Here is a 51,825-nt window from a genome sequence, read left to right on the forward strand (position 1 = left end):
GGGGATGCCGGAAACCGATGACGGCACGCTATACGCCGCGAACGTGCCTGCGGCCAGCGGTAAACCGCTGCGCGCCGATCTCTCCGCTCTCCTTGAACGCGACGTGCGTTTAGACAACGATGCCAACTGCTTTGCCCTCTCTGAAGCCTGGGACGATGAGTTCCGCCGCTACCCGCTGGTGATGGGGCTGATCCTCGGCACGGGCGTCGGTGGAGGGATTGTCATCAACGGCAAGCCGATTACCGGTCGCAGCTACATCACCGGGGAGTTTGGTCATATCCGTCTGCCGGTGGATGCGCTGGAGGTGGTAGGGCGTGATTTCCCGCTGACCCGCTGCGGCTGTGGCCAGCATGGCTGCATCGAGAACTATCTCTCAGGACGCGGGTTTGCATGGCTTTATGAACACTTCTATCATCAGAAACTTGAAGCCCCTCAAATCATTACCCTGTGGGAGCAAGGGGATGCGCAGGCGCGTGAGCACGTCGAGCGCTATCTGGATCTGCTGGCGGTGTGTCTGGGGAATATTCTCACGATCGTCGACCCGGATCTGCTGGTGATCGGGGGAGGGCTGTCAAACTTTACTGCGATTACGGAACAGCTGTCCGGGCGTTTGCCCCGACATTTATTGCCGGTCGCCCGCGTGCCGCGCATTGAACGCGCGCGACACGGGGACGCAGGAGGCATGCGCGGAGCCGCATTCCTTCATCTTACCGATTAGTTTACGAGGTTTTTATGCTGTCGCGTCGCCAGGGTCGACTCAGCCGTTTTCGCAAAAATAAACGCCGCTTGCGTGAGCGCTTGCGCCAGCGGATTTTTTTCAGAGACAGAATGATGCCAGAAGCGATGGATAAACCCAGAGTGGTGGTGCTGACCGGGGCGGGGATCTCCGCCGAGTCAGGAATTCGTACCTTCCGTGCGGCGGACGGGCTGTGGGAAGAGCACCGTGTAGAGGACGTGGCGACGCCGGAAGGCTTTGCCCGGGATCCTGACCTGGTGCAGGCGTTTTATAACGCCCGCCGTCGCCAGCTTCAGCAGCCTGAGATTGCGCCAAACGCGGCGCATCTGGCGCTGGCGAAGCTGGAAGAGGCGCTTGGCGATCGTTTTCTGCTGGTGACGCAGAATATCGATAACCTGCACGAGCGGGCCGGCAACAAGAACATCATCCACATGCACGGTGAGCTGCTCAAGGTTCGCTGTGCCTGGAGCGGTCAGGTGCTGGACTGGAAAGAAGACGTGCTGCCAGAGGACAAGTGTCACTGCTGCCAGTTCCCTGCGCGCCTGCGCCCGCACGTGGTCTGGTTTGGCGAAATGCCGCTGGGCATGGATGAGATCTACAGCGCGCTGGCGATGGCCGACGTATTTATTGCTATTGGCACCTCTGGTCACGTCTACCCGGCGGCCGGGTTTGTTCACGAAGCGCGACTGCACGGCGCGCATACGGTAGAACTGAACCTGGAGCCGAGCCAGGTGGGCAGCGAGTTTGAAGAGAAGCACTATGGCCTGGCAAGCGCGGTCGTGCCGGAGTTTGTCGACAAGCTGCTGAAAGGGCTGTAATAGCGATAGCCTGAACAAGCACCCAATAAACGGGTGCTTTTTTGTTTATAAAAGCGCTGCAAAAAAGGCTATTACCATTCGCAACAAGATAAATATAATTCCCGTTAATTAGTGTGGATGCTTTTATTTTGTGCATTCAATCAAAATAGCGCTTAATAATGCTCGTTATTGTCGTGTAGAAAGGGGATGCTAATAAATATTAAGTGGTAGAGGAGGATGGGATATGTACGGATTTATCGCCAGACAACCCATTTTTAACCCGGAGATGAAGACGGTTGCCTATGAACTGCTCTTCAGAGAGGGAATGACAAACCGTTTTCCGGATGTATCGGCGGAATATGCTACATCCCGAATGATATCCGATCAGTTTTTATGCGTGCCCTCCCAGCGGATCGCCGGGGAACATACATCATTTATTAACTTCCCCTCCCGGATGGTCATCGACCGTAGCGGAGAAGCGCTGGATAAAGAGAGTGTAGTCATTGAAATTCTGGAAGATGCGGAGCCGGGGGCTGAACTGCTGCAGGCCGTCAAGGAGATGCATGCGCACGGTTATCAGTTCGCGCTGGATGATTTTACTCTCGCGCCAGAATGGGATGCTTTTTTGCCCTATATTTCCATTCTGAAATTCGATGTCAGAAATTATACCTTAGCGCAAATTAAACAGTATCTGGCATCGCGTAAACATCAGACAGAACATATAAATTATCTCGCTGAAAAAATTGAGACTAAAGAGGAATTCATTCAATTCCGGAATGAAGGGTTTTCTCTTTTTCAGGGCTATTTTTTCTGCCGTCCGGAGGTCATTAAATATAAACGCTTATCGCAAAATCAGCTGGCCATTTTCCGTCTGCAAATGGAAATCGGACGCAATAAACCTGATTTTCGCATTATCGAGTCGCTGATAAAAAGCGATCTCACGCTCTCCTGGAAAATCATGCGCTATATGAAGCACACCGCATTTAAACATGTCGGCGCGTGTAATTTCAGCAAGTTAACCCTGAGCGAAGTGCTCAGATACCTCGGTGAGAACCAGCTGAGACGGTTTGTTGCCGTTGTGGTTCTGGCAAGCGCGGGCAATGACACCGTCAGCGAGCTTTACCCGTTGAGTATGATGCGCGGGAAATTTTGTGAGCTGATAGCCGGGAAGATGAACGAACCGCTGCTGGCTGAAAATGCCTTCATGTGCGGTCTGTTTTCGCTGCTCGATACTCTTCTTGAGCTGCCGATGGCGGAGTTGATGAAGCAGATCGCGGTGCCTCAGAGCGTGAGCAACGCGCTGTGTCATCAGGAGGGGCCGTTAGCCGATATGGTTGCCCTCTGTCGTTGCTATGAACAGCAGCAGTGGGAGGAGGCTACAAGGCTGAGTCACACGCTGGGCCTTGCGGAGAACGAGGTGGTCGAGGCGATGAGAAGCGCGACAATATGGGCGGGGGAGAATGCGGTAGGGTAATGTCTCCTCACGCCGTGCAGACGGCGTGAGGAGGAATGCGTCCTTTATCGGCCCGCTTTTAACTTCTGATAATATTCTTCGTAGAGGCGGCTTGCGTCGCCAACGTCGTTCTGCCATTCACCCTTGCTGATGGTGCTGGCATCCGGGTAGAGCGACTTATCATTAGCCACCTCAGGCTTCAGCAGCTTGCGTGCGGCGAGGTTTGGCGTCGGGTAGCCGATAGTTTCGGCAACCTGTTTCGCCACGTCCGGGCGCAGCAGGAAGTTAATCAGCTTCAGCGCACCGTCCACGTTTTTCGCGTTGGCCGGGATGGCAAGGCTGTCCATCCAGAAGATCCCGCCTTCTTTCGGCCAGACGACCTCCAGAGGCGTACCGGCCTGGCGCGCAACATACGCAGAGCCGTTCCACACCATCCCCAGGTTTACTTCACCTTCCATATACGGGTTGGCCGGGTTATCAGAGTTGAACGCCGCCACGTTAGGCATCAGTTTTTTGAGCTCAGTGTAAGCCGCGTCGATCTCTTTCGGGTCGGTGGTGTTCCCGGAATAGCCCAGCTTGCGCAGCGCAACCTGGAATACTTCACGCGCGTCGTCGGTTAACAGCAGGCTGCCTTTGTATTCCGGTTTCCACAGATCGGCCCAGCTTGTTACCGTTTTCGGATCGATGGCCTCGCTGTTCACGCCAATCGCCGTCGCACCCCAGATGTACGGAATGGAGTAGTCGTTATTCGGGTCGAACGGCTTGTTGAGCATCTCCGGATCGAGGTTTGAAAAATGGGTTAGCTTCGTTTTATCGATCTTCTGGATCATGCCTTCTTTGCGCATTTTGTCGACAAAGTAGGTGGAAGGCACGACCAGATCGTACGCGCCGTCTTTGTAGGTTTTCAGCTTGGCGTACATGGTTTCATTCGACTCATAGGTCGAGTAGATAACCTTGATGCCCGTCTCTTTGGTGAACTGTTCCAGTAGCCCTGGCGGCACGTATTCGGTCCAGTTATAGAAGTAGAGCGTTTTGCTGTCATCAGCGTGTGCGGCACCCATGCCAAGCACCAGCGCCGCAGCGGCGAGCATTTTTTTCATTTCATTGTCCCCTGAGATTTTGTTTTATCACGAGCAATAACCTGGCTGGCGATCACCAGAACCAGCGAAAACAGCAGCAGAATGGTCGCCAGCGCGTTCACCTCTGGTGAAACGCCGACTTTCACCATCGAATAGATCTTCAACGGCAGAATTTCGTAGCTCGGCCCGGTCACGAAGGAGGAGACCACGACGTCATCCATCGACAGCGTAAAGCTGAGCAGCCATCCGGCGGCGACGGCAGGCATCGCCAGCGGCAGAATGATTTTGCGCAGGATGGTCATTTCGCTGGCACCGAGATCTTTCGCCGCCTCCAGCATGCGTACGTCGAACCCTTTCAGGCGGGCGTACACGGTCACCACCACAAACGGCAGGCAGAAGGTGATATGGGAAAACAGCAGCGACCAGAAGCCCAGCTGAACACCCAGCAGCATAAACAGCACCAGTAGTGAAATCGCCATCACGATGTCCGGCGACATCATCACCACAAAGAGCATGCCGCTGACGAACGGCTTGCCGCGAAAGCGATAGCGATACAGCGCCACGGCGGTGAGCGAGCCAATCAGCGTCGCGAAGGTGGCGGAGAAAATCGCCATCGTTAGCGAGTGCTGAGCGGCCTGCAGCAGGCTGTCATTGTTCATCAGCAGGCTGTACCAGTTGGTGGTAAACCCCTGCCAGCTGATCCCGAACCGCGAGCTGTTAAACGAGTTCACGATCAAAATGATAATCGGGATATATAAATACGCGTAAATGGCGGTCATAAAACCGCCGCGAAGCAGTCGACCGATCATTCGAGTTCCACCTTCTTGTTGAGCAGGCGAGAAGCGCGCCAGTAGACCAGCAGCATCAGACCCATCACCACCGTCAGCGTAATGCTGGTCGCGGAGCCGAACGGCCAGTCGCGAATGTTGAGGAACTGGCTCTTGATCACGTTACCAATCAGCAGGTTTTTCGCTCCGCCCATGAGATCCGATACGTAGAACAGGCCCATCGCCGGGAGCATCACCAGCAGACAGCCCGCAATAATACCGGGCATGGTCAGCGGGATGATAATGCGGATAAAGGTCTGCAGCTTGCTGGCCCCCAGATCTTTTGCCGCTTCCAGCAGCGGTTTATCGAGCTTCTCAATGCTGGAATAGAGCGGCATCACCATAAACGGCAGCAAGATATAAACCAGACCAATAATCACCGCGCCTGGGGTAAACATGATGCGTATCGGGGTATCAATCACCCCCAGCCACAGCAGAAACGCGTTGAGGTAGCCTTTGGTGCTGAGGAAGATTTTCAGCCCGTAGATGCGAATCAGCGAGTTGGTCCAGAACGGCACAATCAGCAGAAACAGCAGCAGGGGGCGAACCTTTTGCGGCAGGCCCGCGAGGAACCATGCAAAAGGATACCCCAGCAGCAGGCAGGCCACGGTGGCGATCAGCGCCATATTCAGCGAGTGCAGCAGCACGTCGAAATAGAGCGGATCGAGCAGGCGCGCGTAGTTATCCAGCGTAAAGACCAGCGAAACGAAGTTTGTATCGTCGCGGGTCAAAAAGCTGGTGGCGATGATCATCAGGTTGGGTAAAAAGACAAACAACACAAGCCAACCGACGATAGTGGCAATGACCACGTTCTGGAACTTACTTGTGTTCTTCATCAGCCAGCACAACCTCCCAGCATTCTACCCAGTTGATAACCATTTTCTGGTCCAGAGAATGGTCGAAGTCAGGGTCGTCTTCGTTAAAGAACTCGCTGACCATCACCATCTTGCCGTTTTCCAGTTCGACAACGGATTCAAGGGTCATCCCTTTATAGTTACGTTCGCGAACGTAACCGATCAGGCCTTCGACGTCGGCCGTGTCGTGGATCTCATCAACGCGGAGATCCTCCGGGCGGAGCAGGACGTTGAGTTTTTGGCCTTTTTCGACGGCAAAGTTCACGGTGATGGTGCAGTCGCGTCCTTCCACGTTCGCGCGCACGCGCTGGTCGTCCAGACGCTCAATTACCGTGGCGTCGAAAATATTGATCTCACCTATGAAGCTGGCGACGAACAGGTTCTTCGGCTCTTCGTAAATTTCACGCGGGGTGCCGTCCTGCTCAATTTTGCCGTCGCGCATCACCACGATGCGGTCGGACATGGTCAGCGCCTCTTCCTGATCGTGGGTGACAAAAACGAACGTAATACCGAGCTTGCGCTGAAGCGCTTTCAGCTCGTTCTGCATTTGTTTGCGCAGCTTGTAGTCCAGCGCGGAGAGGGACTCATCCAGCAGGAGCAGGCGCGGCTTATTGACCACGGCGCGGGCAATGGCCACTCGCTGCTGCTGGCCGCCGGAGAGCTGGTGAGGCTTTCGCTGGGCAAACGTCTCAAGCTGCACCATGCGCAGGGCGTCGGTGACGCGCGGTTCGATCTCATTAGCCGGCGTTTTTTGCATGCGCAGGCCAAACGCCACGTTCTCAAACACGGTCATGTGCGGGAACAGAGCGTAGCTCTGAAAGACGGTATTGACGTGGCGATCTTCGGCAGGAACCTGGGTAATGTCCTGGTTCTCAAGATGGATGCGGCCATTATCAACGCTTTCCAGCCCGGCGATAAGGCGCAGTACGGTGGTTTTGCCGCAGCCGGAGGGGCCAAGCAGCGTCAGAAACTCACCATCATTGATGGTCAGGTTGAGGTCGGAAATGACATCTTTGCCATCAAAGCTTTTACGAATTCGTTCCAGTTGCACCAGCGGTGAACGAGAACGGGATTGTGTATTCAATTTTTGCGCTGTCCCATATAGACGCCTCAGGCAGCAGACTGAAGCGGGGTTTGTGTGTAACCACCTTGGTGACTCGTAATGAGGGCGGACATTCTACGGCAATCCCCTGCAATCGCCAATCCTTGTCACTGATTCATAAGCTACATTTATTAACGCATAAAGATATAAACGTAAAAAGTTCTCGTTTGCGGGATAAAAGTGACCTGACGCAATATTTGCGTTTTGATGCTTACTGATAATGTTGTCACAAAAAGTGAGGGTGACTGCATGGATAAATTACTTGAGCGTTTTTTACAGTACGTTTCGCTGGATACCCAATCTAAGCCGGGTGTCCGCCAGGTGCCGAGCACCGAAGGCCAGTGGAAGCTATTAAACCTGCTTAAAGAGCAGCTTGACGCCATGGGGCTGGTTAACGTCACGTTGATCGAAAAAGGCACTGTGATGGGAACGCTGCCGGCGAATGTTGCGGGTGATATTCCGGCGATTGGCTTTATCTCCCATGTCGACACCTCTCCGGATTTTAGCGGTAAACATGTGAACCCGCAGATAGTTGAAAACTACCGCGGCGGTGATATTGCGCTGGGTATTGGCGACGAGGTGCTGTCACCGGTGATGTTCCCGGTGTTGCATCAACTGCTCGGCCAGACGCTGATCACCACCGACGGTAAAACGCTGCTGGGGGCGGATGACAAGGCGGGCATCGCTGAAATCATGACGGCGCTGGCGGTGTTGAAAGGCAAAAATATTCCGCACGGAGATATACGCGTCGCCTTCACGCCGGACGAAGAAGTAGGGAAAGGGGCGAAACATTTCGACGTTGAGGCTTTTAACGCGCAGTGGGCCTACACCGTCGACGGCGGCGGTGTGGGCGAACTGGAGTATGAGAACTTCAATGCGGCGTCGGTGACAATCAAGATTGTGGGGAACAACGTTCACCCAGGCTCCGCAAAAGGTGTGATGGTAAATGCCCTGTCGCTGGCATCGCGCATTCATGCGGAAGTCCCGGCGGATGAGAGCCCTGAGCAGACCGAAGGATATGAGGGTTTTTATCACCTGACCAGCATCAAAGGCACCGTAGACAGCGCGCAGATGCACTACATCATCCGCGATTTCGACCGCAAAGCCTTTGAAGCGCGCAAGCGTAAGATGATGGAGATCGCCAAAAAGGTCGGCAAAGGTTTACACCCGGATTGCTATATTGAGCTGATCATTGAAGACAGCTATTACAATATGCGCGAGAAGGTGATGGCGTATCCGCATATTCTGGATATCGCTCAGCAGGCGATGCGCGACTGCGATATTGAGCCGGTATTAAAACCAATTCGCGGTGGTACCGACGGTTCGCAGCTGTCGTTCATGGGGCTGCCGTGTCCGAACCTGTTTACCGGTGGCTACAACTACCACGGCAAGCACGAGTTCGTGACGCTGGAAGGAATGGAAAAAGCGGTGAAGGTGATTGTGCGGATAGCGGAGTTGACCGCGAAGCGGTAGCCGCTTTAAGCCGGGTGGCGGCTACGCCTTACCCGGCCTACGTTCGGAGTGTAGGCCCGGTAAGCGAAGCGCCACCGAGCAGAAAGGCAAGGAGCGCCATGTCAAACTATCGTCGCCACTACGTCCCGGGTGGAACCTGGTTCTTCACCGTCAACCTGCAAAACCGCCAGAGCGATTTGCTTACCCGTTATATCAACAGTCTGCGCACTGCCACCTCTATGGTTAAACGTGCAAAGCCATTCACGATCAACGCGTGGGTTATTCTGCCTGAACATATGCACTGTATCTGGACCTTACCGGAAGGAGATAGCGACTTTTCGGCACGCTGGCGTGATATCAAAAAAACGTTTAGCCGCAACATCGAAATGCGCCATATCTGGCAGCCACGCTTCTGGGAGCACACCATCCGTGACGAAGAGGATTACCGGCGGCATATGGATTACGTCTACATCAATCCGGTGAAGCACGGCTATGCCAGTAAGGTTATCGACTGGCTGTTTTCAACGTTTCATCGCGATGTACGGGAAGGGGTGTATCCGGTGGATTGGGCGGGAGAGATCGAGGATTTTGCAGCAGGGGAGCGGAGATAAAAACGCCCGGTGGCGCTACGCTTACCAGGCCTACGGGATCGTGCTTTTGTAGGCCGGGTAAGGCGAAGCCGCCACCCGGCACATATCACTACTCAGTCCTCAAAGAACCAATACCCGCTGTTGACCAGCGCGGCAAGCATCGCGAGGAAGGAGGGATCTTCCAGCGCGTCGCCAAAGGTTTCGGCTGTCAGCACCATATGGCTGGCAATGGCTTCCAGCGCCGGACGGTGCGGTGAGTCCAGCTTCTCGCCGTTGACGAAGACCTCCTCACCAATGCGCAGCACGCGCAATCCGCCCAGACGTACCAGCTTATCGCCCTGCTGGAGCGCGTCGTAAATCTCGTCAGCCTGATAAGGCGGCTCCGGCGGCGCAACGTCCAGCTCATGACGAGACTGGCTGATAAACTCGCCAAACCACTGTCTGAAATGTTCCGGCTCGTTAATCAAATTCAGCATCATGCCGCGCAGCTTATCCAGTTCTTCTGGCAGAATATCCGCAGGATGTTCGCGTGCAGGCACGTCCGGATCGCTGTAGCGATAGCTGCCCAGCTCGCGCTGCAGAACGTAGTCAGCAAATCCGCTGATCATCTCGCGTCCGCTCGGCGCGCGGAACCCAACCGAATAGTTGAGCGAGTTCTCCAGGGAATAACCTTCGTGCGGGAATCCTGGCGGAATGTAGAGGATATCGCCCGGCTCCAGCTCTTCGTCGATAATTCCTTCAAACGGATCCACCTGAAGCAGGTCCGGATGCGGACAGTGCTGTTTCATCGGCACTTTTTCACCCACGCGCCAGCGGCGGCGGCCTGTACCCTGGATGATAAAGACGTCGTACTGATCCAGATGTGGACCCACGCCGCCGCCCGGCACGGAGAAGGAGATCATTAGATCGTCCATGCGCCAGTCGGGCAGGGCGCGGAATGGGCGCATTAAGGCGGCAGTCGGTTCGTGCCAGTGGTTAACCGCCTGCACCAGCAGCGACCAGTTGCTTTCGCCGAGATGATCGTAACTTTCGAAAGGACCGTGGCTGACCTGCCATTTCCCGTCCTGGTGGCTGACCAGGCGGCTGTCGACTTCATTTTCCATGGCCAGGCCGGCCAGTTCGTCAGGCGAGATAGGGTCGACAAAGTTGCTGAACCCGCGTTTCAGAACCACCGGGCGCTTTTGCCAGTAACGTTCAATAAACTCGGGCCAGTTAAGTGTTAAGTGATAATCCATATTTTTTTATTCCGCAGGCTCTTACTGACTCGGATTATAACGGAAGCTCAGGCCCCCGGCTGCGAGATCCTCGCATTTTTCACATAACGGGTTAACTATCGTCCGATGTGGGCTGCTGACGACCAAAAATCACTTCCATTCTGGCCCCGCCCAGCAAGCTTTCGCTGGTTTCGATTTTGCCATCGTACTGGTCAACAATCTCACGAGCGACGGCCAATCCCACGCCCTGACCGGGGCGCAGCGTATCCGCTCGCTGACCGCGATCGAACACGACATCACGTTTGTTACGTGGGATCCCCGGGCCATCATCTTCAACGATAATGTGTAACTCGTTGTCCGTCTGACGCGCCGAGACTTCCACAAACTCCAGACAGTATTTGCAGGCGTTATCCAGCAGGTTGCCCATCACTTCCATAAAGTCATTCTTTTCGCCGACAAAGCTGATCTCAGGCGAAATATCGAGGCTGATGTTCACCCCTTTACGCTGATACACCTTATTGAGGGCCGACGTGAGGTTATCCAGCAGCGGAGCCACCGGGTGCAGCTCGCGGCTCAGCAGGGCGCTGCCGGAACGCATGCTGGCGCGGTGCAGGTAGTAGCCAATTTGCTGCGAGATTCGGCTGATCTGTTCCAGCATTACCGGCTCGGCATCGTCGACGCTCAGCTTTGAGCTGCGCATGGAACGCAGGGTGCTTTGCATCACGGCCAGCGGCGTTTTCAGGCTGTGGGTGAGGTCGGTTAGAGTAGTCCGGTACTTATCATAGCGCTCGCGCTCGCTTTTCAGCAGGCGATTGAGGTTACGCACCAGGCTGGTGAGCTCGCGGGTGGTTGCCGGATTGAGCTTTTCGCGATGATGCTCTTCCAGTTCGCGTACCTCTCTCGCCAGGGATTCAATGGGCCGCAGGCTCCACCATGCCGCTACCCAAAGCAGCGGGATCACCAGCAGCAGGTTGGCGGCCAGAACATAAACGAACCAGCTCCAGACCCTGTAAGAACGTTTTAGCTCAACCGGAATGGTGTCGACTACCACAATGGTCAGCTGCGGCATGTTCATTGTGGCAGGGTAAATATTGATCGCCACGGAGTGCGTCATCTCCGTCTCGGCATCATCAGCGCGAATTTCATTGAGCTTCTGCTGCAGAGAGCGATCTTCGCGGATCAGCGTGCTGGTGGTGTTGAGATCGGCTTCAATCTCATGAAAACCGTTGGTTTTGAGCCACTCCGGGCGAATACTTTTGAGCAGCCACGGAATATCGCGCTGCGCCCACAATAACTTTCCCTTCTCGTTGTAAATCAGGGCTAAAGTAGGGCTCTGCTGATTCAGGTTTTCCGGCATTTCAACGGTGATTTGGTTGTTTTCCCATTTAGCCAGGGTATAAAACAGATTGCTTTCGCCGCGTAAAAGCCGAAAGGTCGTTTTATCAAAGCTGACGCTGTAACCCACCAGGGCGACCATGCCGTAGGAGAGTGACAGCACCAGCACCACCGCGGCCGTCGCCAGCAAAAAGCGAACCCGCAGCGAGAGGGGGAGAATGTGGCGCAAAATTCGTTTCATTTAGCGTAATTCAAACAGGTAGCCCTGACCGCGGACGGTCGTAATCACATCCTGCGGATACTGCACCTGAATTTTCTTACGCAAACGGCCCATCAGCACGTCAATGGTATGGCTTTCTCGCAGTTCCGCATCCGGGTAGAGCTGGAGCATTAAGGAGTCTTTGCTCACCACTTTGCCGCTGTTGCGGATCAGCGTTTCCATGATGGTGTATTCGAACGCGGTCAGCTTGATCACTTCATCATTAATGGAGAGCTCGCGTCGGGAGAGATCGACCTGGAACGGTGGAATAGAGATAACCTGCGAGGCCAGCCCGCTGTTGCGGCGTAACAGTGCCTGCATGCGCGCCGCCACTTCTTCAATATGGAACGGTTTGGTGACGTAATCATCCGCACCGGCGCTGAGCACTTCAACTTTGTCCTGCCAGCCTTCGCGTGCCGTCAGAACCAGAACCGGCAGAGAAACATCATGGCTGCGCCAGCGACGAATTAACGACAGGCCGTCTTCATCAGGCAGCCCTAAATCGACAATGGCGATATCCGGCAGATGTTCATTGAGATAATAATCGGCTTCTTTTGCATCTTCCGCATCGTCCACCTGATGTCCCATCTCCTGAAGCTGAACTTTCAGGTGGTGGCGTAGCAATGCGTTATCCTCAACAACCAGTACGCGCATCATCTTTTCTCCCAGAATAAATAGTATGAATAGTTTAACGCTGATTATGTTGCTGTGGGGATAAACATTCAGTAAACCGAGGAAAAGCAACCCCCTTTCCGGGCGGAAAGGGGGGGAAGAGGTGTTACTTCAGCTCGTCGACCATGGTGATGGCGCGGCCAATGTAGTTCGCCGGAGTCATCGCTTTCAGGCGCGTTTTCTCTTCTTCAGGCAGTGCCAGACCGTCGATAAACTGCTTCATACCTTCGGCATCAACGCGTTTACCGCGGGTCAGCTCTTTCAGCTTCTCGTACGGTTTTTCGATACCGTAGCGGCGCATCACGGTCTGAATCGGCTCTGCCAGCACTTCCCAGTTGTGATCCAGCTCGTCCAGCAGACGGTCACGGTTCACTTCCAGCTTGCTCACGCCCTTCAGGGTGGACTGATACGCGATCAGCGCGTAGCCAATACCCACGCCCAGGTTACGCAGCACGGTGGAGTCGGTCAGGTCGCGCTGCCAGCGGGAAACCGGCAGTTTGCTCGCCATATGCTGCAGCACGGCATTCGCGAGGCCCAGGTTGCCTTCGGAGTTTTCGAAGTCGATTGGGTTCACTTTGTGCGGCATGGTGGAGGAGCCGATTTCACCGGCGATGGTTTTCTGCTTGAAGTGGTTCAGCGCGATGTAGCCCCACACGTCACGATCGAAGTCGATCAGAATGGTGTTGAAGCGCGCGATGCAGTCAAACAACTCGGCGATGTAGTCGTGCGGCTCAATCTGAGTGGTATACGGGTTCCACTGAATGCCCAGCGAGGTCACAAACTCTTCGCTGAACTGGTGCCAGTCCACTTCCGGGTAGGCGGCGATGTGGGCGTTATAGTTACCGACCGCGCCGTTGATTTTGCCGAGGATTTCAACCTGCTCCAGCTGACGATACTGACGCTCCATACGGTACGCCACGTTTGCCATCTCTTTACCCATAGTGGATGGGGTGGCTGGCTGGCCGTGCGTGCGGGAAAGCAGCGGAATGTCGCGGTATTCCACGGACAGCGCTTTCACCGCGTCGATGATTTTACGCCAGTAAGGCAGTACCACCTCTTTACGCGCGGTAGAGAGCATCAGCGCGTGAGAGAGGTTATTGATATCTTCGGAAGTACAGGCGAAGTGAATGAACTCAGATACCGCGTGCAGAGCCGGGACGCTTGCCACTTTCTCTTTCAGGAAGTACTCAACCGCTTTCACGTCGTGGTTGGTGGTGCGTTCAATGGTCTTAATGCGCGCGGCATCTTCTTCACTAAACTCAGCAACGATTTTATCAAGGTAATCGTTTGCCTTTTCGTCAAAAGCAGGAACTTCCTTGATTGCTGCCTGGGCGGCCAGCTTTTGCAGCCAGCGTACTTCAACCTGAACACGGAACTTCAGCAAACCATATTCGCTGAAGATCCCGCGCAGCGCGCTGACTTTATCGCCGTAGCGTCCATCGACAGGGGATACGGCGGTCAGTGAGGATAATTCCATAATTCGCAACTCCGGGAGGTTAACAATGAGCAAGAATTTGTTTTGCCTGAGTGGTCAGGCGATTACGAGAAAACATTAACTGCAGGCGACCACCACCAACCTGATGCCACAGCACGGCGGCGCGGATCCCTGCCAGCAGGGAGGCGCGAACCTTCGCCTGCACCTGCGGGCTTTGCAGCACGGCAGGGGAACCGGTGACCTGAATACGCGGGCCCAGCGGGCTGATGACGTCAACATAAATGCCGGCCATCGCGCTGAGCAGCGTTTCGGACTGCAGGTCAAAATGGTCGAGCTGGCGCTGTAATCCGGCAATACGATCGCCCAGGGTATTGAGCGCGCCTTTTGCGGCGCTCAGCTTACGTTCAAGCACCATAAGGCTCAGCGTGTAGCGGGTCAGTTCCGCGTTTAACCCCTGACGGCTGCTGGCGTTAAGCACCCCAAGCAGGGTTTCGAGACCGAGACGAAGATTGGTTTCACTGCCGCCGAAAACCCCCAGCGTGGAGCCGGGGTTGAGATCGATAACGCTGTTCAGCGAAACGTGCAGGGCGTCAGCGTCGCAATGACCCTGATGCGCCAGCTGTTGCACCAGACGGGCAGACTGGCAAATTCCTGCCAGCGCCAGGGTGATGTCATAGTAATTCTTCGCCACACGGTCTCCTTTATGTGTGCAATCGGTTAAACAGCGGGCAGCGGCAGGCGCTGTTCAATAATCCCGCCGCCCAGGCAGATTTCGCCGCTGTAGAAGACGGCAGACTGGCCCGGGGTGACGGCGGCGACCGGCTCGTCGAAACGGACGTCGATGCGATCGTCATTGAGCGCGGTAATGGTGCAAGGAATATCGGTCTGACGGTAGCGCGTTTTCACCGTGCAGCGCAGCGTGCCTTTCAGCGGCTCACGGTCGACCCAGTGCAGCTGCTGCGCGATAAGGCCAACGGACATCAGACGCGGGTGATCGTGCCCCTGGGCGACAACCAGAATATTGTTTTCGACATCTTTGTCGACCACATACCATGGATCTTCGCTGCCTTCTTTGGTTCCACCGATACCCAGGCCTTTGCGCTGGCCTAAGGTGTGGTACATCAGCCCCTGATGTTGACCAATTTCATCGCCATCAACGGTGACAATTTTACCCGGCTGCGCGGGCAGGTAGCGGCCCAGGAAGTCGCGGAATTTGCGCTCGCCAATGAAGCAGATGCCGGTGGAATCTTTTTTCTTCGCGGTGATCAGGTCCAGCTCTTCCGCAATTTTACGCACTTCCGGTTTTTCCAGTTCGCCGACCGGGAACAGGCTTTGCGCAATCTGTTCATGGCTCAGCGTATAAAGGAAGTAGCTCTGATCTTTGTTGCCGTCCAGACCGCGCAGCAGCTGGCTTTTGCCATTCACATCTGCACGACGCACGTAGTGTCCGGTCGCAATGTAGTCAGCGCCCAGATCTTCCGCGGCGAATTCCAGGAAGGCTTTAAATTTGATCTCTTTGTTGCACAGAATATCCGGGTTCGGCGTGCGGCCCGCTTTGTACTCTTCCAGGAAGAGTTCAAAGACGTTGTCCCAGTATTCTGCGGCAAAGTTAACGGTGTGCAGCTCAATGCCGAGCTTGTCGCATACGGCCTGCGCGTCGGCGAGATCCGCTGCGGCGGTGCAGTATTCCTCGCCATCGTCTTCCTCCCAGTTCTTCATGAACAGGCCCTCCACCTTATAGCCCTGTTGCTGCAATAGGTAGGCGGAAACGGAGGAATCGACACCGCCGGACATGCCGACGATCACTTTTTTCTGGCTGTTATCTGACATGGAATACTCACGACATTGAACTTCAAGGCGGCGTATTCTATCACGCCCCCCCACCGTTGACACCCTCTGTAAACGGCCAGTTAAATTCTCCGATGACATCCAGCGGCAGGCGTGCGCCTGACTGCCAGCAGCGAATGCTTTCCGCAACCAGCGGCGAACGCAGGTTTGGCGCGCTCAGGATCTCGTCGGCGGTCACCCACAGGCAGCGATCGATATCGTCATCGTGCGGTTCAGTGGCGCACATTTCGCTAAGCTCAACGGCGAATAAAAAGCGCAGGAATGGCGTGCTGTCAGGCGCAATCCACTGGTGCATACGGATGAAATGCCGGGGCTCAGCACGAATGCCGGTCTCTTCCCACAGCTCGCGCTTCGCCGCCTGCAGTAAAGTTTCATTGGCTTCAAGATGCCCGGCAGGCTGATTCCACAGCGCCTTACCGTTGATGCTCTCTTCGACAACAAGGAATTTACCCTGCGCGTGAACCACGCAGGCGACGGTGACATGGGGTTTAAACATCGTTTCTCCTTAAGGGGCAACGTCGCGCCATTCGCCGTTTGCCAGCGTTTCCAGCGTGTAGCTGCCCATGGCGTAGCGAATCAGACGCAGAGTAGGGAAGCCGACATGCGCGGTCATGCGCCTCACCTGACGGTTGCGGCCTTCATACAGGGTGATTTTGAGCCAGCTTGTCGGAATGGATTTGCGCTCGCGAATGGGCGGGTTACGCGGCCACAGCCACTCGGGTTCATTCACGCGTTCAATACCGGCGGGCAGGGTGGGGCCATCGTTCAGCGTCACGCCGCTGCGCAGTTTCGCCAGCGTCTCTTCATCCGGCTCGCCTTCGACTTGCACGAAGTAAATTTTGCCGGTGCGTTTGCCTGGCTGCGTAAGCTTCGCCTGTAAAGCGCCGTCGTTGGTTAAGACCAGAAGGCCTTCGCTGTCGCGGTCCAGACGCCCGGCTGCGTAGACGCCCTGAACGGGAATATAGTCCTTCAGCGTGCTGCGTCCGGCCTCATCGGTAAACTGCGGCAAAACATCGTAGGGTTTATTGAACAAAATCACCCGCTTCGGCTGGGTTTGCTGGGGTCTTCTGGTGGCTTGTCGCGAGCTGAATCGCTCAACCCGGTGTTTTGTAAAAGAAGTTTTCTTCATGGTATTTTCAGGCGTTATCAATTGCCGCATTATAGCCTAATAACGAAGACCTTTCATGGCGCAGGACAATCAGGTACTATCGAAGGGCTCATTACAATTTATTAACATAAGATCAGTAACAACCAGAAGCGCTCGAAGGAGAGGTTAATGGAAAGCAAAGTAGTTGTTCCGGCGGAAGGTAAAAAGATCACCCTGCAAAACGGCAAGATTAACGTTCCTCACAATCCGATTATCCCGTTCATCGAAGGTGACGGCATCGGTGTAGACGTTACCCCGGCAATGCTGAAAGTGGTTGATGCCGCTGTTGAGAAAGCCTACAAAGGCGAGCGTAAAATTTCCTGGATGGAAATTTACACCGGTGAGAAATCGACTCAAGTTTATGGCCAGGACGTCTGGCTGCCAGCAGAAACGCTGGACCTGATCCGCGACTACCGCGTTGCTATTAAAGGCCCACTGACCACCCCAGTCGGCGGCGGTATCCGTTCCCTGAACGTGGCACTGCGTCAGGAGCTGGACCTGTACGTGTGTCTGCGTCCGGTTCGTTACTATCAGGGCACCCCAAGCCCGGTTAAGCACCCTGAACTGACCGACATGGTTATCTTCCGCGAAAACTCAGAAGACATCTACGCGGGTATCGAATGGAAAGCGGACTCTGCTGACGCAGAAAAAGTGATTAAATTCCTGCGCGAAGAGATGGGCGTGAAGAAAATTCGCTTCCCTGAGCATTGCGGTATCGGCATCAAGCCGTGCTCCGAAGAAGGGACCAAGCGTCTGGTGCGCGCGGCAATTGAATACGCGATCACCAACGACCGTGACTCTGTGACCCTGGTTCACAAAGGCAACATCATGAAGTTCACCGAAGGCGCGTTCAAAGACTGGGGTTACCAGCTGGCGACCGAAGAGTTCGGCGGTGAGCTGATCGACGGCGGCCCATGGCAGAAGATCAAGAACCCGAACACCGGCAAAGAGATCATCATTAAAGATGTGATCGCCGATGCGTTCCTGCAGCAGATCCTGCTGCGCCCTGCAGAATACGACGTGATCGCCTGTATGAACCTGAACGGTGACTACATCTCTGACGCCCTGGCAGCACAGGTTGGCGGTATCGGTATCGCCCCTGGCGCGAACATCGGTGACGAGTGCGCCCTGTTCGAAGCGACCCACGGTACTGCGCCTAAATATGCCGGCCAGGACAAAGTGAACCCAGGCTCTATCATCCTGTCCGCAGAGATGATGCTGCGCCATATGGAATGGTTCGAAGCCGCAGACCTGATCGTGAAAGGTATGGAAGGCGCGATCAACGCGAAAACCGTAACTTACGATTTCGAACGTCTGATGGAAGGCGCTAAACTGCTGAAATGCTCAGAGTTTGGCGACGCAATTATCGCGAACATGTAATCCAGTTTCTGGGTTAAACAAGAGCGGGGGCCTGAGGGTTCCCGTTTTTTTTGCCTCTGCCTGCGGGAGACAGCACGATGTTAGCCACTGTCCTTATCGTTGTCGTTGCGTTAATTCATCTCTATATTCTTGTGCTGGAAATGTTCCTGTGGAATACCAGAACGGGGCATAAGGCGTTTAATCTCAGCCCTGAGTTTGCGCGTGAAACCCGCGTGCTGGCCGCGAATCAGGGGCTGTACAACGGGTTCCTGGCGGCGGGCCTGCTCTGGAGCCTCTGGCTTGGTGAACAAGGGATCCACGTCGCCATCTTCTTCCTGGCCTGCGTGCTGGTTGCCGGACTCTTTGGCGCAGCGACTGCCAGCAGAAAAATTTTATACGTGCAGGCCATCCCGGCCCTCGCTGCTCTCCTTGCGCTACTTATCTGAAGCAGTGCTATGGTCGGCGTGTGTCGTCCGATATACTTATGGCTTCACCCTTACAGGTCAGATATGAGACTGTTATGAACAACGATATCCCACTGAAATATTATGACATCGTCGATGAGTACGTGACGGAAACCGAGCAGTCCGTGAGCGAGTCAGAACACGACGCGCTGGCGCATTATTTCCAGCTGCTGCTTACGCGTTTATCGAATAATGAAGAGATTGGTGAGGACGCCCAGCAAGAGATGGCGCGTGAAGCAGGAGTTCTTGCCGAACGTATTGATGATATTGCGAATTTCCTTAATCAGTGGGGAAACGAGTAGCCTGCCGCAACGCGATGATGCTATGCGATACTGCTTAGCATCACGCTACCTGACATCCCGCTTTACCGCACTACGCCAACAAGCAGCTTCGCCAGCCCACTGCGGGTGACGGATTTTGAGAAATACCAACCCTGAACAAAAGCGTCGGGATATCGCTCAGCAATGAAGCGATACTGTAATTCACTTTCAACCCCTTCGAAAACAAGGGTTTTATTCAGCTTAGCCAGAGCGTCGCTAAAAATGACAAATATATTCTGCTTATAATGCTCACTGATGCCATCGACCAGCGACTTGTCGATTTTTATTTCATCATATTCAAGATGCGACAGTCTGGCCAGGTTCGAGTTTTGCACTCCGAAGTCATCAATGGATATTTTCACACCAAGCGAATTTAATTCCCGGCAGAACGCCTCCAGGATATTCGCCGCGGATACCGCCTTTTCAGAAAGCTCAACTTTTATCAGCGAAAGGGGAATGTGATTGGCCAAACAGCCATTGCGTAAAATGCGAATAAACTGTCCGTCTTCAATTTCCGTACGGCCAACGTTGAGTGAAACAACCAGCTGATGCTTAATGGCCAGCGGGACAATGTCTGAAAGCGATTTTTCAAGGATGTTAATATAATATTTTTTATACAGGCCGATCTTCTTAATTAATGGAATAAACAGCTCCGGTGAGACGTCACCGTGCTTTGGATCGCGCCATCTCGACAGAACTTCCACCCCTACGATTTTTTTATCCTGAACCCGGACAATCGGCTGGTAGTGAACGGCAATGGTGTTGGTAATAACGGCTTTGACCAGCGTCCGCTCCAGTGAGAACCGATCCTCATTGATGCGAAAGAAAAATAGCGTTATCGCAATCCAGATGAAATATAAAATGACCGCGAGAATGATAAGCACAGCCGGAGATAACGCGGCCAGGCCTGCGTTGTGATGCTTCACTATCACGCACAAATCCCAGACGCCGCTGCACTGTGTGTGGGTAAGGGTAAACAACGAGGCAGGTAGCCAACTCTGCTGTTTTAACTCAGGCGTAGCCGAAAAAAAAGTTCGTCCAAAGTCTTTGGTAGTGGTGCTGAGAGAATAGCTTGCCGTAATCGGGGTGAATTTATCGTAAGCATAGCGGGAAGTGAAGATAATAAGATTATTATAGATGGCCGCGTTGCCCGTAAAAAAATCTTTTCTGGAAAATTGCGCCAGCAGGAATCCTCTGGGCGTTTTATGGAGTTCCGCCGGTAGGGGGACTGGGGTCGCGAGTTTTCCCCAAAAAGCAGTGCAGGCTATTTTTCCCTTTTCAATAAAACCGATGTCTGCAAAATAGAGGCTTTCAAGTTTTATCTGCCGGTAGCGATCGAGGCTGGCTCTGTCGCATCCCTGGGTGGTCATGCTTTTAAGAGACTGCGCCACGTTTTGAGACAGACTTTCGGAATAACGTAAAAGGGTATGTGAAATCTCACGTTGTTTGATTTTTTGCTGACTCACGATGGCAGCATTGATCGCATAAAGAGACAGGAGGACCAGAAGCGTTGAAACGATAGCAACGGCAATGATTTTTTTCATTTTCCAGATACCCCGTCCGCTCCCTGATTTCACAAATCTTAACACAGGCAGGGCAAGCTACAAGCCTGATAATAACGGCAGCCGTTACGCTTAAGTGCAATTCATTTTCCTCTTAACCTGAGCTTTGTTACAGTGACGAGAGTTGTCAGCCAGGGATATCAGGCGTGATAAGGTGGAAAAGCTCGTGCATGTGAAAAATACTTTTTACACAACAACCATTACCGTCATCATTGTCTCATTGATTATTTCGCTGTCGCTTGCCGTCCAGATTGCCACGTCCCGACAGCAGTCAATCCAGCAAATTAATACCAGCGTTGCTAACCTCAGCCATACCCTGGATGTCTACACTGAGGGGATCATGCGCCAAAGCGAAATGCTCATAGCTACCGTTTCCGACATAATCGAAATTTATGGCATGACCCCGCAGCAGGCGTCCAATATTCAGCGGATGATAAGCAATCAGGATAATCTTCTTTCTCAGATTAATAATGTGGTTGTTTACGATGCGCATGGCGATATTTTCACCGCATTGCATGAAACGTTTGCGGGGCCGCGCAAAGGTTCCGACAGGTCTTTTTTTGTTTATCATCAGGAAAATAAAAGCCAGCAGATTTTTATTGGTGAGCCTGTGGTCAGCAGAACCAACGGCAAATGGGTCATAACTATTAGCCGGCGCCTTGAAACACCCACCGGTGCATTTAACGGTGTCGTGGTGGTGACGCTGGGTATCGAGAATTTTCTGGCGCTCTATGGGCAAATTAATATCGGTCACTCAGGCGTGATTGGCTTAACGACACAGTCAGGCGTGCTGCTGGTTCGCCATCCCTTCAAAAATACCTATATCGGCACGATTTTTTCGGATTCACCTCTCTTCAGGAAATACCTAAAGGTACAAAATACGGGGATAGCCAGCTCCGTCTCCCGGTTCGATAAAATCGAGCGCATTTATGCCTATGAGAAAAACAGACGCTACGGACTGGTCACCACGGTTGCCGTCAGCATTGATGAAGCTCTTTCACCCTGGCGCAAGCAGGCGATTCAGCTCGCCGTACTCATTTTCGTTTTTACCGCCATACTCATTGTGGCGTCGTATTTTCTCTATTCCGACCTCTCCAGAAAAACGCGGGATAATAACGCGCTGAAGATTATTGCGTCTGAGGATGCGCTGACCGGGCTTTATAACCGTCGCACCTTTGATGAAAAAATCCTCTCGGACATCGCGCGTTGCGCCGCAGATGACGCGCCGATATCAATGCTGATTGTGGATGTGGATTACTTCAAAAAATACAACGATAACTACGGCCATCCGGAAGGGGACCGGTGTCTCGCGGTACTGGGTAATACGCTCAGGGAGAGCCTCACCCGCGACAATCAGCTTGTGGCGCGATATGGCGGGGAAGAGTTTGCGCTGATATTACCGGAAACGGATATCCAGGAGGCGCTCCGCCTTGCGCAGACGATTATTCGCACTGTCTTTTCCCGGCAAATCGAACATGCTTTTAGCCCCTTCGGGCGCGTTACGGTAAGCATTGGGGTTTCTACCGCGCGTGCCGTCGACATCGCAGGGAGTCAGCAGGATATCATTATTGCCGCCGACCAGGCGCTCTACCAGGCCAAACGCGCCGGACGTAATCGTTACGCTTTTGTAGGGGTATGAGCAAAAAAAAGCCCACTCAAAAGTGGGCAAGAAATACTGGAAGCAATGTGAGCAATGTCGTACTGAATACCTGAGTATTTTTCTCAACTATTCAGTGTTGAGAAAGATAATCTTTCTCAACAAAAGATGCAACCCCACATTTCATGTGGAAGGCTGTTGGTGAAGAAATGCGCAGACTCTCTCTGTGAGGGGTATCACAAATTTCCTTTCTCAGATCCTGTGCTATCCTTTTTTGTGTCGTTGATTTAATGACAAAAACCATACAGAGAGGAAAGTTATGGGAATTTTATCCTGGATTATCTTTGGGCTTATTGCGGGTATTCTGGCGAAGTGGATCATGCCGGGCAAAGATGGCGGTGGGTTTATCGTCACCATAATACTGGGTATTGTCGGCGCGGTAGTCGGCGGTTGGATCAGTACGCTGTTCGGTTTTGGTAAGGTCGATGGCTTTAACTTCGGCAGTTTCGCGGTCGCGGTGATCGGCGCGCTGGTTGTGCTGTTTATCTACAGAAAGATCAAAAGCTAAAACCTGAAGCGTTAAAAAAGGCTGCCAGATGGCGGCCTTTTTACGTAGTGGGGGGTTACCACCAGCCAAGCTGCGTGCCGGCAAACGCCACGACGGCAACGATCAACATAACGAGCGTCGTTTTTCTCATTTATGCTCCCGGTGCAGCGTAACCACCGACAAAAAACCACGCCAGAAAAACCACCGCCGTTATAAAAATAACGACCGGGAAGAGGATCCCTATTCTCATATCATCACCTGTTTCGGTTTCTGTAACGCCGTAGAGTGTACGGGGTTAATCCATAGTGAGAAAGCGTGTTTTGCTTTTTCCTTTCTTCTCCTGATACATCGCGATGTCCGCGGCGCGTAACGCGCTATCGGGATCCGTTACGCCAGGGTCCACTTCTATCACGCCGAGGCTGGCGCCAGGATAGATGATGCTGACGCTGCCCAGCCAGTATTCCCCAGCAATTCGGGCGCTGAGGCGCGTTCTGAGAAGGTTAATTTGCTCCTCATGGTTGGTATTACTCAGCGAGGCCACCAGAAACTCATCGCCGCCCAACCGGCCGATGATATCGTCCTGCTGTTTTTCGGCGGTCAAACGCTTGCCCACTTCAATCAGGAACTGGTCGCCTGCTTCATGCCCGTATCGATCGTTAATCAGTTTAAAATCATCCAGATCGATAAACGCGATGATGGCGTTACGTTTCAGGTGTCGCGCCAGTGAAAACAGGGTGGTCAGATCCTCAAAAATGGCGCGACGGTTGGGTAAACCTGTAAGGGCATCCGTGTAGGAGTGCGCAATAAGCGCCGCATTGGCTTCACGGAGCTGAGTCACCAGAGACTCTTTCTGAATGTATTGACCAATCAACCCGGCGAAGAGTTTTAGCATCTGTTCACCGCGTGTGCTGAGGGGTTTCTTTGCCGTGCTGGTGGCGCAGAGCGTGCCGTAAAGCGAACCGTCAGCAAGATGGACAGGGATACTCATGTAAGTGGTAATGCCGAGCGCTTTCGCCGCTTCGCACTCAGGCCAGCGTTCGGGAACATCGTTACTGAATAGGGTTTCGCTATCCAGCGCGCGCTTACACAGCGTCTCATCCCATGGCACGCTCAGCCCTTCCGGGATCGTCATCTGCTTGCTGTTGCGGGCATAGAGGATGTGCTGCAGCCGTGCTTTGATATCCACCTTCGTCAGGTAGGTCGACTCCATGTCGGTGACGATCTCCAGCATTTCCAGCAGCTGACGAACGAGACTTTCCAGGGATTGTTCAGTGGCGAGGGTTTCTGAAACACGGGCAAGGATAATATCCGACATGACGTAGATTGACTCCCACGCAGAAGACGTCTGCATCTGCATGTTATGCTGAATTTTTAGACTTCAGGCATAGTAAAACATGAATAGGGGAAATTTAATATACGCAGAGGGAAGAGGGGCGGGCGGGAAAAAAAGCCCCGACGTTGAGGCCGGGGCAAAGACATCTTGATTACGGAATGATGTTCTCTGGTCAAATCGAGAACAGACAACACGTTAGCGGTAAAAAGTGCAGTTAAAATGGAGAAATCATGGAGAAAGTGGCGGCGAGCCGTTACCCTTAGGCAAAGATGATGTCAAAAGGATCAATGAGATGAGAGTTCTGCTTCTTGCGCTGGCGCTCCCGCTGGTGGCCTGCACCGCAAAAACAACGCCACCGCATGCCGTGGGGATGGCAAACCCGGCTTCCGTTTACTGCCTGGAAAAAGGCGGGGAACAGATCCCCGTTCAAAGCCCGCAGGGTGTCCGTACCGAGTGCAAACTGCCCGGTGGCGAAGTGATCGACGAATGGACGCTCTATCGTCGCGATCATCCGCAACCAGCCAGGTGACAGAGGGATAGTGCTGCGATACACTTCTCTTTAGGATTATTCTTAGCCAGTTTCTGGCTACCGTTACCGCGAGAGAAGTATGTTTCAGCTTAAACCGGGCAGCGTGGCGATGATCGTCGGTGCCCGCACGGCGTCAGGCCGTCGCAATATTGGTAAATCTGTTGAGCTGTTTGGCCTCTGCCAGCCCGGCCAGCGTTTCGTTAACCCGGTTAACGGCGTGATGACGCAGTTACCTGAAAGCGCGGACCGCGCGCTCTGGCTGGTGACCGGTGATGTTTACGCCTTTGACAATCAGCACGGCTTTGCGTTTGTTCGCGCCGAACATCTGATGCCGCTCACCCCGGACGACGCCCCGCAAATCCAGGATGAGCTGACGGTCGGCTGATCACAGATGGCGCAGCCAGTCGGCTAAGACCAGAGCGTGATTTTGCTCCTTATCTTTCGCACCGTAGAGCAGAGTTAAGGTCTGCTTTTTTGCCAGTGCTGCCAGACGCTGCCCCTCATCCTTATGCTGCGCCAGCTCTTCCTTGTAGGCTTTAGTGAAGGCCGTGAAATCAATGGCTTCGCTATGAAAATCCTTGCGTAACGCACTGGACGGCGTGAGCGTTTTACACCATTCGTCATACGCGAGGTCCGTTTTTTTAACCCCGCGGGGCCAGAGCCTGTCCACCAGAACCCGATACCCATCGTCCGGGCTTGCCTGCTCATAGACGCGTTTGCACTGAATCATATTTCCCCCCTGATTTAAGGTATTGTGATAATTGCGGAAGATCGGTAGTCTGATGTTCCTTATGTTATCTGATAATACTCTGGCATAAGGAACCTTTCATGGAACACCTCCCGGTTAAAACGACGCTGCGCATTGCGCTGGTTGGCGACTACAATCCTGACGTTACTGCACACAAGGCGATCCCGCTGGCTATTGATGACGCCGCGGCAGTTCTTGACCTCACCGCTGATTATGACTGGCTTGCGACCACGGAGTTGACCAGCCCGGAAGATCTGGTGGGCTACGATGCCATCTGGCTGGTTCCTGCAAGTCCCTATAAAAACACCGAAGCGGCCTTTATCGCCGCACGCTACGCCCGCGAAAACAGCATTCCTTTCCTGGGGACCTGCGGGGGATTCCAGCATGCGTTGATTGAGTATGCCCGCAACGTGCTGGGCTGGCGCGACGCGGCTCACGCTGAGACGGATACCGAAGGCACGATGGTGATTGCGCCGCTGACCTGCTCGCTGGTAGAAAAAACCGATGCCATTGAACTGCGGAGTAATACGCTGATCGCGAAAGCCTACGGCAAGCCGGAAATTGAAGAGGGCTATCACTGTAACTATGGCGTGTCGGCGACGTTTGCGCAGGAGCTGGAAAGCGGAGATATGCGGGTGACCGGCTGGGACGACCAGGGGGAAATTCGCGTGGCGGAACTGGTTACTCACCCGTTCTTTGTCATCACCTTATTCCAGCACGAGCGTGCTGCGCTGGCAGGCCGTCCGGTCGTACTGGTGCAGGCGATGCTGCGTGCAGCGCGCGGATAAAAAGGCAGACCCCGTGGTCTGCCACTGTGTTTAACGAGGCGCGATCTCCCGGTCGCGCCCGGCAAGGACGCCGCAGACGGCCATGACGACAGCGACCAGCGCGCAGGCGAGAAGCGGGATCCGCCAGTCTCCTGCCGAATCGTGGATTTTGCCCATCAGCGGGGGGCCGCAGGCAGCGAGCAGGTAGCCAATGGACTGCGCCATGCCGGACAACGCCGCCGCCTGATGTGCAGAGCTGGCGCGCAGACCGATGAACGTCAGGCCAAGGATCATCGTTGCCCCGGAGCCAAAGCCAAACACCAGCGTCCACATCACCGCCAGATCTGGCATAAACCACAGCCCGGCCGCGCTGACCGCGCACATCATCGCCACCGCACCGGCGATGGTTCGCTGATCTTTCAGACGCTGAAGGACCAGCGGAACGGCCAGACCCGGCACCGCCGTCGCCAGCTGTAAAAGGCCATGCACCGAGCCGGCCTGCGCTTCGCTGAAGCCATGGCTGAGCAAAATGGCCGGCAGCCAGCCGATAATAACGTAGTAAATCAGCGAATTTATCCCCAGAAAGAGCGTCACCTGCCAGGCGAGGGCCGAGCGCCAGATCGCGCGGTTATGCAGCGCGCCAGCGCCCGTTACAGTCGCAACGTTTTTCTGTCGCCACTGGGGCAGCCAGAGCAGCAGGGCAATCAGCGGAAATACCATCAGCATCAGCAGTGCGCCATGCCACCCCGCATTACCTTGCGCCAGCGGAACGATCAGCGCCGAGCCCAGGGCGGCAGCGGCGCCCATGGTCAGGGAATAGGCGCCCGTCAGCCTGGCAACCTGACCCGGAAAATCCCGCTTAATCAAGCCGGGCAACAGCACGTTCCCGAGCGCGATCCCGCAGCCGATGACCGCCGTTCCGATGAACAACAGAGCCGCGGACGGCAGAGAGCGAAGCGCAATCCCGGCGCAAATCAGCAGCAGGGCGATAAACAGGCTGCGCTCCATGCCGATACGCCGGGCCACGCCCGCGGCAAGCGGGGAGATAAGGGCGAAAGCCAGCAGGGGCAGGGTGGTCAGCAGACCGGTTTGCGCGGTGCTTAAGCCATAATCAAGGCGAATGGTATCAAGCAGCGGGGCTGCCCCGGTAAAGGTGACGCGAAGCGTGGTGGCAATCATCAGGATGCCTGCAATCAACAGCGCGCCGTGTTTTCCTGAGGTGCGAATAGCAGTAGTCATTATGTTCTCATACGTTCAAGCGAGCGCACACAATACCGATTTTCTCAGCGGTTGAAATCAGGCTAAAATGACAGTTTATCGCTAATATCGGACAACCTGATGATTGGTCTGGGACTGGAGGGCTACGATCCTGATAGCCAGCACGATGCGGCCGTCGCCTTTCGCATCCGCGTGGTGGCGGAGGAGCAATATATTCCCGTGCATCATCACCGTAAGGGGCAGCTGATTCTGGCGCTCGGCGGCGCCATCACCTGCGAAGTGGAAAATGCCATGCTGATGGTACCGCCCCAGTACGCCGTCTGGATCCCGGGCCAAATGCCACACAGCAACAGGGCTACGCCGGGCGCGCAGCTCTGCTTTTTATTCATTGAACCGGGGGCGGCAAGCTTGCCCGAGCGCTGCTGCACCCTGAAAATTTCTCCTCTGGTACGAGAGCTGATTTTATCCCTGGCGGAGAAATCGCACGAGCAGCGTCACCTTGCGGCCACGTCGCGCCTGGTGGACGTCCTGTTTGACGAGTTGCCGCTCCAGCGCCAGGAGCATCTGCAGCTACCCGTCTCGCCCCATCCCAAAATCCGGCTGATGAGCGAGAGGATGGCGGAAGAGCCCGCCGCCTGGCAGACGCTGGCGCAATGGGCGAGCCATTTCGCAATGAGTGAGCGCAACCTGGCGCGGCTGGTGGTGAAAGAGACCGGTTTAAGCTTTCGCCGCTGGCGTCACCAGCTTCAGCTGATCGTGGCGTTACAGCATTTGATTAGCGGAAAATCGGTGCAGCAGGTGGCACAGTCACTGGGCTATGACTCTACCACCGCGTTCATCACCATGTTCAAAAAGGGGCTGGGTCAGACACCGGCGCGTTACATGGCCAGCCTGACTACGACTTCCCGATAAACAGCGAGACAAGGCCTGCCGCAATCAGCGGGCCTACCGGCACGCCGCGGAATAGCGCCACGCCGAGCACCGTACCCACCAGCAGGCCCGCCACCAGCGAGGGCTGGCTGCTCATCAGCGTAACGCCGCGTCCGCCCAGCCAGGAAACAAAAATACCTACCGCGATTGCCACCAGCGATTTCCAGTTCACAAACGAGTGGAGCAGCGTTGAGGCGGGAAGGGTGCCGCTCGCGATGGGGGCCATCACCCCGATGGTTAAAATGATGATCCCGATGGTGAGGCCTTGTTTTTCTATCCACGGGAAAAAGGTGTTTAACGGGGTCACGCGCACAATAATCAGCACCAGAATCGAGATAGCGACGGTGGTGTTGTGGCTGATAAACCCGAGCGCGGCGAGCGCCAGAAGAATGAGCAGAGTAGGGTCAAACATAGGGAATCCTTGCCAGAATAATTAACCTGCTTACTGTACGCGCAAACGTGGCGGAGGACAGCGTTTAAAAGATTTTATCGCTGTCATTACCCTGTCATTTACGCGGATTAAAACGAAGGCAGATATCGCACAAGGGATCGCCATCATGAACGATCACATGTTTGTTGAAACGCTGATTATCTCCTCATCGTTTTTCGCTATTGCCGTGATTCTCATCGCCTCCGTGCTGTTTCTGGAAAGACGAGGCTAGCGCCGTCACGACGACGCTTTATGGAAGTTTACAAGCTCAGGACGGGCGATGCGCAGGTAATCCTGGGTGTCCATAATCACGGATTTCTCCAGTAAACCGGCGTTAAAGGCAATTTCGTCGAAACGCTCGAACAGCAGCGGGTCGGCCACCAGTGCCAAATCAGGATGGAAGCTAAAGGGCGGGATCGCGCCGAAAACGCAGGCCGTAAGGGTATCGACTTCGGCCGGGCTGGCGAGGGAGGCTTTCAGACCACCAAAGTGGCTGGCAAGCTGGCTCAGATCGGCCTGCAGGTCGGCGGCCAGAATCGCCAGTACGTGTTTTTTTACGCCGTTTCCCTTCACCTTGCAGACCAGCGCTTTTGCGCCCTGGCGCAGATCGGTTCCACGAATTTCACTTACCGCCTCGCATTTCCCGATCGCTTCGTGCTCCATGACGCGAAAACGCGCGCCCTGCTCGGTGAGTAAGGTAATCAGTTGTTGGTGGGTACTTGTCCCAGTTACGTCGTCAGTCATCACGATTTCCCCGATGATCGTCCAGTATGCAACTTGCTACATTAGCACGGGATGAACGGGGTCGGAAGAAAACAGCCAGCGCGTTCGCTGGCTGTAGTATTAGGCGTTGCTGGTAGTGGATTGCTTGTGGAGCAATTCACAGCATTGTAACTCTATGTAATATATTAAGAAATTTTCTTCCCCAAATCATCCCCAAAAACGCTCCCCAAAACGTATACCGCATTAATCGGAAATCAGGGGATCTCTCTGGTTCATCCATCACTTTAAATAACTAATTTTTTCCATTCCAAACCGCGATCATCTCCATACATAGCGCTCATAGCTTCTGTCTTATGGCCAAGCAATGTTTTTACATCTATACCCTGGGCTTCATAGGTTCTTGAAGAAAGGGATCTCTGCTCGTGGAAAGGTGGCAAGGCGGTGCAATCCTTTGGCCACACGATATTCGCTTTGTCTCTCGCTTCCTTAAAATACTTAGATATTGTTTTTTCAGGTACGTGTGAGCCAGCCTTACCATAGGCGTGATGTTTAACGTGGTGGATTAGATATGGGCTTACAACTCTGTCCCGACACTTGCTTATGACATCAGATAATGTCATGCCAATGGCGTCGCATCTTAAATTCAACGGAATAGCTAACTTCACGCCTGTTTTGTTCTGAGTTATATGAAGGTGATTATCCCAGATGTCGCTGAACTTCATCGATACTATGTCTCCAATACGCTGGCCCGTTACCAGAGCCAGAAGCATGGAGTTCTGAGCACATGGAGGCATTGATCCAGCGCTTTCATAAATTAACTTCCATTGTTCGATGCTCAGTCTGCTTCTCTTCACCTTAGCAATCGGGTTCTTCACTGCTAAAGCAGGGTTATAACCTGGGTCAACCTCACCAGCGTGCTGTGCCTCTTTAAATACGTCGTTCAGAACGCTTCGCACAAGCTGACCCATTCTGTGTTTACCTTCAGATTTATATTCATCAATAATTGTTGCAATTAGTTTTGTGTCTACATCCTTCAGGCGTATATTAGGAGCCCTGTCAGCAAGAACTTGAGCACATATTCTTCTTGCTTTAACAGTCGGTTTTTTTATCTCACCATCACGCATCCTTTCCATCTGAATATCTACGTATCTTTTTATCCAGTCTGCAACACGAATTCCTTGTTCTTTCTTTTCTGAACTCTTCATGGCCATATCAATCAGTGCGAAAGATTGCCGTGTTTCCTGCTCAGAGGTTATCCGATTCAACTCAGTAGCAGCGGCCTTTGCGGCCTCTTCATCAGTTCCGAAACCTATAAAAGTTCCAGTGACAGGATGGCGATATTGCCAGTAAATTCTTGCTGTACGTTTATCCAACTTGCAATAAAGGTTGGGTATTTTAACGTTATGCTTTCTGGGGCGAGCTGCCATTTATCGCTTTCTCCACTAACTGGCGAGCCTTGTCTGATAACGATGATGAAATATCAACATTGCCTACCATGCCAATAAAACGAGCGTCCTCATCTATAACCCAGCGTCGACCTTGCTTTAAAGCTGGAGGGAAAGTTTGCTTAGTCTTGGCTATTTTGTTTAATGCTGAGTTGCTTAATGGATATTTGAACCCATTAGGACCCGACGCCCACTCATGAAGTGTAACTAACTGCCCCATACGTTGATCTCCACTCAACCGGCTGCACCCGGCTATCTCTTATAGAAAATGCAAGATGAGCAACCACCACGAAGCCCATCATTACAGGTACGACATCTTTTTGTTTCGGTGTAATAGAGCTGGTGGGCCATTTCCTTTGGAATGAGAACCGGCATCGGCACGCGGATGACCAGCTTTTTTAGCCTGTCGATTTCCCCGGCCAGTTCGAGAATGCGGCGATTACCGTATTCCGCCTCTTCGCGCCACCAGGCCACATCCGCCTTAAGGCGGCGCAAGCGCCGCTGTTTGAGTTTGCTCACCATGGCAGCCACCCCATACCCTAAAGTGCGCCGATGACAAGCAGCACGAACATTACTGCGTCGAATGGGTTAGGCATCGTGATTCTCCTTCGGCGGAGCATCCAGCATGACGCGCTCCATACGGCGGCCACACGCCAGGCGAACCCGTCGAGCTGCCTTCTCAATCGCCATGGCTGGTTTGCCAAGCATTGAGCACAGAATCAGGTTCGGCAGCATTACGGTGATTACGTAGCGGTTGAAGGTCACGACTTCACCTCCTGCCGCGGTGCTGCTTTCAAAGCCATCTTCAGACCAAGGCGGATATCGTCAAACTCAATATCGCCTTTGATGCGGTTATGGCGGAAAGCAACGGCGAGGAACTCAAGACACTGAGAATCTGTGAGCTCTGGCAACTTGCAACCAGTCGTTAAAGGTTCGGCACTCTGAAGCATGGCGGCGCGGCGACCAGCTTTCCATGCGGATTCGGCCATAACACCAAGCATCTGCTTAGCTGCCGTGGTGTATTGGTTCTGCTGATAATGCTCATGCCATTCTCTACCGAACCATGAATAAAAATTATCATCAGCATCAACTACCGGCGCTGGAGGTGCTGCATAAAGCGCCTTGCAACTCCACCCTGACCAATGCGCCGCTTCTGCTTTCTCATCATCTTCTGGACGAACGAGCGTGACTTCGCTCGGGTGTTTCCTGTGTGACCACAACCAGGCTACTGGTTCGGCATTGGCTTGCGCTGGCGGGACCAATTCACTTTCTAAACGCATGACTCGGTCAATAAGTCTCTGCATCCAGCGCTCACTTTCAAGATTAAATTCCTCTTTTGACACCGGCAGCGCCACCCCCAGAATAGTTAACGCTCTGTCGAGATTTTTAGGAAGAAATTCAACGGCCTCCTTTTCGAGCGATGCCAGCAGTGCATCCATAGCCACTATGCCCAGCCCGAACATGTCGTACTGCTCTTTGTCTTCTGCCGGGTCATAGTCCTGCTGCCAGCACTCAAATGCATTGCGGAGGTCTTTGGCCTGCTCTTTGGTAATGATGCTCATGATGCCTCTCCTTTACCGGCTGCGGCGGCGTACAGTAAAATAACCCGCCGCGTGTCTGCGTGCGGGGTGATTGGGTTAGCATTGAACAGGTATCCGCAGCCGAGTTTTTCCACATCCCGCAATTCTTGCTCATCCGTCCAACCAACCGGCTTTTCGGTCAGCTCAGCAATCCGCTTCTCTGCGGCTTCCAGCTTCGCTTCGGTCTCTTTGAGCCTCTCAAGGCGAATAACCATGCCATGAATAACCACTGGCACCTGGTCATCAACGAGGTCGCAAGGTACTTTCAGAGCGCGCTTCCACTCACGCATCAGGGCGTTGCGCTGTTCTGAAACAGCAACAATGGCTTCAAGTCGATTGATTCTGTTGTCTTTGGCTTCCAGCTCATCCAGCAGCGCCAGATAATCAGAGTGTTTTACGTACCCACCGTCAGCCCACTCCATCATGTCTACACCAAAGTTTGCATAGCGCTGCACTTGGCGGCCCTTTTTGTCGATGTCGCTCATTGGGCGGCCTCCTGTTTCTCAGCCTTCAGCACCATGCGTGAACCATCATCAAGCTCCCAGCCGATTTCACCACCCTCAGCCATGACAAGCTGCCAGACCAGTTGCGCGGCTTCATTGGTCACGTCACGGCCTTTATCGTTACCTACGCGCAGGCGTCCGCCACCTTCCAAATCGCGCATTTTTGCGAGCTGGATAGTTTTTGTCAGCGGAGAAAATCCGAGTTGAAGTTTTGCTGTATTGCTCATGACTGCACTCCTTTGCGAAGCTGGGCGGCGAACTCGGGAGCTTTATGGCATTTGATTCTTTCAATGGCATGGGTGTATCCATCTTGATAGCATTCCTCGCCACGCTCTACATATGGGCTTCCAAGGCTGGAAGCAAACATCTCCACACCCTGCGCTCGCACTTCAGCCAAAAAAGCGTCGGTGGCTAGGGTTTCGATAGCGTCAAATTCTTCCATTGCCGATTCAAGAGCCACCTGCTGGCACGCTACCTCTGCGCGCCCCTGAATTCCCGTGCCTTCGCCGTTTAAGTCGTTATGCATCTCATTAAGCTTGTCGCCAAATGACTTCAGCCCCGCATTCTCCGCAGCCAGCGCAGCAGCATCATTACGAACCTTACGCAGTTCCAGAACAGCAACCTGAACTGCATAAGCGAACATAGCGGAAGGGCGGTTACAATCGATCTCAGCATCGCGCTGCATGTTGACTACAACAGTCATCAGTTCATCCAGCTGTTCGCCGGTCATTGGTTTATTGGCTGTCATGATTTTGCTCCTGTTGCATTTTGTATTTTTTAACAAAGTAGGAAACGGCCTTTGACTGGTTTACAAGCACTCTCTTGTCATCCATGTGCAGCCATACATTTTTACCTCGGTAGATAACGGCTGAACCAATATCCTTACCGTTCATCCTGACGTAGAGGACCTTTCCGATAATCTCTGTTGAAGGGACTGGCTGGGAAAGGCGGTAAGTTTCACGCGCTTCGGCAATTGCTTTATGTTCGTCCATAATCGACAACGCCTCGGCCAGGGCAGTGCCTTCAAGAGTGAAGACACCTTCATCACTGATCGTGGCCTTAGCCATAAGCTCAACGAAACGGCGCGCGTTCTTTACGCTGAGTTCCGGCGCGATAGAACTCCGGGTAACTTTCGTTTTCCCCTGGGCAGCTGCTACTGCCTTATCGTGCTGGAGAACTTTTCCGGCCTGTTCGCCGTACTCCATAACGCGATCAACCGCTACGTCGACTGACACCGCACCGGATTTAACTTCCTGCTGAACGTCAAGGTTCGCCGTGCTCAGAAGCAGCAACTTCTCTACCGTGGCCACTGACTTGTTGACCAGTTTTGCGATCTCGCTGGTGGTCTGATTGAAGGCGTTATGCAGCTCCTGAATAACTGCAGCCTGTTCCATATCGGAGAGCGGCAGTTGGTTGTTACTGGTCATGATGCGCGCCAGGCGCTGAACATCGTTACCGTTGAACGGCATGATGTGAATGCGGTCTACTGGCTTGCCAGCTTCAGCGCAGCGCGCGTAGCAACGACGGCGACGGTGACCTTCAACAACCCACACACCACCTTCATCCCGGGCGATAACTTCCAGCGGTGGAACTGATCCTCCGTTCATCAGATAGTTGAACAGGTCATCATCAGCATGGCGGGTGCGTTCATCGTCTTCGCGCTTGTTGAAACCTTCACGAACGTGGATATCGGAAAGAGCGATAAACATCCCGGTATCGGTACGCTTAATCACACCTGCCTTGGTCATTTGCTTGAATGAGTTAGCCATCAGAGAACAACCTCGTTCTTCATGGAAATCACTACAGGAGGCAGTTCGCGCAGTTCACGCTGAGCTTCCAGAAGATGCATATTGGTTCGGGTCTTAGTGTGGCGCTCCACAATGCGGTCGCACTCTTTGGCCCAACTCGCTACATCCCGGCGAAGGGTGGCATTCTGCTCGGCCAGTTCCTTCCGCTGCGCCATCGCTTCACAAAGCGCGACGCTGGTATAGTCGAGACGATTAGCAAGCTCATTCATAAGCTGAGCTGATGCAACTGGCAGGTACTTAGCCGCGATTCGAGCAGCTTCGATCAACTGCTCTCTGGTCATGCGTGGTTGTAACTCGGTGACGTTCTGTGTGTTCGTCATGGATAGTTTCTCCGTGTTATAAGCGCTCTGCACAGCGCTGATTTTTGGTTGCACGAATCCCTCGCCAGTTAGCGATAAAAAATAAAGGGGTTTCGTTTTAGTAAGCGCCCAGCCAGGGCACTTAGTGAAACGGACGGCTGCCACCGCCAGTTAGCTTCTCCACAATTGGGAGCGCGTTCCCCTGAGTTGATTTAACGACTGCGGCCTCTCAAGGAACCGGCTGAACGCGCTTTCAGTTGTGAAAAGGGGCGGTCGACATTAAGGACATTCACAACTGCCGACCGCCAAGACTACACACAGCATCTGGTACAGCTACTACGGGTTACCACGATCCTAACGTGATGTTGTTGTGGTGGCCGGGAACTCGCCGACATCGTTTCGTTGTTACTCCACTTGTGCCCCGACACATCGGTGCCTGCGTTCACCACAACGTTGAGAGCACTAAATGATGCTTGTAAACAGCTATCGGTTGGGCATCACGTGGCGTTAACCTAGTGTGCTTATTCACAGATAGTGCTCTCATCGTTGCATCCTCGTCTCTTCCGAGGTGTCACACCTGATCGCCACGCTGGTGAAACGTCTCTGGCTGTCGTGCTTGCTGGCTTGCACATTCCGGCTACCCGCTGGATCGGGATACTGCCTAAGGAATCCCCGGACCGCTGCGGCACATGTGCCATATGCCGATGACTAGAAGATAATCATTAATTGCGAGTAACGCAAGTATTAAAATGCATATTGCGCAATTTCATGGGCAAAAAAAAGACCTCATGTGAGGTCTATTTTTCCTGTAAATTTTGCTAGCCGTGCCGTTTAAAGGATTGCGACTGGCTTATTAAAACCTTTCCATAAATGTAGAATCTATGCTCGTTATCTTTTGTGATACTCCATTCCCGATATTTTGGATTGTCAGAGATAACAAGAAGCTGATCAGGAATCATCTGGAGCCGTTTTACGTATATTTTTCCATCAAAACCAAACACATAAATACCATCACCATCAAATTCATTTATGTTGACGTCAACAAAAATGAGGTCTCCTGGCTCGATGGTTGACGCCATACTGTCACCACGAACGTTAATAACTTTAACGCCAGAAGATGACCTGCCTCCAAACATAGTTAATGCCTGATCATTGCTGTATTCAATAGCATGTATGACATCAATAACATCACTGCTCTGTATGTGTCCTGCTCCGGCGCTTGCGCTCACATCAAGTACCTCGACTCTATAAACATCACCAATGCTACGTGATGATGAATCACTTTCACTGTTTAAATATACAGTAGACTCATTTTCTGCCGAGGTAAATAGGTCAGGGACTTTGACGCTTAAAGCGTGAGCAAGTCGGTTAAGTGTTTGTTCTGAAAACTGCTTTTGCTTGCCTGTTTCCAGGCGGGAAATGTTGGCAGCATCAACCCCCACAGTTTCAGCAAGCTCTGCGATTTTCATGTTCTTCGCGAGGCGAAGTTGTCTGATGCGAGATCCTATATTCATGCGTCCATTACAAGTGTTTTTTGCGTGTCGTGCAAAGCAACTTGCGCAATTCGCCTGCATGGAATAACATGCGTAATACGCAAATAAAGGAGGTTTTATGCAATCACCGTTAAGAAAATTGCGCAAATCGCATGGTATGACCTTGTTGCATGTTGCAACAGGCGTACAGGTCGACCCGGCAACTTTAAGTCGCATTGAAAGATGTGAACAGGTTCCATCAGTTGAACTGGCAGAACGTTTAGCCAAGTTCTTCAAAGGCGAGATCAGCGAATTACATATTTTATACCCGACCCGCTACCAGGTTGCTGATGACGCATCAGGTAAAGGCAATCGTAATGCGAAAGCAGCCGTCTGAAAACTACCAAAGGAAATACAGAGGGGTAGGTGAATGGACTACGAATTTTTTGAGCGACTTGGTAAATCAGTTCCAGGGTCCGTAGAAATTGACCGAGAAAACTCAACAGTGACGCTTAAGGGTTGGAAGTTAGAAGAGTTTGACTATGCCAATAACCAAAAGCAGTGCACCGATAGTATCGAAGATCAGTCCAACGGGTTTAGGGCTTCTCCACTTAAAAGTGAAGACACGTTCCCGAAAACAATTCTCTTGGTAAATGGCGGTTTTAAGCGGGTGGTTAATCCACTCACCAATACCGATTCCCACGCATCCAAGAGCGATAAGACCTGTAGCACCTGCTGGAAATGCGGGGAACATGCCAGCGCCAGCAAGCAGGAAAACGAAAGCTCCGAGAGCAATCAGTACCTTGTACCAGGCATCAAGGGCCAACTTCGAAAGTGGATTTTGCAAGTTCATAGATTCCTTTTTACGCCGTTAGGCAAATTCTAAGCGAAGGAAAAACAACATGGTAGAGCCAAGCCTGAAAGAAGTAGTGAAAGCGATGTGCAAAGCGTACCCAGGTGGCCGTGAGGCTATGGCCGGTGCTCTTGGCATGTCCGTAACGCAGTTTAATAACAACCTTTACGAGAAGAACGGCTGCCGCTTCTTCGAAGTGAACGAGCTGGAAGCGATGGAAGACATTTCAAACACGTCTCTCCTGGCTGATTACTTCGCGCAACGTCGCGGCGCTTTGCTGGTGGACGTTCCTCAGCTGGAAGACCTGGACCGTGTCGATCTGTTTACCCGCGCTATGAGAACTGCAGCAGCACGCGGTCAGGTTGATCAGATTATCCAGAAGGCCCTGGAAGACGGAGTTATTGAGCCGCATGAAGCTGAAGAGATTAACGAACATCACCGCCGTCATCTGGCTGCGCGTGAAGAAGAAATCCGCGCGATTGTCGCGCTGTTTAGTCGTAAGAAAAGCCAAAAAAAGTGACGCCCGCGAGTGTGCAGCTCCGGGCGTCGTGGCGTGTCGTATTCAGTGGAGAAACTAACGCATGAACAGTTTAAACCGATTGAGACCAGCGAAGCAATTCAGATGCCTTCCACTGGTGGGAAAAGATTCCCCATTCGGCTATGTGGAGAGATTAAACGACCAGGCTGGTGCGAACAACTACCAGCCTGAGAACGCGATGGTAGAGGCTTTTGCTCAGATGAACGAGAAGGGGCGTGAGGAATGGCTGAAGTTGACCGGCGATTCAGAGACCACAGAGGCATCCCCGTCCACGTCGTCAGGTGGGAGCCACAGACTCGACGCGTTATATACCTTCGCGAAGGGTACGATCATGAGTGCTTCAGCCCTCTTGAGCAATTCCAGCGTAAATTTACAGAGTTAAGGGACGACCATGAGCCTGTTGATGCCATCCCGGCCGATAGTGATAAACCCTGACCTTGCGTACAACATTGGCCTTAACGAGGCCATTGCGTTGCAGCAGGTTAACTACTGGCTTAAAGAAACCACCTCCGGACTGGAGCGTGACGGCGTGCGCTGGATTTACAATACCAATGAGCAGTGGCTGGAGCAGTTCCCGTTCTGGTCTGAGTCTACGCTAAAGCGCACATTCACCCGCCTGAAGAACCTCGGCGTGCTCAAAGTTGAGCAGCTGAACAAGTCTCAGCGCGACATGACGAACTACTACACGATCAACTACGAAAGCGAGCTTTTAGATGAGGTCAAAGTGACCAAATCGAAGAGTTCAAATTGCACTCTTCCATCAGGTCAAAATGAACCGATGGAAGGGGTCAAAGTGGAACGCTCCAACGGGTCAAAACGAACCGCTCTCATCAGGTCAAAATGGACTGATGTTCTTACAGAGAATACAACAGAGAATACTACAGATATTAAAAACCCTATTTGTCCGGTTGCGCCGCAACCAGACGGTGATGTGTTGATCACCGATCAGGCTAAACAGGTTTTAACCCATCTGAACCAGGTGACCAGTTCGCGTTATCAGGTCTCAACCACTTCACTGCAAAACATTCGTGCCCGAATTGGGGAAGGTTACACCGTTGAAGAGTTATCACTGGCGGTGGACTACTGCAACGCCAAGTGGAGCGAAGATCTGACGATGGCGGCCTACCTTCGACCACAGACGCTTTTCCAGCCGACCAAGTTTCCTGGCTACCTGAAGTCTGCGACCAGCTGGCAGAAAGCTGGCCGTCCGCCGCGTGTTAACGGTGAGTGGCTTCGTGAAGATGGAGTATTCAAATCCAGCTTTAAAAATACCGACTACAGCAAAATTCCTGACGGTTTTAGGGGGTAATTCATGAGCTTTCTCAAAACAATTCAGTTATTCGTTGCCAATAACCCTGGACTGACGAACAAAGAGATCGCTGCAGCACTCCCGGAGTACGCGTTGCACAGTGTTCAGCGTGCTGTATGTCGCCTGGTCATGCTTAACCGAGCTGAGCGAAAAGGTGTGCGTCCTAACTTCCGTTACTACGCAAAAGCACCGACAGGACCTATTGGGCCGATCATCCCACGCACTCGTATCGAAAAAACTGAAGTCATCCCTGAACCAAAACAGGAAACCACACCAAACCCGGCAGTCATTGCGATGATGGACAAGGCTAAAGAGTTATCTGACAAGGGGCTTTATCTGCGTGCTGCTACCGTGCTGATGGAGGCATTCAATCGCTCAAAGAACGAAACCATGCGCACCAAAATTCTCAAGGAGCGTAAGCGCTGTCTGAGTATGGTGCCGAGGGTTAAAACCACCGGCGATGGTTGGTGTCTGGCTGGCCGTGCGAGGAACGTCTGATGAAATATTCACTGATTTATGCCGACCCAGCCTGGGAATATGGCAACACCGTCAGCAATGGCGCTGCCATCAACCACTACGGCACGATGAAGCTGATCGACATGAAGCGACTTCCAGTCTGGGACCTCGCTGCTGATGATGCTGTTCTGGCGATGTGGTTCACCGGTACGCACACCCGTGAAGCCATAGAGCTGGCTGAAGCCTGGGGCTTTAAGGTCCGCACGATGAAGGGATTCACCTGGGTGAAGTTCAACTCTCTGGCAGAGCAGCACATCAACAAAGCGTTTCAGGCTGGTGGAGTAGAGGATTTTTACGACTTCCTCGACCTGCTTAACGAGCAGACCCGCATGAACGGCGGCAACTACACCCGAGCCAATACCGAAGACATGCTGATCGCCACCAGGGGGAATGGACTTGAACGCCAATGCGCGAGCATCAAGCAGGTTATCTATAGCCCTCTCGGGGAGCACAGCCAGAAGCCAGCAGAGGCCCGTTTCCGTCTGGAGAAGCTTTACGGTGACGTTCCGCGCATCGAACTGTTCAGCCGTTGCGGTGCGCCAGGCTGGGACCACTGGGGTAATCAGGCCGAGTCAGCTGCAGTTGAATTGATTCCAGGCGTTGCTGTTCCGGTGGCAAATAACCGGGAGCATGCAGCATGAAGAAGCTATCAACCGAGCAGGAGAACGCCGTTCGTGACGTTGCCCGTCAATGCTCCGATGCCATTAAAAAAGCCCTGAAGAAAAAGCCGAAGCCAAGCTGGAACGTCGTTGTACCTCCGATCCTGAAGGAGTACCACGAGAAGGTGAAACCGATGGGCGTAAGTCTGGTGATGTTCAACAGCGTAATCGGACGCCTGAACGGGCGTTATGGAGTCGAGTCATGATCGAATTAACGCCGCGTCAAAGTGAAGTGTATGAAGCTATCAAGGTTCACATTGAGAAGGTTGGCTTCCCACCAACCTTGATAGAGCTTGCTGAACTGATTGGTTGCTCATCGCAGAACGCTGCTGCTGAGCATGTGAAGGCGCTAAAGAAAAAAGGTTACCTCTCCATTGCTCCTGGCGCTGCCAGGGGCATTACTGTCGTCAAAACAGAATTGGATGCTGATCCGGTAGCGATCATTAAAGGCCTGTTATCCGGTGGAGACAAGGCAAGAGATAAGGCCATTGAATGGCTGAAAAAACAGGGAGTGACTTTATGAAACTGGTGCTCCCGTTCCCTCCGAGCGTAAACACCTACTGGCGAGCCCCTAACAAGGGGCCGTTAAAAGGCCGCCATCTTATCAGTGAGAAAGGCAGGGCATATCAGAGTGCGGCCTGCGCAGCGATTATTGAGCAGCTGCGTTGCCTTCCTAAACCATCATCGTCACCAGCTGCGGTTGAGATCCTTCTCTTTCCGCCAGATGCACGCCGCCGCGACATCGACAATTACAACAAGGCTCTGTTTGACGCACTTACTCACGCTGGCATATGGGAGGATGACAGTCAGGTGCAGCGAATGCTGGTGGAGTGGGGCCCGAAAGTACCCGGCGGACGAGTAGAGATATCGATCACGAAACATGAACCTCTGGCGGGTGCAGCCGCCTGATAAGTGGAGAAGAGCATGAATCAGATGAATATCACCGTAATGTGTCCGACCCATCACAGCGCCGCGATGGGGCAGCAAATAACGATGTCCAGCCGTGAGATTGCAAAACTGGTCGACTCACGCCACAGCAATGTGTGTGTGACCATCGAACGACTGATGAACTCTGGCGTAATTGGGGGGTATGCTGCAATGCAGTACACCCACCCCCAGAACCAGCAGATTTACCATTACTACGAAGTTAACAAGCGAGACAGTTACGTAATCGTCGCGCAGCTTTGCCCGGAGTTTACCGCCCGTCTTGTTGACCGCTGGCAGGAACTGGAGAGCGGAGCCGGAATGGTTGTTCCTCAAACGCTTCCTGAAGCACTCCGACTGGCCGCAGACCTTGCCGAACAGAAGCAGCGCCTGAGTGAAGAACTTGCTATAGCAGCGCCCAAGGCTGAATTTGTTGACCGCTATGTCAAGGCCACTGGCTCAATGACGTTCCGGCAGGTTGCCAAGCTTCTTAATGCCAAAGAACCAGAGTTCTCAATGTTCCTCATTGAGAACGGCATCATGTACCGCCTGAACCGCGTGCTTACGCCGAAGAGCAAACACATCGAAGCAGGGCGCTTTGAAGTTAAGACCGGCACAACCAACCAGACCAACTATGCATTCAATCAGTCGCGCTTTACAGCAAAGGGTGTTCGCTGGATCGGCGGCCTGTGGGCTGAACATATCGCTAAGGGGCAAATTGCGTGAGAGCCATACTGACACCTGAAGTTGCTCCAATGTCCGGGGTGGTGCTGTTCCGCCCAGGAAACGAATTGCTGTGGCTGTTTCGTCGTGGCCGCGTGGTGATTGAAACGCCTTCCGAATCGGTCCAGCACCTGCCATCTGGCCTGATTCCCGAAGCACACCAGCCACTGACAGATGATGTCAGCATACAGGCGCTTTTCCACAACGAGCGGGTTATTCAGCGTGCTGGTGGTCTTAGCAGTCTTGATTCCTGGCTGGAACGTAAATTTGAATGTCAGTGGCCGCATAATGAATGGCACTCGAAGGACTTTACATTGATGCGGCATGCACCCGGAAGCATTCGTCTCTGCTGGGGATGTGATAATCAGTTGCGTGAACAAACTACTGAAAGACTGGCAGGAATTGCCATGCAGAACCTGGTAAAATGGCTACTCGAAAGGGTGAATATTATGCTGGGCTTTGGCGCAGACCACACCCTGACGCTTCCGGAGTTCTGCTGGTGGATGGTACGTAACGATCTGGCTGACCTTATTCCTGAATCAGTGGCTAACCAGGCACTCAGGATTAAGCCTGAATCTCACAGCTCAGTGATGCGTGAAAGCGACATTGTTCCGTCATTACCGGCAACTGAAATCCTCCAGGATAAAGTTAAGAAGATAGTCTCGGTGAAGGTCGATCCTGAATCACCGGAATCTTTCATGCTGAGGCCAAAGCGCCGCCGCTGGGAGAACGAGAAGTACACCCGCTGGGTGAAGTCGCAGCAGTGCAGTTGCTGCAATAACCCGGCAGACGACCCCCACCACCTGATAGGCCACGGACAGGGTGGAATGGGTACCAAAGCGCACGACCTGTTTGTGATACCGCTGTGCAGAGCGCATCACAATGAGTTGCACGCTGATCCTGTGGCATTTGAAGCGAAATACGGCGACCAGTTGGTGCTGTTGTTTCGGTTTTTAGATCGTGCGCTGGAAATCGGCGTATTAGCATGAAGAGTGGAGAAAACATGCGTGATATTCAGATGGTTTTAGAGCGTTGGGGTGGATGGGCCGCGAGCGATAGTTCTGGCGTGGATTACTCACCAATCGCTGCTGGCTTCAAAGGACTTCTTCCCCAAACAAGCAAATCCCGCCTGTCATGTACAGATGACGATGCCCTAATTATTGAGGGGTGTTTAGCTCGACTTCAAAAACGCAAGCCATATGAGCATTCGCTTTTAGTTGCGCATTATCTCTATGGCATCTCAAAGCGGAAAATCGCGAAAGCGCGAAAGAAGGACGAGAAGTTGATACGCATAGAGATACAGATGGCAGAAGGATTTATCGATGGCTGCCTTAGCATGCTAGATATACGTTTAGAATGTGAATAGAGACAACAACGGCTCTTAGAGAGCCGTTGCTTTTAGAAACTGTTTTTTATAACCGAGCCTGTGGTGCAACTTAAAAAGTTACTAAAACCATTCACTCCATTATTACTTACTTTTTGAGCAGTAGATGGGGTGCTTGCTGGCTTAGGCGCAGCTGTATTTGTATGCCTGTTTGTATAGACTACAAAGTTTCCTGTAGATGATTTGTTATCCATGTCGAGCCCACCCTTCTGAGATAAGGTTATGATTTATGCCGAACTGACCTGGGGCGCCTGGAACTTGCAAACGCTGTAACATCCCCTCAGTGCGGAATTGATATGAAAACGTATCTGGAGCCTCTAAGATGCTTCTGACAGATACGTACGATGCTTGGTTCACTGTTCCTAAGATAGCATTTGGGTCAAAAGGTTCACCCAGATGCATCTCAGTTTTGAAATCTTCATAAATTTCTTTGATCAGGCCGTAAAGTTGCTCATCTGGTTTTTCAACCGTAAGACCTAAATCGTTTACTGCTTCAATCCTGTTTATAGTGTAGTCATGGCTACCAGAATCACTACAAAGGAAACTGACAATTTTCTCAATGCTCTCACTATCAGTAAGTTGGTGAGAAAGCAGTTTTCTTGCGAGCATTTGAATCTGCGCTTTCGCTCTATAGACTTTACCAAGCACTAGTGGGTGAACCTTTTCACTTAATGCAAGGAGGATCTGTGCAAGCGAGGCATCATCTTTGATACTCAAATCATGCTTAACTACTTCAAGATAGCCATTGATTTCTTCAACACTGACAGGAAGTTGAAGTTGCTGCCCATTGATAATGGCCGAAGGGTTGAGTGGTGTATTCACACTCGGGTCGATTGGCCCTAGGGTTGCCTGCTTTGTCATAACTAAGTTGTTAGCGCCAAGACACATTATCGTCCCAGAACTATGGCATTTGGAAGGGATGATGATTTCGAGCTCTTTACAAAACTGACGAAGCAAGTTTACGAGGCTCCATGCTGTCAATGTGTCGCCGCCACGGGTATAGAGCACAAGGCTAATTTTTTGAACATCACCGATCACGTCAAGATGATTAACGAACAGATCGAATACATCAGCGCTGATTTGAGCTTCTTGGTTTGGTCTATCACCTGTTACATAGCACAATACTTTTGAATTGCGTGCTTGTTCCAGTTGCGCATACAGAGCTTTACGCTGCTCAAACATTCAGATGTCCTTATGTTAAGATTTTTCAAACCAAGAGGTAACATTCATTCAGAACTTACCACACAAGTGGTTAGATCCTATCGGCAAAAAAAGCCCAAAAATTAGCGCATTTACAAAACTCAAAAAGTGCAATGAGAATTTTCAAACGCACAGTGTGGATAACTTGTGTGCAAAGTGGCGTTGATTTTACTCATTCGCTTCAAAAAAACCATTGTTTTCCTCACGCGGTCCGCATTTTATGTATTACTGTGTTAAGAGTGGATTCTACGCCACGGACTTAAAACGATTCCTAAACCTCGACTCGCCGGGGTTTTGTCATTTTTAGAGGCTGCCTATGGCGGCCTTTTTTGTTTCCCCTCGTTCTGAGAGGACTCACGGCAATAAGAGGGGGCTAAATGTCCGATCCTGTTTCTGGCACTACGGTAGCGGCTGGTGGGCTGATGGGGGCCAGCATGTTCGGCCTGGCAACCGGCATAGATTACGGTGTGGTGTTTGGCGCATTCGCTGGTGCGGTGTTCTACGTCGCTACGGCGGTTAATATCAGTCGCCTTAAGCTGGTGGGCTACTTCATCACCTCATTCATCTTCGGCGTTATCGGCGCTCCACTGCTTGGCTCTTACTTCTCCAAATGGACGGGGTATAGCGACAGGCCACTTGATGCGCTGGGCGCGGTAATCGTAGCCGCTATTGCTATTAAGCTGCTGACGTTCGTCAATAGTCAGGATTTGGGTAGCCTGTTTGGAATTCTCTCGCGTTTACGTGGTGGAGGGGCCAGCAATGGTAACAAGTGATCCGAGTGCGATGGCAAACGCAATTATCTCTGCTGTGATCGTTATTGCACTGATGTTCTACCAGCGCGGCGGGGCGAGACATCGCCCTCTGATATCGCTGATGGCTTATTTCACGGTGCTGGTATACGCCAGCGTCCCTTTCCGTTACCTGTTCGGCCTGTACCATGAATCGCACTGGTTCGTGGTGCTGGTGAACGTCCTGATATGCGCCGCCGTTCTTTGGGCTCGGGGAAACGTTGCGCGCCTGGTTGATGTGCTGAGGCATTCGTATGACCAAAGACGAAATTTTTAATGCCATCCTCGGTAAAGAGGGCGGTTACGTTAATCATCCTGACGATAAGGGCGGTCCAACTAACTGGGGGATCACACAAGCGGTAGCTCGCGCCCACGGATTCACCGGGGATATGCGGAACCTGACCAGCCAACAGGCGCTGGATATCCTGACGGCTGACTACTGGACAGGGCCACGCTTTGATCTTGTTTCTGAGGTGTCTCCAGCCATTGCCGCCGAACTGTGCGATACCGGCGTTAACATGGGCCCATCGGTTCAGACCAAATGGTTTCAGCGCTGGCTTAACGTGTTCAACATTCAAGGCACGCTCTATCCCGATCTGATTGCAGATGGGTTTATCGGTCCGCGCACTATCAGCGCGTTAAAAAGCTATCTTTCCCGGCGAGGAAAAGAGGGTGAGCTGGTTATGCTTCGGGCCCTGAATTGTAGCCAGGGTCAGCGTTATCTCGAGCTGGCAGAACAGCGCAGCGCGAACGAGACGTTTGTTTATGGCTGGGTAAAGGAGCGGGTGGTTATATGACGCTTGAGTTGATTACCGGATTCGTTATCGCGGTGTTTGCTGCTATTGCCGCCGCGTTTGGCCTGGGTCATTCACGCGGAACCAGCAAAGCGGAAGCGAAATCAGAACTGCAGCGCACCGAAGATAATGCAGCGGCCACGGTCGCAGCAGCAGATCGCCGGGTAGAGACAACGAAAGAGGCCAGCAATGTACAGCAAACTGTTAACCATATGCCTGGCGACGATGTTGATCGCGAGCTGCGGGACAACTGGACCCGTAAGGGTTGAGGTAGTGGACACGGCATGCGACTGGGTTAAACCCATCTATGGTACGGATCACGACTGGGATGTACTGGACAGACAGACAAAGAAAGACATCCTGACGCACAACAAAGCGTGGCAGGCGAACTGCAATAAGTTGGCTCGTCCTTGAGCTCACGGGTACTTCTGAACGACGGCTTTACCTGACATAGCAAAGCACCATTAAATTGTAGAAAAGACTCGATATTTAACAAGCGAAGGGCAGCATAGTAAAAAAATGCCCTCGCATGGAGGGCTACCAGAGTCTCAGTTTCACTTGCACTGAAATATTACTTCGCGCAATAGACACGTGCTTCACGAGGAGTATAGATGCCGAAGGTGACAAATCCCAGCAGTCCGTTTACAAAAGTCTGCTGAACTTCAGTACGAACAACTTTATCTGCACCACCGCAAACCTGAGCTGCATCAATTTGCTTGGATTGACCAATCCCGCTAACGAAGAAATGATGTGTCGTGACTTGCTGTGGGGCAGTCACTGGCGCTTTGTTTACTGAGAATGATTGCTGGGCACAGCCAGAAACAGCGCCGGCAATCAGGGCTACCATAATTAACTTTTTCATAAATGACCTTATTGTTTGTTTAATTCGCAAAAATAATGACACGTATCATTAACCAATACATATCAGACCAGTGGGGTTAATTTTGTTCTATCTATTGATTGATTAACTATCAGCATCATCCATCGTTGGCGTCAGCTCATCCATTATTGCGAATGAGATGATTAATAAACTCCCAGAGGAAAATTATGCAGGTCACTATTGATGGTGTCCCGTTTGTGCCTGCCTGCGCAATTTCATCGCGGATTGGCATTGCAATAACGACACACCAGCGCGCTGAAGTTCTGAAGCGAGCGCTCGAACAGCACATGAAGCACCTGCCAGCCGGTGCGCTGGTGGTGGTTATCGATGACGGTTCAAAGCCTGCAGCGGTAGTGCCCGACGGCGTGCAGCTGCTTCGCAATGAAACATCACTCGGCATTGTTGCTTCGAAGAACGCCAGCCTGTCTGCCCTGATGGATGCCGGGTGCGAGCATCTTTTTCTTTGGGATGACGATGCCTGGCCCATTGCCGATAACTGGCACCTGCCATATATCGAATCTCCAGAGCCGCACCTGGCTTATCAGTTTCTCGATCTGGCAGGTCCGCGAAAGATTAACGATATGACCGTTTTGTACCGGGATGATAAGCATATTGCTTACACCGGGCAGCGCGGTGTGATGCTGTACTACCACCGCAGTGCCATCGAGAAGGTTGGCGGATTCGATCCGGTATACGGTCGAGGCATGTACGAACATCCTGACTTGGCCCTTCGGATTCACAATGCTGGTTTAACGTCTTGGGCGTTTGCTGATGTGGTTGGCTCTGAAAAGCTGATTCACTCAATGGACGAGTACGAAGAAGGCGCGCGCAGCATACCGAGACCAGAACGTGAAGCGCTCGATAAAAAGAACGCCGTGATTTACGGGCAGCGCCGGGATTCAGGATATACAGGCCATGCCGAATATCGATCTCAGCGCGACGTGGTAATCACAACGTTGCTTACCAGCCAGCCAGACCCGCAGCGCGGTACGAAAATGGCGGCCGCACCTGACATGCTGGCTAAATGGGCCTCATCACTTCGGAATTGTGGTCGTATCGCGCTGGTGGATGAACTGCAGACGGCGCCGGCAGACGTCGAGTTGTATCGCGTTCCTGATGTAAAGATGAATGTCTACTTTCGGCGTTGGCTGCATATCTGGCAGCACCTGCGCGATCACCCTGAATACCGGTTCGTCTGGTGTACCGATGGTACCGATGTCGAAATGCTCCGCGCACCGTGGGAAGAAATGCAGCCCGGTACTGTTTACGTCGGTTCTGAACCGAAGACCTACGCCGACACCTGGGCAAAGCAGAATCATCCTGAGCGCATCTATCAAGAGTTCATTGAAGAGCATCGCAACGATGTGATGCTTAACGCTGGGCTGCTGGGTGGTACCCGCGCTGATGTAATGGCGTTTGCTCACGGCATCATCCGTCTTTACTACCGGATCGAGAGTTATCGTTTCTGGAAGAAAGAACAGGCTGGCGCTGCGGTGGGCGATATGATCGCTTTCGGCATTGTTGCTAAATCGTTTGGCGATCGAATTGTCACCGGCCCGCGCATCCACACAGTGTTTAAGACTGATGGGCTGGGGAAAGAAGTTGCTTTCTGGCGCCATAAGTAACCTCTACTGAATTTCTTTATTCCTTTTCGTGGAAGGGTTTTCTATGCCTAAAAAAAGACCCATTGAGGAAAGATTCTGGGAAAAGGTTGATAAGCGTGGTGACGATGAGTGCTGGATTTGGCTCGGCGCAACCATTCAACCAGGTGGCGGAAGACATATCAAACCTCAGATATACGGGAAAATAGCGGGGCCGAGAACGCCAGAAGGTCGTGTTTTTTGGTCTTCTCATCGGCTTTCATGGTTTCTGAAGCATGGTGATATTCCGCCTGGCATGCTCGTGGACCATAAGTGTCATAACACTCTATGCGTCAATCCCTCCCACCTCAGACTCGTAACTCCAAAGCAAAATAGCGAAAACCGAGAGGGACCCTCTATCACACGGAATTCATCTGGGAAGCGCGGGGTTAGATGGAATCCTCAGGTTGGCAAATGGCATGCGTACTACAGCCACAACAGAAAGGCGCACTGCGTAGGCTTCTTCGATGATCTTGAGGAGGCTGCTGAAGCCGCACGACGAGCCCGTAATAAGGTGTTTACCCATAATGATGCTGACAGATATTAAGTTCTGCGTTGTTGGCCATGTCTCTCGCATAGGTCATGCGCAACGACTTGCCGCGATGCTGGATGCTCATTTGCTTATTGATGAAGGTAACCGCGGCGCAAACTGGAATCATCGCCGCGCGCTGCAATGGGCTGCTGAGCAATCCAGCAGGGTAGTGGTGCTGGAGGACGACGCCCTGCCAGTCCGTGGATTTATGGATCAGGTTGCTGTCTGGCTGGCGAGGTTCCCGTGTCACATGCTGAGTTTTTATCTCGGTACCGGGCGGCCGCCACAGTATCAGATGCAGATTGCTGAGCGGCTAATAGTGGCTGATAAGACTCGCGCTGATTACATCACGCTGTCGAGACTCATTCACGGCGTTTGCTACAGCGTCCCGCCTGAGCATGTGCAGCGCGTGCTATCCCGCTGGGATAACAGCAAGCCCGCCGATTACGCTGTGGGTGATGCATGGGGTGGCTCAGTGATCTATCCGTGTTGCTCGCTGGTGGACCATGCTGACGGCGAACCGGTTGAGCATCACCCTGACTCAGCGCCACGCACAGAACGCCGCCGGGCGTGGAGGTTAGCCTGATGCCTGCGTTAATACCGAGGGCATGCCGCAAGCGTGGCTGTCCTGGCACAACCACAGACCGCTCAGGCTATTGTCCCAAGCACCTTAACGAAGGCTGGCAGCAGCATCAGCGAGGACAGAGTAGACATCAGCGAGGTTATGGCAGCAAGTGGGACAGGCTGCGCCAAATAGTTCTCGACAGAGATAAACACCTTTGTCAGGAATGCCTGCGAAATGGAAGGTATACACCCGCTGAGACGGTGGACCACATCACCGCCAAAGCAAATGGTGGGACCGATGACCTTTCCAACCTTGAAAGCCTCTGCAAGCCTTGCCACAGGGCGAAGACAGCGGTAGAAAGACTCAAATGACATTAATTCTCATTTGAATCGACCGAGGGGGAGGGCGGGTTGAAAGTTCAGGAACGACGCGCCAAAGGACCGCCGCCTAACCTCTTTTCACATCGCCGCAGGTTAGAAAACTTTTTTATGGGGTCCCCCACTCGATGATTAATAGGAGTTTTCGATTATGTCTGGACCACCGAAAACCCCGACCCATCTACGTTTGGTGAGGGGTAACCCATCAAAACGCCCGATTAATGAAAACGAACCAAAGCCAACTCCAGGGGTACCCCCAACGCCGAAGCATTTCGACAAGCAGGGGAAATACTGGTTCAGGCGTATGGCTGAAGAGCTCGATGCGCTTGGCGTCATGTCGCAGCTGGACGCGAGAGCACTTGAGCTTCTGGTTGAGGTTTACACCGAGTACCGGCATCACTGCGATACGCTGGAGAGAGAAGGCTACACCTACGCCGTTTATAGCGACGAAGAGCCAGACGAAGGCAAAGAGCGAGAGATTCGCATGATCAAGGCTCACCCGGCCGCCATTATGAAAGCTGATGCCTGGAAACGTCTGCGCGCCATGCTCGGTGAGTTCGGCATGACGCCAGCCAGCCGCTCTAAAGTGAATGCAAAAGGTCCTGATGCGGTTGATCCGCTGGCCGAGTTTATGAAAGCGAGGGATTAATGGCTAAGGTTGCAGAAGGCATCCGCTACGCCGAGAGGGTGGTGGCGGGGGAAATTATTGCCTGTGAGTATGTGCGCCTTTCCTGTCAGCGTTTTCTTGACGATCTGGCACACGGCGAAGAGCGCGGTATTTTCTTCAGTGAGCCGCGCGCGCAGCACATTCTGAATTTCTATAATTTTGTGCCTCACGTAAAAGGCGCTCTGGCAGGCCAGCCTATCGAGCTGATGGACTGGCATGTTTTCATCCTGATTAATATTTTTGGTTTTGTTATCCCGCTGGTTAACGAAGAGACGGGGGAAACCGTTCTGCGTAAGGACGGCAGCGGTCGGCCGGTGATGGTTCGGCGTTTCCGTACAGCAGATGTTGAGGTGGCTCGTAAAAATGCCAAATCAACGCTTTGCTCCGGCGTAGGGCTGTATATGGCTGGTGCCGACGGCGAGGGCGGGGCGGAGGTTTATTCCGCTGCTACAACCCGTGACCAGGCGAGAATTGTTTTTGAAGACGCGAAAAATATGGTCAAGAAGGCGAAAGCCACTCTTGGGCGGATCTTCGAATTCAACAAGCTCGCTATCTACCAGGAGCAAACGGCCTCCAAATTCGAGCCTTTATCATCAGATGCGAACAACCTCGACGGCCTGAACATTCATTGCGCCATCGTCGACGAGCTGCATGCTCATAAAACCCGTGACGTCTGGGACGTTCTTGAGACGGCCACCGGCGCGCGCCTGCAATCTCTGCTTTTCGGTATCACCACCGCCGGATTCAACAAAGAAGGCATCTGTTACGAACTACGCGATTACGCAATCAAGGTCCTGCGCGGCCTGGTTAAAGACGATACGTTTTTTGCCATCATCTACACCTTAGATGAAGGTGACGATCCCTTTGATGAAAAAGTCTGGCAGAAGGCGAATCCGGGGCTGGGTATCTGTAAGCGCTGGGATGACCTGCGACGCCTGGCTAAAAAGGCGAAAGAGCAGGTTTCGGCCAGAATTAACTTTTTCACCAAGCACATGAATATCTGGGTTACCGCTGAGTCAGCCTGGATGGACATGATGAAATG

Annotated in this window: 70 protein-coding genes (2 of these 70 cut by a window edge); 38 read left to right on the plus strand and 32 right to left on the minus strand. The window is 52.8% G+C overall.

What is annotated here, in order from left to right; translation table 11 throughout:
- The 3 genes from nagK to MX657_RS09075 all read left to right on the plus strand — a co-directional run.
- Window positions 1–718, plus strand: partial view of an N-acetylglucosamine kinase gene (gene nagK, locus MX657_RS09065; RefSeq protein ID WP_080327501.1) — the 3' portion only. 194 nt of this gene lie to the left of the window's left edge; the window shows 718 of its 912 coding nt (coding positions 195–912); its start codon lies off the left edge, out of view; the stop codon is at window positions 716–718.
- 14 nt (window positions 719–732) lie between these two features.
- Entirely contained in the window at window positions 733–1,554 is an 822-nt protein-coding gene (cobB, locus tag MX657_RS09070) for a Sir2 family NAD+-dependent deacetylase (RefSeq protein WP_080327500.1), read from the plus strand.
- A 223-nt stretch (window positions 1,555–1,777) separates the two neighbouring features.
- Window positions 1,778–3,007, plus strand: coding sequence for an EAL and HDOD domain-containing protein (locus MX657_RS09075; protein WP_080327499.1), 1,230 nt, complete (start codon window positions 1,778–1,780; stop codon window positions 3,005–3,007).
- Between the two features lie 44 nt (window positions 3,008–3,051).
- Here MX657_RS09075 and potD read toward each other — a convergent pair whose 3' ends face one another.
- The 4 genes from potD to potA are packed head-to-tail and all read right to left on the minus strand — an operon-like array spanning window position 3,052 to window position 6,860.
- Complete coding sequence (gene potD / locus MX657_RS09080; RefSeq protein WP_346808158.1) at window positions 3,052–4,086, minus strand: spermidine/putrescine ABC transporter substrate-binding protein PotD; 1,035 nt, start codon at window positions 4,084–4,086, stop codon at window positions 3,052–3,054.
- Window positions 4,083–4,874 carry a spermidine/putrescine ABC transporter permease PotC gene (gene potC, locus MX657_RS09085; RefSeq protein WP_080327497.1) on the minus strand — a complete coding sequence of 264 codons (792 nt, stop codon included), beginning with the start codon at window positions 4,872–4,874 and terminating at the stop codon, window positions 4,083–4,085. Before potC ends, potD begins: the two co-directional genes overlap by 4 nt.
- Window positions 4,871–5,728, minus strand: a complete 858-nt coding sequence (gene potB / locus MX657_RS09090; RefSeq protein WP_080327496.1) for a spermidine/putrescine ABC transporter permease PotB — start codon at window positions 5,726–5,728, stop codon at window positions 4,871–4,873. Before potB ends, potC begins: the two co-directional genes overlap by 4 nt.
- Window positions 5,712–6,860, minus strand: coding sequence for a spermidine/putrescine ABC transporter ATP-binding protein PotA (gene potA, locus MX657_RS09095; protein WP_346808539.1), 1,149 nt, complete (start codon window positions 6,858–6,860; stop codon window positions 5,712–5,714). The genes potB and potA overlap by 17 nt, the downstream gene beginning before the upstream one ends.
- A gap of 237 nt (window positions 6,861–7,097) precedes the next feature.
- Between potA and pepT the strand changes: the two genes are divergently transcribed.
- Together pepT and MX657_RS09105 are read left to right on the plus strand one after the other, a co-directional pair.
- Window positions 7,098–8,321 (plus strand): peptidase T, encoded by a 1,224-nt coding sequence (gene pepT, locus MX657_RS09100; RefSeq protein WP_346808161.1) that lies wholly within the window; start codon window positions 7,098–7,100, stop codon window positions 8,319–8,321.
- 98 nt (window positions 8,322–8,419) lie between these two features.
- Window positions 8,420–8,911 (plus strand): REP-associated tyrosine transposase, encoded by a 492-nt coding sequence (locus MX657_RS09105; protein WP_346808162.1) that lies wholly within the window; start codon window positions 8,420–8,422, stop codon window positions 8,909–8,911.
- Between the two features lie 92 nt (window positions 8,912–9,003).
- Here MX657_RS09105 and MX657_RS09110 read toward each other — a convergent pair whose 3' ends face one another.
- From MX657_RS09110 to rluE, 8 genes are all read right to left on the minus strand, one after another.
- Complete coding sequence (locus MX657_RS09110; protein WP_346808163.1) at window positions 9,004–10,125, minus strand: cupin domain-containing protein; 1,122 nt, start codon at window positions 10,123–10,125, stop codon at window positions 9,004–9,006.
- 91 nt (window positions 10,126–10,216) lie between these two features.
- On the minus strand, window positions 10,217–11,680 hold the full coding sequence (phoQ, locus tag MX657_RS09115) for a two-component system sensor histidine kinase PhoQ (RefSeq protein ID WP_080327492.1): 1,464 nt from the start codon (window positions 11,678–11,680) through the stop codon (window positions 10,217–10,219).
- A complete protein-coding gene (gene phoP, locus MX657_RS09120; protein ID WP_080328155.1) occupies window positions 11,681–12,352 on the minus strand; it encodes a two-component system response regulator PhoP in 672 nt (223 codons plus the stop codon).
- 124 nt (window positions 12,353–12,476) lie between these two features.
- Window positions 12,477–13,847, minus strand: a complete 1,371-nt coding sequence (purB, locus tag MX657_RS09125) for an adenylosuccinate lyase (RefSeq protein ID WP_080327491.1) — start codon at window positions 13,845–13,847, stop codon at window positions 12,477–12,479.
- 19 nt (window positions 13,848–13,866) lie between these two features.
- Window positions 13,867–14,496, minus strand: a complete 630-nt coding sequence (gene hflD, locus MX657_RS09130) for a high frequency lysogenization protein HflD (RefSeq protein WP_013097081.1) — start codon at window positions 14,494–14,496, stop codon at window positions 13,867–13,869.
- A gap of 26 nt (window positions 14,497–14,522) precedes the next feature.
- Window positions 14,523–15,635, minus strand: coding sequence for a tRNA 2-thiouridine(34) synthase MnmA (gene mnmA, locus MX657_RS09135; protein WP_080327490.1), 1,113 nt, complete (start codon window positions 15,633–15,635; stop codon window positions 14,523–14,525).
- Window positions 15,636–15,675: 40 nt separating this feature from the next.
- The gene (locus tag MX657_RS09140) at window positions 15,676–16,149 is read right to left on the minus strand and encodes an NUDIX hydrolase (protein ID WP_080327489.1); all 474 of its coding nucleotides are present in this window, start codon (window positions 16,147–16,149) and stop codon (window positions 15,676–15,678) included.
- Between the two features lie 9 nt (window positions 16,150–16,158).
- The gene (gene rluE / locus MX657_RS09145) at window positions 16,159–16,812 is read right to left on the minus strand and encodes a 23S rRNA pseudouridine(2457) synthase RluE (protein WP_119914833.1); all 654 of its coding nucleotides are present in this window, start codon (window positions 16,810–16,812) and stop codon (window positions 16,159–16,161) included.
- A gap of 117 nt (window positions 16,813–16,929) precedes the next feature.
- Between rluE and icd the strand changes: the two genes are divergently transcribed.
- From icd to MX657_RS09160, 3 genes are all read left to right on the plus strand, one after another.
- Window positions 16,930–18,180, plus strand: a complete 1,251-nt coding sequence (icd, locus tag MX657_RS09150) for an NADP-dependent isocitrate dehydrogenase (protein WP_003857898.1) — start codon at window positions 16,930–16,932, stop codon at window positions 18,178–18,180.
- A 77-nt stretch (window positions 18,181–18,257) separates the two neighbouring features.
- Window positions 18,258–18,605, plus strand: a complete 348-nt coding sequence (locus MX657_RS09155; RefSeq protein WP_119914832.1) for a DUF1304 domain-containing protein — start codon at window positions 18,258–18,260, stop codon at window positions 18,603–18,605.
- A gap of 74 nt (window positions 18,606–18,679) precedes the next feature.
- Entirely contained in the window at window positions 18,680–18,925 is a 246-nt protein-coding gene (locus MX657_RS09160; RefSeq protein WP_080327486.1) for a DUF2543 family protein, read from the plus strand.
- Window positions 18,926–18,987: 62 nt separating this feature from the next.
- Here the strand turns inward: MX657_RS09160 and MX657_RS09165 are convergent, their stop codons facing one another.
- Window positions 18,988–20,487, minus strand: coding sequence for an EAL domain-containing protein (locus tag MX657_RS09165; protein WP_346808167.1), 1,500 nt, complete (start codon window positions 20,485–20,487; stop codon window positions 18,988–18,990).
- Window positions 20,488–20,659: 172 nt separating this feature from the next.
- On the opposite strand from MX657_RS09165, the gene MX657_RS09170 reads away from it, so the two are divergent.
- Both MX657_RS09170 and MX657_RS09175 read left to right on the plus strand, forming a co-directional pair.
- A complete protein-coding gene (locus tag MX657_RS09170; RefSeq protein WP_429844775.1) occupies window positions 20,660–22,144 on the plus strand; it encodes a sensor domain-containing diguanylate cyclase in 1,485 nt (494 codons plus the stop codon).
- 277 nt (window positions 22,145–22,421) lie between these two features.
- Window positions 22,422–22,670 carry a GlsB/YeaQ/YmgE family stress response membrane protein gene (locus tag MX657_RS09175; protein ID WP_028012758.1) on the plus strand — a complete coding sequence of 83 codons (249 nt, stop codon included), beginning with the start codon at window positions 22,422–22,424 and terminating at the stop codon, window positions 22,668–22,670.
- 130 nt (window positions 22,671–22,800) lie between these two features.
- On the opposite strand, the gene MX657_RS09180 is transcribed toward MX657_RS09175, so the two are convergent.
- A complete protein-coding gene (locus MX657_RS09180) occupies window positions 22,801–22,899 on the minus strand; it encodes a YoaK family small membrane protein (protein ID WP_014883431.1) in 99 nt (32 codons plus the stop codon).
- A 45-nt stretch (window positions 22,900–22,944) separates the two neighbouring features.
- The gene (locus tag MX657_RS09185; RefSeq protein ID WP_080328153.1) at window positions 22,945–23,964 is read right to left on the minus strand and encodes a sensor domain-containing diguanylate cyclase; all 1,020 of its coding nucleotides are present in this window, start codon (window positions 23,962–23,964) and stop codon (window positions 22,945–22,947) included.
- A gap of 310 nt (window positions 23,965–24,274) precedes the next feature.
- On the opposite strand from MX657_RS09185, the gene MX657_RS09190 reads away from it, so the two are divergent.
- Window positions 24,275–24,511, plus strand: coding sequence for a putative hemolysin (locus MX657_RS09190; RefSeq protein WP_346808169.1), 237 nt, complete (start codon window positions 24,275–24,277; stop codon window positions 24,509–24,511).
- Window positions 24,512–24,590: 79 nt separating this feature from the next.
- A complete protein-coding gene (locus tag MX657_RS09195; protein ID WP_080327483.1) occupies window positions 24,591–24,896 on the plus strand; it encodes a hypothetical protein in 306 nt (101 codons plus the stop codon).
- On the opposite strand, the gene MX657_RS09200 is transcribed toward MX657_RS09195, so the two are convergent.
- A complete protein-coding gene (locus MX657_RS09200; RefSeq protein WP_119914829.1) occupies window positions 24,897–25,241 on the minus strand; it encodes a DUF488 domain-containing protein in 345 nt (114 codons plus the stop codon).
- A 98-nt stretch (window positions 25,242–25,339) separates the two neighbouring features.
- On the opposite strand from MX657_RS09200, the gene MX657_RS09205 reads away from it, so the two are divergent.
- Complete coding sequence (locus tag MX657_RS09205; protein WP_346808171.1) at window positions 25,340–26,047, plus strand: CTP synthase C-terminal region-related (seleno)protein; 708 nt, start codon at window positions 25,340–25,342, stop codon at window positions 26,045–26,047.
- A 30-nt stretch (window positions 26,048–26,077) separates the two neighbouring features.
- Here MX657_RS09205 and MX657_RS09210 read toward each other — a convergent pair whose 3' ends face one another.
- Window positions 26,078–27,265: a CynX/NimT family MFS transporter gene (locus MX657_RS09210; RefSeq protein ID WP_346808173.1), complete on the minus strand. Its 1,188-nt coding sequence runs from the start codon at window positions 27,263–27,265 to the stop codon at window positions 26,078–26,080.
- 99 nt (window positions 27,266–27,364) lie between these two features.
- Between MX657_RS09210 and MX657_RS09215 the strand changes: the two genes are divergently transcribed.
- Entirely contained in the window at window positions 27,365–28,156 is a 792-nt protein-coding gene (locus MX657_RS09215) for an AraC family transcriptional regulator (RefSeq protein WP_271079730.1), read from the plus strand.
- Here MX657_RS09215 and MX657_RS09220 read toward each other — a convergent pair.
- Entirely contained in the window at window positions 28,140–28,586 is a 447-nt protein-coding gene (locus MX657_RS09220; RefSeq protein WP_008500737.1) for a DUF441 domain-containing protein, read from the minus strand. The genes MX657_RS09215 and MX657_RS09220 overlap by 17 nt on opposite strands.
- 145 nt (window positions 28,587–28,731) lie before the next feature.
- Between MX657_RS09220 and yoaI the strand changes: the two genes are divergently transcribed.
- Window positions 28,732–28,836 carry a small membrane protein YoaI gene (yoaI, locus tag MX657_RS09225; protein WP_119914826.1) on the plus strand — a complete coding sequence of 35 codons (105 nt, stop codon included), beginning with the start codon at window positions 28,732–28,734 and terminating at the stop codon, window positions 28,834–28,836.
- A gap of 5 nt (window positions 28,837–28,841) precedes the next feature.
- On the opposite strand, the gene MX657_RS09230 is transcribed toward yoaI, so the two are convergent.
- The 12 genes from MX657_RS09230 to MX657_RS09285 form a co-directional block, all read right to left on the minus strand.
- The gene (locus MX657_RS09230; protein ID WP_252001413.1) at window positions 28,842–29,348 is read right to left on the minus strand and encodes a YbaK/prolyl-tRNA synthetase associated domain-containing protein; all 507 of its coding nucleotides are present in this window, start codon (window positions 29,346–29,348) and stop codon (window positions 28,842–28,844) included.
- 263 nt (window positions 29,349–29,611) lie between these two features.
- Window positions 29,612–30,754 carry a phage integrase Arm DNA-binding domain-containing protein gene (locus tag MX657_RS09235; protein WP_346808176.1) on the minus strand — a complete coding sequence of 381 codons (1,143 nt, stop codon included), beginning with the start codon at window positions 30,752–30,754 and terminating at the stop codon, window positions 29,612–29,614.
- Window positions 30,729–30,992: an excisionase gene (locus MX657_RS09240; RefSeq protein WP_062676769.1), complete on the minus strand. Its 264-nt coding sequence runs from the start codon at window positions 30,990–30,992 to the stop codon at window positions 30,729–30,731. The genes MX657_RS09235 and MX657_RS09240 overlap by 26 nt, the downstream gene beginning before the upstream one ends.
- A gap of 32 nt (window positions 30,993–31,024) precedes the next feature.
- A complete protein-coding gene (locus MX657_RS09245) occupies window positions 31,025–31,294 on the minus strand; it encodes a hypothetical protein (protein WP_248065310.1) in 270 nt (89 codons plus the stop codon).
- A 66-nt stretch (window positions 31,295–31,360) separates the two neighbouring features.
- Complete coding sequence (locus MX657_RS09250; protein ID WP_346808177.1) at window positions 31,361–31,537, minus strand: hypothetical protein; 177 nt, start codon at window positions 31,535–31,537, stop codon at window positions 31,361–31,363.
- Window positions 31,534–32,334 carry a hypothetical protein gene (locus tag MX657_RS09255; protein ID WP_346808178.1) on the minus strand — a complete coding sequence of 267 codons (801 nt, stop codon included), beginning with the start codon at window positions 32,332–32,334 and terminating at the stop codon, window positions 31,534–31,536. Before MX657_RS09255 ends, MX657_RS09250 begins: the two co-directional genes overlap by 4 nt.
- On the minus strand, window positions 32,331–32,837 hold the full coding sequence (locus MX657_RS09260; protein ID WP_346808180.1) for a hypothetical protein: 507 nt from the start codon (window positions 32,835–32,837) through the stop codon (window positions 32,331–32,333). The genes MX657_RS09255 and MX657_RS09260 overlap by 4 nt, the downstream gene beginning before the upstream one ends.
- Entirely contained in the window at window positions 32,834–33,082 is a 249-nt protein-coding gene (locus MX657_RS09265) for a DUF7446 family protein (RefSeq protein ID WP_346808182.1), read from the minus strand. The genes MX657_RS09260 and MX657_RS09265 overlap by 4 nt, the downstream gene beginning before the upstream one ends.
- Window positions 33,079–33,603, minus strand: a complete 525-nt coding sequence (locus MX657_RS09270; protein WP_346808184.1) for a hypothetical protein — start codon at window positions 33,601–33,603, stop codon at window positions 33,079–33,081. Before MX657_RS09270 ends, MX657_RS09265 begins: the two co-directional genes overlap by 4 nt.
- On the minus strand, window positions 33,590–34,624 hold the full coding sequence (locus tag MX657_RS09275) for a chromosome partitioning protein ParB (protein WP_346808186.1): 1,035 nt from the start codon (window positions 34,622–34,624) through the stop codon (window positions 33,590–33,592). Before MX657_RS09275 ends, MX657_RS09270 begins: the two co-directional genes overlap by 14 nt.
- Window positions 34,624–34,983, minus strand: a complete 360-nt coding sequence (locus MX657_RS09280; protein ID WP_346808188.1) for a hypothetical protein — start codon at window positions 34,981–34,983, stop codon at window positions 34,624–34,626. Before MX657_RS09280 ends, MX657_RS09275 begins: the two co-directional genes overlap by 1 nt.
- Before the next feature lie 797 nt (window positions 34,984–35,780).
- Window positions 35,781–36,476, minus strand: coding sequence for an XRE family transcriptional regulator (locus MX657_RS09285; protein ID WP_128348817.1), 696 nt, complete (start codon window positions 36,474–36,476; stop codon window positions 35,781–35,783).
- A 97-nt stretch (window positions 36,477–36,573) separates the two neighbouring features.
- On the opposite strand from MX657_RS09285, the gene MX657_RS09290 reads away from it, so the two are divergent.
- From MX657_RS09290 to MX657_RS09350, 13 genes are all read left to right on the plus strand, one after another.
- Window positions 36,574–36,831 carry a helix-turn-helix transcriptional regulator gene (locus MX657_RS09290; protein ID WP_346808190.1) on the plus strand — a complete coding sequence of 86 codons (258 nt, stop codon included), beginning with the start codon at window positions 36,574–36,576 and terminating at the stop codon, window positions 36,829–36,831.
- A gap of 33 nt (window positions 36,832–36,864) precedes the next feature.
- The gene (locus MX657_RS09295) at window positions 36,865–37,320 is read left to right on the plus strand and encodes a hypothetical protein (RefSeq protein ID WP_346808192.1); all 456 of its coding nucleotides are present in this window, start codon (window positions 36,865–36,867) and stop codon (window positions 37,318–37,320) included.
- Window positions 37,321–37,336: 16 nt separating this feature from the next.
- The gene (locus MX657_RS09300) at window positions 37,337–37,807 is read left to right on the plus strand and encodes a YmfL family putative regulatory protein (RefSeq protein ID WP_023337115.1); all 471 of its coding nucleotides are present in this window, start codon (window positions 37,337–37,339) and stop codon (window positions 37,805–37,807) included.
- Window positions 37,808–38,047: 240 nt separating this feature from the next.
- Window positions 38,048–38,260 carry a DUF4222 domain-containing protein gene (locus MX657_RS09305; protein WP_346808194.1) on the plus strand — a complete coding sequence of 71 codons (213 nt, stop codon included), beginning with the start codon at window positions 38,048–38,050 and terminating at the stop codon, window positions 38,258–38,260.
- Window positions 38,217–39,134 carry a conserved phage C-terminal domain-containing protein gene (locus tag MX657_RS09310; protein WP_346808196.1) on the plus strand — a complete coding sequence of 306 codons (918 nt, stop codon included), beginning with the start codon at window positions 38,217–38,219 and terminating at the stop codon, window positions 39,132–39,134. The genes MX657_RS09305 and MX657_RS09310 overlap by 44 nt, the downstream gene beginning before the upstream one ends.
- A 3-nt stretch (window positions 39,135–39,137) precedes the next feature.
- On the plus strand, window positions 39,138–39,632 hold the full coding sequence (locus MX657_RS09315; RefSeq protein WP_346808197.1) for a hypothetical protein: 495 nt from the start codon (window positions 39,138–39,140) through the stop codon (window positions 39,630–39,632).
- A complete protein-coding gene (locus MX657_RS09320; protein ID WP_346808199.1) occupies window positions 39,632–40,291 on the plus strand; it encodes an MT-A70 family methyltransferase in 660 nt (219 codons plus the stop codon). Before MX657_RS09315 ends, MX657_RS09320 begins: the two co-directional genes overlap by 1 nt.
- Window positions 40,288–40,515: a hypothetical protein gene (locus tag MX657_RS09325; protein ID WP_023293907.1), complete on the plus strand. Its 228-nt coding sequence runs from the start codon at window positions 40,288–40,290 to the stop codon at window positions 40,513–40,515. Before MX657_RS09320 ends, MX657_RS09325 begins: the two co-directional genes overlap by 4 nt.
- A complete protein-coding gene (locus tag MX657_RS09330; protein ID WP_346808201.1) occupies window positions 40,512–40,832 on the plus strand; it encodes a LexA family transcriptional regulator in 321 nt (106 codons plus the stop codon). Before MX657_RS09325 ends, MX657_RS09330 begins: the two co-directional genes overlap by 4 nt.
- On the plus strand, window positions 40,829–41,218 hold the full coding sequence (locus tag MX657_RS09335; protein WP_125372238.1) for a RusA family crossover junction endodeoxyribonuclease: 390 nt from the start codon (window positions 40,829–40,831) through the stop codon (window positions 41,216–41,218). Before MX657_RS09330 ends, MX657_RS09335 begins: the two co-directional genes overlap by 4 nt.
- A gap of 15 nt (window positions 41,219–41,233) precedes the next feature.
- Window positions 41,234–41,959 carry a phage antirepressor KilAC domain-containing protein gene (locus MX657_RS09340; RefSeq protein ID WP_429844783.1) on the plus strand — a complete coding sequence of 242 codons (726 nt, stop codon included), beginning with the start codon at window positions 41,234–41,236 and terminating at the stop codon, window positions 41,957–41,959.
- Window positions 41,956–42,945, plus strand: coding sequence for a DUF968 domain-containing protein (locus tag MX657_RS09345; protein ID WP_346808203.1), 990 nt, complete (start codon window positions 41,956–41,958; stop codon window positions 42,943–42,945). Before MX657_RS09340 ends, MX657_RS09345 begins: the two co-directional genes overlap by 4 nt.
- Window positions 42,946–42,959: 14 nt before the next feature.
- Window positions 42,960–43,322, plus strand: a complete 363-nt coding sequence (locus tag MX657_RS09350) for an antiterminator Q family protein (protein WP_346808205.1) — start codon at window positions 42,960–42,962, stop codon at window positions 43,320–43,322.
- A 204-nt stretch (window positions 43,323–43,526) separates the two neighbouring features.
- On the opposite strand, the gene MX657_RS09355 is transcribed toward MX657_RS09350, so the two are convergent.
- Window positions 43,527–44,522: an SDH family Clp fold serine proteinase gene (locus tag MX657_RS09355; RefSeq protein WP_346808207.1), complete on the minus strand. Its 996-nt coding sequence runs from the start codon at window positions 44,520–44,522 to the stop codon at window positions 43,527–43,529.
- Window positions 44,523–44,917: 395 nt separating this feature from the next.
- Between MX657_RS09355 and MX657_RS09360 the strand changes: the two genes are divergently transcribed.
- The 4 genes from MX657_RS09360 to MX657_RS09375 are packed head-to-tail and all read left to right on the plus strand — an operon-like array spanning window position 44,918 to window position 46,391.
- Window positions 44,918–45,313, plus strand: coding sequence for a phage holin family protein (locus MX657_RS09360; protein ID WP_022648767.1), 396 nt, complete (start codon window positions 44,918–44,920; stop codon window positions 45,311–45,313).
- A complete protein-coding gene (locus MX657_RS09365; protein ID WP_317567111.1) occupies window positions 45,300–45,605 on the plus strand; it encodes a phage holin family protein in 306 nt (101 codons plus the stop codon). Before MX657_RS09360 ends, MX657_RS09365 begins: the two co-directional genes overlap by 14 nt.
- A complete protein-coding gene (locus MX657_RS09370; protein WP_346808210.1) occupies window positions 45,583–46,125 on the plus strand; it encodes a glycoside hydrolase family 108 protein in 543 nt (180 codons plus the stop codon). The genes MX657_RS09365 and MX657_RS09370 overlap by 23 nt, the downstream gene beginning before the upstream one ends.
- Complete coding sequence (locus tag MX657_RS09375; RefSeq protein ID WP_346808212.1) at window positions 46,122–46,391, plus strand: hypothetical protein; 270 nt, start codon at window positions 46,122–46,124, stop codon at window positions 46,389–46,391. The genes MX657_RS09370 and MX657_RS09375 overlap by 4 nt, the downstream gene beginning before the upstream one ends.
- Window positions 46,392–46,693: 302 nt before the next feature.
- Here the strand turns inward: MX657_RS09375 and MX657_RS09380 are convergent, their stop codons facing one another.
- The gene (locus MX657_RS09380; protein WP_048209456.1) at window positions 46,694–46,984 is read right to left on the minus strand and encodes a Bor family protein; all 291 of its coding nucleotides are present in this window, start codon (window positions 46,982–46,984) and stop codon (window positions 46,694–46,696) included.
- A 185-nt stretch (window positions 46,985–47,169) separates the two neighbouring features.
- On the opposite strand from MX657_RS09380, the gene MX657_RS09385 reads away from it, so the two are divergent.
- The 6 genes from MX657_RS09385 to MX657_RS09405 form a co-directional block, all read left to right on the plus strand.
- On the plus strand, window positions 47,170–48,627 hold the full coding sequence (locus tag MX657_RS09385) for a glycosyltransferase family 2 protein (RefSeq protein WP_346808213.1): 1,458 nt from the start codon (window positions 47,170–47,172) through the stop codon (window positions 48,625–48,627).
- A 271-nt stretch (window positions 48,628–48,898) separates the two neighbouring features.
- Entirely contained in the window at window positions 48,899–49,189 is a 291-nt protein-coding gene (locus MX657_RS23675) for an HNH endonuclease (protein ID WP_429844917.1), read from the plus strand.
- Window positions 49,170–49,760, plus strand: coding sequence for a hypothetical protein (locus tag MX657_RS09390; RefSeq protein ID WP_346808214.1), 591 nt, complete (start codon window positions 49,170–49,172; stop codon window positions 49,758–49,760). Before MX657_RS23675 ends, MX657_RS09390 begins: the two co-directional genes overlap by 20 nt.
- Entirely contained in the window at window positions 49,760–50,110 is a 351-nt protein-coding gene (locus MX657_RS09395; RefSeq protein WP_214606555.1) for an HNH endonuclease, read from the plus strand. Before MX657_RS09390 ends, MX657_RS09395 begins: the two co-directional genes overlap by 1 nt.
- 157 nt (window positions 50,111–50,267) lie before the next feature.
- The gene (locus MX657_RS09400) at window positions 50,268–50,765 is read left to right on the plus strand and encodes a phage terminase small subunit P27 family (protein WP_080327451.1); all 498 of its coding nucleotides are present in this window, start codon (window positions 50,268–50,270) and stop codon (window positions 50,763–50,765) included.
- Window positions 50,765–51,825: the 5' portion of a terminase large subunit gene (locus MX657_RS09405; protein WP_346808217.1), read on the plus strand. It continues 676 nt past the right edge of the window; 1,061 of the gene's 1,737 nt are visible here — the first part of the coding sequence; its start codon is at window positions 50,765–50,767; the stop codon falls past the right edge of the window. The genes MX657_RS09400 and MX657_RS09405 overlap by 1 nt, the downstream gene beginning before the upstream one ends.

It is taken from the genome of Enterobacter chuandaensis (genome assembly GCF_039718975.1).
In the GTDB taxonomy this organism is placed as follows: domain Bacteria; phylum Pseudomonadota; class Gammaproteobacteria; order Enterobacterales; family Enterobacteriaceae; genus Enterobacter; species Enterobacter chuandaensis.

What these genes read in the sequence shown, in the direction of transcription:
- cobB (WP_080327500.1), top strand. Translation starts at nt 733, where the DNA reads ATGCTGTCGCGTCGCCAGGGTCGACTCAGCCGTTTTCGCAAAAATAAA.
- MX657_RS09075 (WP_080327499.1), top strand. Translation starts at nt 1,778, where the DNA reads ATGTACGGATTTATCGCCAGACAACCCATTTTTAACCCGGAGATGAAG.
- potD (WP_346808158.1), bottom strand. Translation starts at nt 4,086, where the DNA reads ATGAAAAAAATGCTCGCCGCTGCGGCGCTGGTGCTTGGCATGGGTGCC.
- potC (WP_080327497.1), bottom strand. Translation starts at nt 4,874, where the DNA reads ATGATCGGTCGACTGCTTCGCGGCGGTTTTATGACCGCCATTTACGCG.
- potB (WP_080327496.1), bottom strand. Translation starts at nt 5,728, where the DNA reads ATGAAGAACACAAGTAAGTTCCAGAACGTGGTCATTGCCACTATCGTC.
- pepT (WP_346808161.1), top strand. Translation starts at nt 7,098, where the DNA reads ATGGATAAATTACTTGAGCGTTTTTTACAGTACGTTTCGCTGGATACC.
- MX657_RS09105 (WP_346808162.1), top strand. Translation starts at nt 8,420, where the DNA reads ATGTCAAACTATCGTCGCCACTACGTCCCGGGTGGAACCTGGTTCTTC.
- MX657_RS09110 (WP_346808163.1), bottom strand. Translation starts at nt 10,125, where the DNA reads ATGGATTATCACTTAACACTTAACTGGCCCGAGTTTATTGAACGTTAC.
- phoQ (WP_080327492.1), bottom strand. Translation starts at nt 11,680, where the DNA reads ATGAAACGAATTTTGCGCCACATTCTCCCCCTCTCGCTGCGGGTTCGC.
- phoP (WP_080328155.1), bottom strand. Translation starts at nt 12,352, where the DNA reads ATGCGCGTACTGGTTGTTGAGGATAACGCATTGCTACGCCACCACCTG.
- purB (WP_080327491.1), bottom strand. Translation starts at nt 13,847, where the DNA reads ATGGAATTATCCTCACTGACCGCCGTATCCCCTGTCGATGGACGCTAC.
- mnmA (WP_080327490.1), bottom strand. Translation starts at nt 15,635, where the DNA reads ATGTCAGATAACAGCCAGAAAAAAGTGATCGTCGGCATGTCCGGCGGT.
- MX657_RS09140 (WP_080327489.1), bottom strand. Translation starts at nt 16,149, where the DNA reads ATGTTTAAACCCCATGTCACCGTCGCCTGCGTGGTTCACGCGCAGGGT.
- rluE (WP_119914833.1), bottom strand. Translation starts at nt 16,812, where the DNA reads ATGCGGCAATTGATAACGCCTGAAAATACCATGAAGAAAACTTCTTTT.
- icd (WP_003857898.1), top strand. Translation starts at nt 16,930, where the DNA reads ATGGAAAGCAAAGTAGTTGTTCCGGCGGAAGGTAAAAAGATCACCCTG.
- MX657_RS09155 (WP_119914832.1), top strand. Translation starts at nt 18,258, where the DNA reads ATGTTAGCCACTGTCCTTATCGTTGTCGTTGCGTTAATTCATCTCTAT.
- MX657_RS09160 (WP_080327486.1), top strand. Translation starts at nt 18,680, where the DNA reads ATGAACAACGATATCCCACTGAAATATTATGACATCGTCGATGAGTAC.
- MX657_RS09165 (WP_346808167.1), bottom strand. Translation starts at nt 20,487, where the DNA reads ATGAAAAAAATCATTGCCGTTGCTATCGTTTCAACGCTTCTGGTCCTC.
- MX657_RS09175 (WP_028012758.1), top strand. Translation starts at nt 22,422, where the DNA reads ATGGGAATTTTATCCTGGATTATCTTTGGGCTTATTGCGGGTATTCTG.
- MX657_RS09180 (WP_014883431.1), bottom strand. Translation starts at nt 22,899, where the DNA reads ATGAGAATAGGGATCCTCTTCCCGGTCGTTATTTTTATAACGGCGGTG.
- MX657_RS09185 (WP_080328153.1), bottom strand. Translation starts at nt 23,964, where the DNA reads ATGTCGGATATTATCCTTGCCCGTGTTTCAGAAACCCTCGCCACTGAA.
- MX657_RS09190 (WP_346808169.1), top strand. Translation starts at nt 24,275, where the DNA reads ATGAGAGTTCTGCTTCTTGCGCTGGCGCTCCCGCTGGTGGCCTGCACC.
- MX657_RS09195 (WP_080327483.1), top strand. Translation starts at nt 24,591, where the DNA reads ATGTTTCAGCTTAAACCGGGCAGCGTGGCGATGATCGTCGGTGCCCGC.
- MX657_RS09200 (WP_119914829.1), bottom strand. Translation starts at nt 25,241, where the DNA reads ATGATTCAGTGCAAACGCGTCTATGAGCAGGCAAGCCCGGACGATGGG.
- MX657_RS09205 (WP_346808171.1), top strand. Translation starts at nt 25,340, where the DNA reads ATGGAACACCTCCCGGTTAAAACGACGCTGCGCATTGCGCTGGTTGGC.
- MX657_RS09210 (WP_346808173.1), bottom strand. Translation starts at nt 27,265, where the DNA reads ATGACTACTGCTATTCGCACCTCAGGAAAACACGGCGCGCTGTTGATT.
- MX657_RS09215 (WP_271079730.1), top strand. Translation starts at nt 27,365, where the DNA reads ATGATTGGTCTGGGACTGGAGGGCTACGATCCTGATAGCCAGCACGAT.
- MX657_RS09220 (WP_008500737.1), bottom strand. Translation starts at nt 28,586, where the DNA reads ATGTTTGACCCTACTCTGCTCATTCTTCTGGCGCTCGCCGCGCTCGGG.
- yoaI (WP_119914826.1), top strand. Translation starts at nt 28,732, where the DNA reads ATGAACGATCACATGTTTGTTGAAACGCTGATTATCTCCTCATCGTTT.
- MX657_RS09230 (WP_252001413.1), bottom strand. Translation starts at nt 29,348, where the DNA reads ATGACTGACGACGTAACTGGGACAAGTACCCACCAACAACTGATTACC.
- MX657_RS09235 (WP_346808176.1), bottom strand. Translation starts at nt 30,754, where the DNA reads ATGGCAGCTCGCCCCAGAAAGCATAACGTTAAAATACCCAACCTTTAT.
- MX657_RS09240 (WP_062676769.1), bottom strand. Translation starts at nt 30,992, where the DNA reads ATGGGGCAGTTAGTTACACTTCATGAGTGGGCGTCGGGTCCTAATGGG.
- MX657_RS09245 (WP_248065310.1), bottom strand. Translation starts at nt 31,294, where the DNA reads ATGGTGAGCAAACTCAAACAGCGGCGCTTGCGCCGCCTTAAGGCGGAT.
- MX657_RS09255 (WP_346808178.1), bottom strand. Translation starts at nt 32,334, where the DNA reads ATGAGCATCATTACCAAAGAGCAGGCCAAAGACCTCCGCAATGCATTT.
- MX657_RS09260 (WP_346808180.1), bottom strand. Translation starts at nt 32,837, where the DNA reads ATGAGCGACATCGACAAAAAGGGCCGCCAAGTGCAGCGCTATGCAAAC.
- MX657_RS09265 (WP_346808182.1), bottom strand. Translation starts at nt 33,082, where the DNA reads ATGAGCAATACAGCAAAACTTCAACTCGGATTTTCTCCGCTGACAAAA.
- MX657_RS09270 (WP_346808184.1), bottom strand. Translation starts at nt 33,603, where the DNA reads ATGACAGCCAATAAACCAATGACCGGCGAACAGCTGGATGAACTGATG.
- MX657_RS09275 (WP_346808186.1), bottom strand. Translation starts at nt 34,624, where the DNA reads ATGGCTAACTCATTCAAGCAAATGACCAAGGCAGGTGTGATTAAGCGT.
- MX657_RS09280 (WP_346808188.1), bottom strand. Translation starts at nt 34,983, where the DNA reads ATGACGAACACACAGAACGTCACCGAGTTACAACCACGCATGACCAGA.
- MX657_RS09285 (WP_128348817.1), bottom strand. Translation starts at nt 36,476, where the DNA reads ATGAATATAGGATCTCGCATCAGACAACTTCGCCTCGCGAAGAACATG.
- MX657_RS09290 (WP_346808190.1), top strand. Translation starts at nt 36,574, where the DNA reads ATGCAATCACCGTTAAGAAAATTGCGCAAATCGCATGGTATGACCTTG.
- MX657_RS09295 (WP_346808192.1), top strand. Translation starts at nt 36,865, where the DNA reads ATGGACTACGAATTTTTTGAGCGACTTGGTAAATCAGTTCCAGGGTCC.
- MX657_RS09300 (WP_023337115.1), top strand. Translation starts at nt 37,337, where the DNA reads ATGGTAGAGCCAAGCCTGAAAGAAGTAGTGAAAGCGATGTGCAAAGCG.
- MX657_RS09305 (WP_346808194.1), top strand. Translation starts at nt 38,048, where the DNA reads ATGGCTGAAGTTGACCGGCGATTCAGAGACCACAGAGGCATCCCCGTC.
- MX657_RS09310 (WP_346808196.1), top strand. Translation starts at nt 38,217, where the DNA reads ATGAGCCTGTTGATGCCATCCCGGCCGATAGTGATAAACCCTGACCTT.
- MX657_RS09315 (WP_346808197.1), top strand. Translation starts at nt 39,138, where the DNA reads ATGAGCTTTCTCAAAACAATTCAGTTATTCGTTGCCAATAACCCTGGA.
- MX657_RS09320 (WP_346808199.1), top strand. Translation starts at nt 39,632, where the DNA reads ATGAAATATTCACTGATTTATGCCGACCCAGCCTGGGAATATGGCAAC.
- MX657_RS09325 (WP_023293907.1), top strand. Translation starts at nt 40,288, where the DNA reads ATGAAGAAGCTATCAACCGAGCAGGAGAACGCCGTTCGTGACGTTGCC.
- MX657_RS09330 (WP_346808201.1), top strand. Translation starts at nt 40,512, where the DNA reads ATGATCGAATTAACGCCGCGTCAAAGTGAAGTGTATGAAGCTATCAAG.
- MX657_RS09335 (WP_125372238.1), top strand. Translation starts at nt 40,829, where the DNA reads ATGAAACTGGTGCTCCCGTTCCCTCCGAGCGTAAACACCTACTGGCGA.
- MX657_RS09340 (WP_429844783.1), top strand. Translation starts at nt 41,234, where the DNA reads ATGAATCAGATGAATATCACCGTAATGTGTCCGACCCATCACAGCGCC.
- MX657_RS09350 (WP_346808205.1), top strand. Translation starts at nt 42,960, where the DNA reads ATGCGTGATATTCAGATGGTTTTAGAGCGTTGGGGTGGATGGGCCGCG.
- MX657_RS09355 (WP_346808207.1), bottom strand. Translation starts at nt 44,522, where the DNA reads ATGTTTGAGCAGCGTAAAGCTCTGTATGCGCAACTGGAACAAGCACGC.
- MX657_RS09360 (WP_022648767.1), top strand. Translation starts at nt 44,918, where the DNA reads ATGTCCGATCCTGTTTCTGGCACTACGGTAGCGGCTGGTGGGCTGATG.
- MX657_RS09365 (WP_317567111.1), top strand. Translation starts at nt 45,300, where the DNA reads ATGGTAACAAGTGATCCGAGTGCGATGGCAAACGCAATTATCTCTGCT.
- MX657_RS09370 (WP_346808210.1), top strand. Translation starts at nt 45,583, where the DNA reads ATGACCAAAGACGAAATTTTTAATGCCATCCTCGGTAAAGAGGGCGGT.
- MX657_RS09375 (WP_346808212.1), top strand. Translation starts at nt 46,122, where the DNA reads ATGACGCTTGAGTTGATTACCGGATTCGTTATCGCGGTGTTTGCTGCT.
- MX657_RS09380 (WP_048209456.1), bottom strand. Translation starts at nt 46,984, where the DNA reads ATGAAAAAGTTAATTATGGTAGCCCTGATTGCCGGCGCTGTTTCTGGC.
- MX657_RS09385 (WP_346808213.1), top strand. Translation starts at nt 47,170, where the DNA reads ATGCAGGTCACTATTGATGGTGTCCCGTTTGTGCCTGCCTGCGCAATT.
- MX657_RS23675 (WP_429844917.1), top strand. Translation starts at nt 48,899, where the DNA reads ATGCTCGTGGACCATAAGTGTCATAACACTCTATGCGTCAATCCCTCC.
- MX657_RS09390 (WP_346808214.1), top strand. Translation starts at nt 49,170, where the DNA reads ATGATGCTGACAGATATTAAGTTCTGCGTTGTTGGCCATGTCTCTCGC.
- MX657_RS09395 (WP_214606555.1), top strand. Translation starts at nt 49,760, where the DNA reads ATGCCTGCGTTAATACCGAGGGCATGCCGCAAGCGTGGCTGTCCTGGC.
- MX657_RS09400 (WP_080327451.1), top strand. Translation starts at nt 50,268, where the DNA reads ATGTCTGGACCACCGAAAACCCCGACCCATCTACGTTTGGTGAGGGGT.